Raw genomic sequence first — 57,671 nt, 5'->3', positions numbered from 1 at the left:
AAGACCATACCAATGGCTAGGCTGGTCAAGGCTATCTTTATCGTGACGGTAGCGCCGCTTAGTAATAGCGCGCCGAATCCTTGTAAGTCAAACACAGTTGTCCACTCAGTCTCTTTATATAAGCTGTTAAAAAAGGTACTAGCCTACGCATCCGTGTGCATGACTGCAATAATCAGTCATTGACGGAATAAGGCCGTCGTAAAATAACGCGTGATTTTAGCATATCCCCTACTTGCAATGTTATGACGCAACAATAAAAACCGCGCTTTCCCCTGACTAAAGCGTCGGAGAATGCTTTTTTTATAGAGAGCATGGCGTCCTAAAATAGCTTAGCTATCATTGATTTAGCAAGAGACGTCAGGCCTAACCACAAAAAAAGGACATCACCATCATGGTCATGTCCTCTCTCGTTAGATACGCATCACGCTTACTGCGTTGCTGTCGTATCGGCGGCAGCTGGCGTATCTGTCGCGACAGCTTCAGTAGATGCAGCTGGCTGTGCGGCGGCGGTTGACTTGGTACCAAAATAGCTGCTGGTAATTTGGTCATACGTGCCATTGTCTTTAATGGCAGCAAGTGCCGTATTAAACTTAGCCACCAAAGGGTCACCTTTACGAAAGGCAATGCCCATCGCATCATCATTGGTGCTGATTTCATCACCTTTGATTTCGTAGTTTTGACCTGCATCAGTCGTCAGCCAATTAACGGCAGTCACTTGGTCAGACATCATGGCGCGCGTACGCCCTGAGGTCAAATCCAGATAAGCATTGTCTTGGGTATCGTACAGTTTGATGCTGGCATCTTTGTGTTCATCTTGTAGGTACTGCGATGCGACGGTCGCACGCTGCGCACCAACTGGCTGCCCTTTTAGGTCATTGACCGTGATGTCATCGCCTTTTTTACCGATAAGCACAATGCCGCTGTAATAATACGGGTCACTAAAATCCACCACCTCTTGACGCTCAGGGGTGATAGACATACCTGCAATCGCCGCATCAAATTTTTGCGCGTTTAGACCTGGAATCAGACCATCCCAGTCTTGCGAGCTGATATCACAAGTGACTTTCATTTCGGCGCATAGTGCGTCTATCAGCTCAATCTCATAACCCACTACTTTGCCATTGGCATCGGTATAACTAAAAGGCTTATAGCTCGATTCGGTTGCGATTCTGAGCGTGCCTTGCGTCTCGCCGCTTGCGTTGTCTGCGCTGGCGTCTGTGCTATCGCCGCCGCCACTACAGGCAGCAAGCATAAGCATGGCAGCGCTTAGCGGCGCAAGCCATAAAACTTTAGAAGAGGTTGATAGTGACATAACGGTCATTCCTATATGAGTTGAAAATCAAGCACTAGAGGGTAGCCTATGATTGGCACCCTATTGATCAAAATTGGCCTTTTCTAGACGCTCAAGCGTACCATTGCTGCGGATTTCGCTCATGGCCTTGTTCAACTCGTCTTTGAGTGGGTCACCTTTACGCACCGCGATAGCAATATTGTCATCATTGTCAATTTCATCGCCAACGATACCAAAGCCTTCAGGGTTGTCTTTTAGCCATGCTTTGGCAGAGACTTTTTCTGCCAGTACGGCATCGCTACGGCCTGACTTTAAATCCAAATAGGCATTGTCATAGTTGTCATACAGACGCACGGTATTGCCGTTTTTGCCATCATAATTGTCTTGTAGATAGGCGCCAGGCGTGGTTGAGCGCTGTCCGCCTAGAGTTAGATTGCTGATGGCATTGGGGTCAAAGTTGCTGTTGGTATCGGTCAACCATACCATCGTATTGGCAAAGTACGGCTCAGTAAAATCGACCTTTTCTTGGCGCTCAGGGGTGATAGACATCCCCGCAACCACCGCATCGTACTTTTGCGCTAAGAGCCCTGGAATGATACCGTCCCAATCTTGAGCGACGATGTCACACTTGGCCTGCATTTGGTCACATAAAGCGTTGGCCACATCAATGTCAAAGCCGCTTAGCGTGCCATCGGCATTGGTGGTGTTAAATGGAGGGTATGCGCCTTCAGTAGCGATACGAATCGTCTTGCCTGTGGCTTCGGTGCCAGCGTCAGTGGCAGTATCGGTGTTATCAGAGGCGCTACAAGCACTTAGGGCAAGGGCAGCCGAGAGGGTTAATGACGACCACAATAGGCGAGTCTCAGGCATCATATGTTCCTTAGTCTTAGATAGGCAAACATCAATCGGCGTATGGGCTTCCATACCAACACGCACTGATACTAGCAATAAGTAATTGATGGGCGATAAAATTTTGATAATACCTGAGTCATTTATCAAAAACAAACGCTTTGCGTACCCGCTGACATCATGGCGTAATAATTTTACGCTACGAACAAGGCAAAAAATAAAAAGATTTTGTAGATAGGCTAATGATTGGCTGTAAGGTAATCGGACGGTGTGTCTGTACAACTACACGCGGTATACCTGTACAGACAAGGTGTGACGGAATTAATGATGTGAGGCCATAAAATCTTTAACGCGTTGGGATGTGGGGTTGTCAAAGACTTGCTCAGGCGTGCCCATCTCTTCGATGACGCCTTGGTGCAAAAATACCACCTTGTTAGACACTTCGCGGGCAAAACGCATTTCGTGCGTGACAATCAGCATGGTGCGCCCTTCTTCAGCCAACTCACGCATCACAGCGAGCACTTCATTAACCAGCTCAGGGTCAAGTGCGGAGGTTGGCTCATCGAACAATAAGACACGCGGCTGCATGGCAAGCGCGCGCGCAATCGCCACACGCTGACGCTGCCCCCCTGACAAATTGGCAGGATAGGCGTCTTTTTTATCGAGTAGCCCTACCTTATCGAGCAGCTTTTCGGCATCACTGATGGCTTGATCTTTTTTAATCTTAAGGACTTGGGTCGGCCCTTCGATGATGTTTTGCAAAATAGTCTTGTGCGGCCATAGGTTAAAGTTTTGGAACACAAAACCCACGCGCGCGCGCAGACGCTCTAGCTGCTGATTGCTGACCGCTTGCAGCTCACCCGACTTGTTCGCCTTTAGCTTGAGCGTTTCATTACCAATGACGATATTGCCTTGGGTCGGCTTCTCTAGTAGGTTAATGCAGCGCAGCAAGGTTGACTTGCCTGAGCCTGACGAGCCGAGAATAGAGATGACGTCGCCATCATGCGCGGTGAGCGATACCCCTTTGAGTACCGCCAATGAGCCGTAGCTTTTATGAATGTCTTGCAAGTCTAAGGCAATCGGATGGGTCGAGTTTGAGGCAGTCTCAGGCATGGTTGTGCAGATTTCCAATTAATATAAAAAAAGAAGCGGATACAGCAGCGCTTAGGGTCACGTGCAGCTCAGCTTAGGCACATTGTCGCTCAAAACACCGTAAAAAGGCAACTATTCTGCCTGTACAATCAGTGACTTGACAAAAAAAAGGCTCAGCTATGACTGCCAAGCCTTACGTTAACAAAACAGTTTTGGTTATTTTTTCGCGTTTATAGGCGTTGCGGCTTAGACCGTATAGCGCGCATGACCGTTTTTAAGTTATGCTCATGGGCGATAATTTTACGCTCAATTTTGGTATATTCTGCTTTTAGCTTTTTATCCACCTCATGCAAGCAATCGACCAAGGCGTCCTTTTTTAGCTCAACCGTTTTCATTTTCAAAGCCTGCCATTCTTCTACTGTTTGCGTAAATGCGGCATATTCGGCCTGAACTCGTGCTTGCACGTTCTCCACAGTTTGAGAAAAATGAAACTTATGGCGTGCCAGCAGGTCAATCTTTTGTTGCGCCTGTTTAAACTGCATACTGACCTCGGCATGCCTGATGCTAGCGTCATCTACTTTGCGCAAATTACTGGTCAGTCCGACTACGGCTAAAGTGGCAATCAGCCATTTGGTTGGGTCATACTGCCACCATTTGACCCCATTGCGGTAGTCATATTGAAAAAAATGATGGTAGTTATGATAACCCTCACCCCAAGTAAAGACAGCCAAAAAGCCATTGTCCCGTCCGCTATTGGTGTCGGTATATGGCTGCGCGCCGAACATATGACACAAAGAATTGATAAAGAAAGTAAAGTGATGGGTCAGTACAAACCGTAGTAGACCGACCAAGACCAGTGTCCCCCAAACATCACCCAACAGCCAGCCTAGTGCCGCAACCAAACCCACATTAGTAACCAAAACCCATAGGCCATAGTACTTATGCTGAATCTGTAATAACTTATCTCTTTTTAAGTCAGGAATGTTTTTAAAATCTTGAGTACGACTGGGATAGTTGCGCAGCATCCAACCAATATGACTAAAAAAGAAGCCCCGCTTTACAGAATAGGGATCTTTTAAGGGGTCATCAATATATCGGTGGTGATCACGGTGGCTCGATGCCCAGTCAAACGCAGAGCCCTGTACCGCAAACGTCGCACCAAGCAACAAAAAGTTTCTGACCAATGGATGCGCCTGATAAGCACGGTGTGACAGCAGGCGATGATAGCCTGCGGTAATGCTCATCCCTGTCCAAATCATAAAGGCGATGAACATGACCCACACAGACATGCTGACATGATGCGTCATCAAGTACCAAGGCGTAATGACTATTGCCGCAAGCGGTGTGGTCAATAAAACCGCTGCAGGTATCCAGTTGATGGCGGCGTTTTGAAACTCACGCTCTGCACTGTCCATATCAGTATCCACACCTACAGACTGACTGTTAGCAGATTTTTTATGCATAGCAAACACTATCCTATTGTTCTTAGCGCCTATTGATTAGGCCGAATTTTCGATACAAACATTAATGACACGCCCTAGACGCGCTAACGCCTGCCATCACACATCTAAAATAATGCATGTCGTGGTTGCATGCGCATACAATTTCCCATCAGGCCCCACAATTTTGCCTTCTGCGGTCGCTGTTCTGCGACCTGAATGTATGACCCTGCCCTCAGCGCGCACCAAAGGCGTCGCGACAGTTAATGCACGGACGATATTCACTTTAATTTCTAATGTGGTATAGGTCTTACCTGCTGGTAGCATGGTATGTACCGCACAGCCGACCGCAGAATCTAACAGCGTGCAAAACCAGCCGCCGTGTACAGTGCCTAAGGGGTTATAATGATGCAGGTGCGGACGTCCCTGAAAGACGGCTAAGCCTACCTCCATATGAATGGGCGTACAGTCAAGCGTCACCCCGATAGGCGGATGAGGCAGCTCACCTGAGAACATCGCGGCAAATATCTCCATACCGCTGCGCGTGGTCGCCTCAGACAGCGACACCACGCCTGCCTCACCAAGATTTGCTTTAATACGCGCTTCCTCTGCTTCCCATAGGGCTATCGTGTCATCTGTCGTCATGGTTATCTCCCTTACTGTTAGGTGCTACGTGTGGCCTGTTTTTTGAAATATCGCTGTACATACACAATCAGCATCAACGCGGCAATGGCTTGAAACCATATAAAGCTGTGCATGGTCACAGTCATGACATTGTCGGTCTCGATGTTGTAATGCAATAAAGAGAGCAGCCCCATCGCAGCATACGCATACAGCCACCAACCGCCTTTGGCTCTTTTGGTTTTTAGTGCCAATACCAAACCATAAATACCGATAGGGGTCATAAAAAACCAAAAATAATCAACCAGCTGCGGCGACAACCAATCAGGCTCAGGATAGTGCGAAAAATACATCACATTATGTACATAATGAAGAATGCTCGAAAAAATATTGAGCACTACAATTGCGATGAGCCGTTTATTCAAAGTGTCTTGCCTTACCATAATGTACCTTATCAATCGCCTCTAAAATGTCTTTCCAAATATAACGGTTCTTGGTTCTAAAATAGCCAAAGTGACCAATCGCAGGCTTTGTGCTGCCTTGCGTTTGGTAGCGCTTGAAAGTGATGGGCTGGCTGGCTGTCACATTGCACCAAAAATTATGCACATTGCGCTCGGTACAAATCTCATCATCATCCGCCGTAAACACAAACGTTGGCACATTAAAATCTTTATATGCGTCTTTGGAAATGGTCTTGCCATAAAACTTATCAGAAAAAAAGAGCTGCTTTTCTTTACACCACGCGCCCCACTCTTCTGTAAAGCCCGATGGCAAATCCTCCATGAGATGTAAACTTTTGGCAGGAACGTAATGAAAAATCTTGCTACTCACAGGAGCAAACACCCGAAAAAACAAATTGGCTTTAAGTCGATAATGTGCGGGCATATAATCAAAATACCCTGCAGACACTGCCACAGCAATCAATGCATCGAGTGTCTCTGCATTGTATGCCAGCCCCACTTGTTGACCGCCTGTACTGTGCCCGACACAATATAACGGCAAATCAGGGAACAGATGCTTTGCGCTGTCTATGACCGCGGGAATGTCATAGTGCCCTATGTCTGAGTAGCGGTATTGACAGCCCTTTAAGTCCCCAAGTTTAGAGTCACAAAACCCTCTATAGTTCCATAACATCACGTGCAGCCCATACGCATTAAGATAGCGTGCAAAAGGCAGGTAATACGACGTTTTGGTCGCTGTGCCTGGATTTATAATGACGACGCCACGAGCATCGCGCGCACGATATAGCCTCGCACGCAAGGTCACACTATCTTTTGTCAATACCTCAATGTCTGTCATACAGTCCATCACACAACCTCCTTGTTGCCAGTTGCGGACTACTATAAACTATAGACCTTACTCCACAGTCAAGCGTTAATTGTGAGACCCCACTATGAACATCAAAGCATTGGTTGATACCGTAGGCTTAAGTAAAGATACGATTCGTTTTTATGAACGAGAGGGTCTGATATCGCCCCCAGCGCGGCTGTCAAATGGCTATAGAGACTACGACAATAAAAATGTCGAACAACTCAATATGATTATTTTGGCCAAAAACTTGGGATTTACGCTAAGTGAAATTAAAGAATTGACACAATTACTTTATGCCAATAATTTAAGTCAAGCCAATATGGGCAAAAAGCTCGTGGAAAAAAGCCAGCAAATTGACAAAAAGATTGCTGAGCTGCTAAACATGAAGGCAGCTATAGACGAGGCATTAAAAGGCATGTGTACTTATAAAGAAAAACTCAGTGTCTCTTAACGGCTCTTGCCAAAAGGAGATAACTGATAACGGATATGAATCCTAAAGATTAGACATTAAAAAAGGCAGACACATGATGGGTCTGCCTTTTTTAATGGGTTGTAAGAAGCATTGGATATTTTAGTACGTTGAGACATGCTCTTCTGACTCTGTACCGTCTAGCACCGCGGTATCATCAGCAGTCGCTACGGCAACATCGTCATTGCTCATATCCATATTGTCCATGTTGTTCATATCGTCAGTTGAGTTCATACCGTCTGCGGTCGCAACTGCGGTATTGTCGGTTGCCATCGCGGTATCGTTGCCTTGAGCTTCTGCCATATCGGTGGTACTGACATCGTCTTCAGGCTGCTGTACAGGCGCGTCTGCTGCCGCGTCGGTGGTTTCTTCCGCGTTATTGCTACAAGCACTTAAAAACAACGCACAGGCGGCAAACGTCGTAAGCATGGCTTTTTTTAGAATAGTGGTCATGGTGTTACCTCATTAGTATCGTTATAAATTAGCATGGTAAATAAGCGCTGAGCGCTGCGTCTTGACCTCTACTATACGGCGTCTGCTCTTAGATTCTGTTGATGCTTCAAGTGCCCTCTGTGCAAGATACGTAACTTGGGATACACAGTATAGGTAAAGCTGTCACGATACTACAATGAAGTCTTAACGATAAATAAAGTGCATTTTTTATACACTTGTTATGCATTTATATTTTATGACTTACTTATCAATAGTTGAGCCTATCATCACCACTCAAACACATGCTGACACCCTTTGGCACAAAGTTCGCCTTTACTATTACACGGCTATCCTCTATGTTAAAAGGCATAACACGGCGCGTGTATGACAATAAATGCCATAAATGGGTATTCACAGATGCCTATAGCCGTAAAAGGGTGATGGTTCGGCATTGGACTCTCGCCCTTTTGTTTGTGCCTTGTTTTGGCACTATTTTCACTGTTTAATTTTTTATCTTATTCATTTTCACTTTATAAACCAATCAAACATAAGGACTGTGTTTTATGAGTCAAGACACCACTGATATTACCACCTACATGCAGACCGTTGGCAAACAAGCGCGCCAAGCCTCGCGTATCCTAGCCGCTGCCAACACAGGCAAAAAAAACGATGCGCTGCTCGCCATCCATGACGCGTTAGTCAGCGCTAAAGACGACATCTTAACCGCCAATAAAAAAGACATGGATAAGGGTCACAACAATGACCTCGACGCTGCCCTCCTCGATCGCCTTGAGCTGACCGATGCGCGCTTTGATGGCATGTTACAAGGTTTAAAAGACGTTGCCGCCCTACCTGACCCTATTGGCGAAGTGACCGACATGACCTATCGCCCCTCAGGCATTCATTTGGGCAAAATGCGCGTGCCGCTTGGCGTGGTCGGCATGATTTATGAATCGCGCCCCAACGTCACGCTAGAGGCAGCGTCACTAGCGCTTAAGTCAGGCAACGCTATCATATTGCGTGGCGGCTCAGAAGCTTTTGAGTCCAATCAAGCCATTGCCAAATGTATCTATCAAGGTCTAAAAAAAGCAGGTCTGTCTGAGCACAGCGTACAGGTATTACAGACCACCGATCGCGCCGCGGTGGGCGAGCTGATTACCATGACTGACTATGTCGACGTGATTGTCCCGCGTGGTGGCAAGGGTCTGATTGAGCGTATCAGCAATGACGCGCGCGTGCCTGTGATTAAGCACTTGGACGGCAACTGTCACACCTTTATTGACCGTGACGCTGATGCTGACATCGCCATCAAAGTCAGTGTGAATGCCAAAACGCATCGCTATGGCACGTGTAATACTATGGAAACCCTACTCATCGATGCGCCAATCGCCAAAGACTTATTGCCAAAGATTGCCACTGCGATTGTTGAGGCCGATGATGCTATGCAGCTGCGCGTGGATGACACCGCTCAAAGCATCTTAGCAGATGTCGCGGCTCTAGACGGTCATCTGTCTGCGGCAACGGATGAAGACTGGGACACCGAATATCTCGCGCCTATCTTGGCAGTGAAAGTGGTCGATGGTATTGACGCAGCGATTGAGCATATCAATACGCATGGCAGTCAGCATACCGATGTGATTATCACCGACAATTACAGCAAGTCGCAGCAGTTTATCCGCGAGGTGGATTCAGCCAGCGTGATGATTAACGCCTCTAGCCGTTTTGCCGACGGCTTTGAATACGGTTTGGGTGCAGAGATTGGTATCTCTACCGATAAAATTCATGCGCGTGGCCCTGTTGGCCTTGAGGGTTTAACGTCACAAAAATGGATTGTCTACGGTCATGGCGAAACGCGTGCCTAACCGCTAAAGAGTGTGATAGCCAAAATACCAGCCCGCCCGCTGGTATTTTTTTATGGTGATTTTTCTCGTGCTGTGCCAAGGGTTTGCTGTTATATCACTACTTTTCATCAGTGCGTAATGCAATATTTACGCAGTCCATACACGGTGCGCCTATCAGCGCCTTACAATGGCACGCGCAGACAACAAACCATAATAAAAAGGGATGTGTATGCTCGTATTTGCTGTGATTTTGGTGGTTTCAGGCGCGCTGATTATTGGTGCGCTTTGGGGCCTTTACGGCTATATGCCCGATTGGTTACAAGGCAACTTACTCGCCCTTGCTGGCGGCGCGCTGATGATTTCTATTGTGATTGAGTTGGTGCAGCCCGCCATCCAAGATAGCGGGCTTATGACCACCGCTGTTTTTACGTTGCTTGGTGCGATTGTTTTTACCAGCGTTGATTATCTGATTGATGAAAAGATGCAAAACAAAGGCGGCGCAGGCTTACTTGCCGCCATTACGCTAGATGGGGTGCCTGAAAACTTGGCGCTTGGAGTCGCCCTTATCAGTAGCGACGCCATGCAGGTTGCCGCACTTGCGGGCTCTATTTTATTGTCCAACTTGCCCGAAGCCGCAGGCGGCGCCAAGCAAATGAAGGAAGACGGCAACAGCCACAAACGTATCTTGATGCTGTGGATTGGTGCGGCGGTGCTATTGTCAGCGTCGGCTATTGCAGGTAAAGTGCTGCTCAAAGACGTGTCGGACAATGTGATTAGCATTATTGATTGCTTGGCAGCAGGGGCAGTGATTGCCTCTCTTGCGACCGAAGTGTTCCCTTCTGCCTTTAAACGCGGCAACCATTGGGCAGGCATCAGCACGGCCATTGGTTTGATAATGGCCTTTGGACTGCACCAACTGGGCTAGTGACACTTTATGTGTTTGTCATAATTCATGATACACACCAACGTGGTATAAATAATCACGTATAAACAAGGGCAAATGGTCTTATTGATAGTAAACAAGTTTGAAAACGCCAGTTAACATGCTGGCGTTTTTTTATAAAAGTTTTGTTGCTGATAGTGATGACTAAATAGTGAAATAGACTATCGACAACAGAATGTGAACTAAGTAATACAGAAAGGATAGTGTTATGGAAGTGACCTTAAACGGTTATTACACCTTGATATTGGCAACTCTGGTACTGCTGCTGGGACGCTTTTTGGTTAAGAATATCAAATTCTTAGAAAACTTTAATATCCCTGAACCCGTGGCGGGCGGCTTGGTCGCTGCGATTGTGGTTTATGCGCTCAATTTCTTTTGGGGATACAGTTTTGATTTTCATCAAGGACTACAAACAGCATGTATGTTGATGTTTTTTGCCTCTATCGGTTTGAGTGCGGACTTTAGCCGTTTAAAAGCGGGCGGTACACCGCTGCTTATTTTTACCGTTGTGGTTTCGGTGTTTATTATCCTCCAAGATACCGTTGGGGTGGCCATGGCCAAGATGATTGGTCTTGATCCAATGCTGGGCTTAGTGACAGGCTCGATTGCATTGACAGGCGGTCATGGTACAGCGGGCGCTTGGGGCATTACGCTTGAGGAACAATACGGCGTGGCGGGCGCAACCACGCTGGGTATCGCTGTGGCAACGTATGGTTTGGTCGCAGGTGGGGTTATCGGTGGCCCTGTCGCGCGCAAACTGATTAATGGCATGGGTATCAAACCGAGCACGGACAATCCCAACCCCAGCGAGGTCGAAAAACTCGCCAGCGAGCAGTCGCTATACAGCACCAAGCACAACGAAGATGAAGCGCACGAAACCAAGGAGATGTTCGCCAAGCCTGACAATATTCGTTTGATTACCGCCTCTTCGACCATCGAGTCGTTGGCCTTATTCGCAGGGGCACTGGCCTTTGCTGAGCTGATGACGATGGTCGCCGAAGGCACATGGTTTGAGCTGCCGACCTTCGTATGGGCGCTGGCAGGCGGCGTCATTATCCGCAATACATTAACCTTGGTATTTAACTTTGAGATGTTCGACCGCGCTATCGATGTGATTGGTAATGCGTCGCTCAGCCTGTTTTTGGCAATGGCGCTATTGTCTTTGCAGCTGTGGCAACTGACAGGGCTTGCATTGCCTGTGCTGGGCATTTTGCTCGTCCAGACGTTGGTCATGGTCATTTATGTGTATTTAGTGACCTTTCGAATCATGGGTAAAGACTATGATGCGGCGGTACTGGCGGCAGGTCATTGCGGCTTTGGTATGGGCGCAACCCCAACAGCGATTGCCAATATGCAGGCGGTGACTGACCGCTATCTGCCATCGAGTAAGGCATTTTTGATTGTGCCGATGGTCGGCGCGTTCTTTGTGGATATCGTCAATGCGACCGTGCTGCAAATCTTTACGCAGTTGCCGTTTATGTAAGATTCGCTTTTATAATGGTAAATATAAAAAAACCGCCCTTTATAGGCGGTTTTTTAGTTTGGACAGGATGACATAAGCCACCTGCCCGACCGTTATGCGTTAATCAATGCTTACTGATTTTTGGTATACACTGGCTTTTTCGCGCAGATGGCTTTTACTTTTTCACGCGTTTCAGCGATGACGGTTTCATCGCCACGGCTGTCTAGTACGTCACACATCCAGCCTGCCAGTTCTTTCACGTCGTCTTCATTGAAGCCGCGAGTCGTGATTGCTGGCGTACCGATACGGATACCAGAGGTTACGAATGGTGATTTTGGATCGTTTGGTACCGCGTTTTTGTTAACAGTGATGTACGCATCACCCAACCACTTGTCCGCTTCTTTACCCGTCATTTCTTGCTTGATTAGGCTGATCAGCATCAGATGGTTTTCAGTGCCACCTGAGACGATTTCATAGCCGCGCTCTTGGATGACTTCTGCCATCGCCTTAGCGTTTTTGACCACTTGCTGCTGGTAGGCTTTGAAGTTGTCTTCTAGCGCTTCTTTAAAGCAAACCGCTTTAGCCGCGATAACGTGTACGAGTGGGCCACCTTGGTTGCCTGGGAATACCGCTGAATTTAGCTTTTTAGCAAGCACTTCGTCACGTGAGATGATGAGGCCTGAACGTGGGCCACGTAGAGTTTTGTGCGTGGTGGTGGTGACCACGTCTGCGAATGGTACTGGGCTTGGGTAAACACCAGCTGCGACCAAACCTGCCACGTGTGCCATATCGACCATCAAATATGCGCCCACTTCGTCAGCGATAGCACGGAAACGTGCCCAATCGACCACTTGTGAGTACGCTGAGAAGCCAGCGATAATCATTTTTGGTTTGTTTTCACGCGCCAGACGCTCGACTTCTTCGTAGTTAATCTCGCCTGTCTCGTCACTTAGGCCATACTGTACGGCTTTGTAGTTGATGCCTGAAAAGTTCACGTGCGCGCCATGCGTCAAGTGACCGCCTGCGTCTAGGCTCATGCCAAGTACGGTGTCGTTTGGCTCAAGTAATGCTAGGAATACGGCTGAGTTGGCTTGGCTGCCTGAGTGTGGCTGGACGTTTGCGTACGCTGCGCCAAACAATTCTTTTGCGCGGTCGATGGCCAATTGCTCAACGATATCGACATGCTCACAGCCACCGTAGTAACGCTTGCCTGGATAGCCTTCTGCGTATTTGTTGGTCAAGTCGCTGCCTTGTGCTTGCATCACTGTTTGTGAGCAATAGTTTTCTGAAGCAATCAGTTCGATGTGGCTTTCTTGACGTGCGCTTTCGGCCGCCATAGCTTCGGCAAGTGCTGGGTCAAATTCTTGGATAGAAATATCTTTAAACATATCGATGTCCTATATAGTGACGGTTAGCAAAAGGAGAAAGTTGCATGAATTGCGGGAACGTACCGCTGCCGTTATCACGTAGCAAAGCCTGCTACCCAGCAGCCATTTAAGTTAGGCAAGTGTAACATGAAAAGCGGGGCTAAAAATGCAAAATAGCGCCTGCTTTTGGTCTATACGACAAGAAAACCCTCTGTCTGACAGCTTTGCGTTGCATTTTATCTTCCGTTGCCGTAAAACCACCGACTTTAGGCGGTGGATATAAGTCAACTTCATAACCACGCTTATCCATAGATGATATTTAGTAGACAAATGTTGAACAAAGAATAATGGCAGTATAAACTAACCCCATGAAAACCCTCAAGCTACGCATACGAGATAAACACACAGACCAACTAAACCGCCTAAGCGGTTCGGTTAATTTCGTGTGGAACTACGTCAATGACTTGAGTTACAAGTACCTAAAACGAACAGGCAAGTTTTTTTCAGCTTATGACCTTAACGAGTACACTAAAGGTAGCGGCGAATTACTGGGGTTACACTCACAAACCATTCAAGCCGTCAACGAAACCCATGCCAAAAACCGAAAACAATTTAAAAAGGCTAAACTAAACTGGCGAACTAATCGACCCGATGCTAAACGCAAAAGTCTAGGCTGGATACCCTTTAAAAAATCTGCCGTCAAACATTTAGCCACACGTCAAAGTGGTAAAAAAGCACTTAAATCTACCCTACAGCTATCCCTAGCCAAAGGACAAAAGCTAACCATAGACCTATGGGACAGCTACAACCTTAGCTTATACCAAATTAACACCCTACAAATCGTCCAAGATAGCCGTAACCGATGGTATGCCTGTATCACCGTCAAGGAGTTTCCAAAACAAATCTGCGGTATTGATAGCGTTGGCATTGACTTAGGCTTAAAAGAGTCTGCCATCACTTCAAACGGCGACAAGTTACAAATTAAACAAACGCAAAAATGGCCAAAGAAGCTAGCGATTGCTCAAAGAGCCAAGAACAAAAAGCGTGCAAAGGCTATTCATGCCAAGATTAAAAACACACGCCAAGACTTAATACACAAATTCACCACCAATCTTATTAAGCAAAACGCTTTGATTGTGGTCGGTGACGTTAAATCACACTCATTCACGAGCAAAAAAACCAAACTGGCTAAATCAACTTATGACGCTGGTTGGTTTGAACTCAAACGGCAACTGACCTACAAATGCGAGAACGCAAGTTGCCGTTTTAAAATTGTGAATGAGAGTTACACTACCCAGACTTGCTCGTGTTGCAAGCAGATAGATAGCAACAGTCCGAAAGGTAGAGCAGGTCTTGGAATAAGAGAATGGACTTGTGCTGGGTGTGGCACACGGCATGATAGAGATATCAATGCCAGTAAGAACATTCTTGCGGTCGGGCTTGACCGTCTCGCTGGAGAAATCGCCACCCAATAGCAATGTTGCTATGCAAAGTGAGGGAATCCCCTCATTTTAGGGAGGGGAGGAAGTCAAGAGGTTTACGAAATACTCAGTCAGAGTGAGGACGCACACGGTTAATAAACGCCTCTAAAAAAGTCTCGCTAATCAGCAATTTTCGCCCGTACCAGTCATAGCGCGTTTGCCGTTGCCAGCCCAAATCGATTAGACAAATATTGCGCTGATTGGGCAGCTCACGCTTATTTTTGAATAAGACATAACCAATCGGTACACCTTTTAAATGCTGGAGACGTTTGGCATCCCCTTGCAAACTAGGTAGTGGAAAGATACTTTTTGCCGCGACCCACGGCGTGTCGGCATCGCCGTACAGATAGCTCTCACGCACCCACGCCAGCTGCGGCTGATGCCACGTTCCTTGTGGGCACAGCTGTTTTTTTTCAGCAAACGTTAGCGCACGATAGCCTTCAAAGCGGCGCTCAACCCGCAGCGGTTGCCCTGACAAGGCTTCTATCATTGCGGTGAGCGAGCCGTCTGTATTTAGCCACGGCAGCAAATAATCAGGCGGCTGATTGTCAGCGCGCGAGGTAAAAGATAACGACATGCAAGCACCCAAAACGGACAAAACCAAAAAATCAAAACCTGTGGTCAACGCCACTTTTTATAGGTACGTTAAACGATAGTAGAACCTAAATAAAATGGATACCACATAAGAAACACGCTCGATCAAACGCTATTTTTACAACGTTTTCATTTAATACCCGCGCCACCGCATCACAAAGCGTCTTCAATGGGCGGCGTATGATGGATATTAAACGGCAATGCCGCGTGCGCCTCGCGCCGATAGGCTTGCATATGCGCGCGGTCTTTGGCACAAAATTGCGCCAGCGCAGGTACAAAACGCACATCATACATACGGTGCAACGAATGGGTGCGCGTCGGCACAAAGCCGCGTATCAGCTTGTGCTCACCTTGCGTACCAGGGTCAAACGCCTGTAGCCTGCGCTCGATAGCAAACTCAATGCCTTGATAATAGCACAGCTCAAAATGCAAACTGTCGTAATGCGCGAGCGACCCCCAATAGCGCCCATAGAGGCTGGACACATCACCCGCCGTCTCAGCGGTATCATAAAGGAACAGACTGCTCGCCACCACCTGCCCTGTCGCATCCAGCGCTTGCGCGAGCATTAGATGCGCGCTCATAGTAGTTGCCAGCTGCATAAAAAACGCTTGGCTCAAATACGGACGCTGCCCGCGCTCGGCATAGGTCATCACATAGCATTGATAAAAAATCTGCCAATCCTCGTGCGTGATGTCCGCGCCGCACTTACGCACACAAGTGATGCCCGCATTTGCCACTTTTCGACGCTCAGCGCGGATGGTTTTGCGCTTTTTGGCGGTCAAGGTTTGCAAAAAGTCGTCAAAATCGCTAAAGGGCTGCTCGGTGTCACGCTGATAATTGTGCCATAAAAACTGACAGCCTTGGCGCTCAAGTATCGGCAGATTGGCGTCAATATGCGCAAGCTTAATATTGGGCGCAGCCGTGCTGACGTCTTTATAGCTAAATAACTGACCTGCCAGCTGAGCCAGCGCGCGACGCACGAACAGACCATGCCAGCCTGACGCGCCCGTTTGCCGCGCGATATCGTCTATCGCCGCCACTGCTGCCGTGACCAACTCTGCATCCAGCGTTACGCTCTCACGCAGCCAAAAGCGCATCCCCGTAATCGGTGTATACGGCACCGAGGTCACAAGGCGCGGATAATAGTCGAGGCCATAATGCGCGTAGGCCTCTGCCCATTGATAATCAAACACAAACTCGCCGTGATGGTGCCCTTTGATAAACACAGGCAGCACCGCAAGCAGCGTCTTATCCGCCTTGTCTGCTGCCTCTGCTGCCTCATTGTCCGTCTCATACAGCGCAATATAAATCGGCAGCCAGCCTGCGTCTTCGCCGATAGCGCCTGTATCCTCAAGCGCTTGCCAAAAGGCAAACGACATAAAGGGCGTGTCGGGCACTTGCCATGCGGTTTCGGTGTGCCAATCGGTATCGTTTCGTAGCGCGTATTGTATGCTCATAATGCTCACGGTTTGCTAAAGATAAAGGTCTAAAATAAAGTACTCACTACGCTATTCACAGCGTCATAAACTGTCTTTAGCCTAACCAAATCTACCTGTACTTGCTGTCACAATTTGCAAAGACAGTCGGTCTATTTTTATCATCATAATGTTTTTCGCAACGCCATTTTTTTATACGTATAAACATATATATGAATAATTGGGTATAGCGAACGCTTATTTTCATTATATGCGTAACGATATAGTAGCGTATTTTGCCCCTTTTTTATGCCTTATTGGTAGCATATCGGTACTTCTGTCATCAATCACCAACACGCTGGCGGATGATATTTATGTCGATGGCTGCTAAAATAATCGCGCATTTTGCAAAACAGAATTTAGGCGTACATATCCGTATGCCGCCATGAGCAAGACAACTGACAAACAAGGAAGAGCTTATATGTCCAAGATTATTTATACAAAAACTGACGAAGCTCCAGCGCTGGCTACTTTATCATTTTTACCGATTGTCCAAGCCTTTACGCACACCGCAGGCATTGACATTGAGACCTCTGATATCTCTGTTGCCGCTCGCGTTTTGGCCGCCTTTCCCGACTATCTAGAAGAAGACCAGCAAGTGCCTGATAACTTGGCAGCACTGGGCCGTCTGACTCAAGACCCCAATGCCAACATCATCAAACTGCCGAACATCAGTGCTTCAGTACAGCAGCTAAAGGCCTGTATTAAAGAGCTACAAAGCAAAGGCTACGCCATCCCCAACTTCCCAGAAGACCCACAAACCGAAGAAGAAAAAGAAATCCGTAAGCGCTATGGTAAGGCACTTGGCAGTGCGGTCAACCCTGTACTGCGTGAAGGCAACTCAGACCGCCGCGCACCCAAAGCGGTTAAGAACTTCGCCAAAAAACACCCGCACTCTATGGGTGAGTGGAAACAGTGGTCAAGCACGCACGTATCGCACATGCACGAAGGCGACTTTTATAGCGGTGAGCAATCAATCACCTTAGACAAAGCGCGCAATGTGCGTATGGAGCTGGTCACGGACGCAGGCGACACCAAAGTCTTAAAACCTGAGCTCAAGCTGCAAGACAAAGAAGTCATCGACCTGATGTTTATGAGCAAAAAATCATTGCTTGAATTCTATGAGCGTGAGATGGAAGACTGCCGCGAAGCAGGTATTTTGTTCTCATTGCATGTCAAAGCGACCATGATGAAAGTCTCGCACCCTATCGTTTTTGGTCACGCGGTCAGAACCTATTATAAAGACGCGTTTGCCAAACACGGCGCGACCTTTGATGAGCTGGGCGTCAACGTCAACAACGGCATGGCCGACCTATATGACAAAATCAACGCGCTACCCACATCTCAGCGTGAAGAAATTATTGAAGACTTGCACGCGTGCCAAGAGCATCGCCCACGCCTAGCGATGGTTGATTCAGCCAAAGGCATCACCAACTTCCACTCGCCAAGCGACGTTATCGTTGATGCCTCAATGCCAGCGATGATTCGTAGCGGCGGCAAGATGTGGGATTCAGACGGCAAATTGGCAGATTGTAAAGCGGTCATGCCTGAGTCTACCTTTGCGCGTATTTACCAAGAGATGATCAACTTCTGTAAATGGCATGGCAACTTTGATCCAACCACTATGGGCACTGTACCCAACGTCGGCTTAATGGCGCAAAAGGCAGAAGAATACGGCTCGCACGACAAGACCTTTGAATCTAGCGATGCAGGTATGGCGCGTATCGTTGATAACGATACTGACGAAGTCTTGCTTGAGCAGCACGTTGAAAAGGGTGACATCTGGCGCATGTGTCAGACCAAAGACGCGCCGATTCAAGATTGGGTCAAGCTGGCTGTCCGCCGTGCGCGTGAGTCAGACACCCCCGTTATCTTCTGGCTCGACCCATACCGTCCGCACGAGAATGAGCTGATCAAGAAAGTCAAAATGTACCTAAAAGATCACGACACCTCAGGCCTACACATTGAAATTATGTCGCAAGTACGTGCGATGCGTTACACCCTAGAGCGCGTGGCACGTGGTCTGGACACCATCTCAGCGACGGGTAACATCTTGCGCGATTACTTGACCGACCTATTCCCAATCCTTGAGCTGGGCACCAGTGCCAAGATGTTGTCGATTGTCCCACTAATGAAGGGCGGCGGCTTGTTTGAGACGGGCGCGGGTGGCTCTGCACCAAAACACGTACAGCAGTTGGTAGAAGAAAACCACTTGCGTTGGGATTCACTCGGTGAGTTCTTGGCATTGACCGTATCGCTTGAGCACCTAGCGAAAAACGACAACAATCCAAAAGCGCAAATCCTTGCTGACACGCTAGATACAGCGACTGAGCAGCTACTGACCAATGACAAATCGCCATCACGCAAGACAGGCGAGATTGACAACCGTGGCAGCCACTTTTACTTGGCGTTGTACTGGGCAGAAGCACTGGCCGCACAAGATGAAGATGCCGAGCTAAAAGCGCTATTCACACCATTTGCCAAGCAGCTGCGTGACAACGAAGACGCTATCATCAATGAGCTAAACAACGCTCAAGGCAATTCAGTTGATATCCAAGGCTACTACTACGCCGATGAAGAAGCTGCGTCAAAAGTCATGCGCCCAAGCAGCCTATTTAATGATGCGATTGCCTCACTAAACGCCGCGTAATTTTAGCCCAAATTCGTTATCCTCATAACACAACACCCCAAGCGCTATTGCGGTTGGGGTGTTTTTTATGCCTTAATTTAACCGTATTTCAAAACCTTTAGATGTTAAGGCAATCTTCACGCGTCCATGTGCTTGATAATAGCGTTACCGAACTCTGACGTGCTGAGCAATGTCGCATCAGGCATCAAGCGCTCAAAGTCATAAGTCACCGTCTTGGCGGCAATGGCACCTTGAATGCCTGTAATTACCAAGTCTGCCGCTTCCGTCCAGCCCATATCGCGCAGCATCATCTCTGCCGATAAAATAATGGAGCCTGGGTTGACTTTGTTTTGTCTTGCATATTTGGGCGCGGTGCCGTGCGTGGCTTCATACACGGCGGTTGAGCCGCCCTTGTTGGCACCAGGCGCGATACCGATGCCGCCGACTTCTGCCGCCAGCGCGTCCGAGATATAGTCGCCGTTTAAATTCAATGTGGCAATCACTGAGTAATCAGCAGGACGCATCAAAATTTGCTGCAAAAAAGCATCGGCAATCACGTCTTTAATGACAATCTCGTTGCCTGTTTTTGGATTGGTTAACGTCATCCACGGACCACCATCGAGCAGCTCTGCGCCAAAGCGCTCAGCCGCCAACTCATAGCCCCAACTTTTAAACGCGCCTTCGGTAAACTTCATAATATTGCCTTTGTGTACTAAGGTTACACTGGGCAAGTCATGGTCAATCGCGTACTGAATCGCTTTACGCACCAGACGCTGCGAGCCTTCTTTAGACACAGGCTTGATGCCGATGCCGCAGTCTTCAGAAAAGCGAATCTGCGTCACGCCCATTTCGTTTTGCAAAAAGTCAATGACTTTTTTGGCCTCATCGCTGCCTGCTTCCCACTCAATCCCTGCATAGATGTCTTCAGAATTTTCACGGAAGATGACCATATCGGTCAGTTCAGGATGGTTGACGGGGCTGGGCACGCCCTCAAACCAGCGCACAGGACGCTGACAGACATATAGGTCAAGTTGCTGGCGCAGTGCGACATTGAGCGAGCGAAAACCGCCACCGACTGGCGTGGTCAAGGGACCTTTGATGCTCATCACATAATCACGCAAAATGTCTAGTGTCTCCTCGGGCAGATACTCGCCATCATAGATGGTCGCCGCCTTTTCGCCGCAATACACTTCCATCCAGACGATGGCTTTTTTGCCGTGATAGGCCTTTTCAACCGCCGCATCGACGACCTTTTTCATGACAGGCGTGATATCGACACCGATGCCATCGCCTTCAATAAACGGAATAATCGGATGGTTGGGCACGTTTAAGGACAAATCGCCATTGACGGTGATTTTTTGTCCATCGGTAGGTACAGTGACTTTTTGATAGGTTGACATGGTTTTGCTTCCTTTCGTTATTTATTGATTGTTATGAGTGCCTATATTTATTGGTTTTAAATGGCTAGGCCGTATTTTTATATGCAAAATTGATTGTAACAAACCCCATGAACGCTCTTGTGTTGTGATATGTGTCTACTGTGTACACCTGCTTTATGCGCGTTTGTGTAAAATTAAAGAAAAATAAGGATAAGCCAAGACAGCGCGGACAAGACTGGTATAATGACGCCGCCAAGCGAACCGCGACCGCCCATTTAGTCACCTTTAGTCACCCTACCGAGAGCTTGTTATGCCGACTGCCAGCCTGATTTTGTTTAATAAGCCCTACGGGGTGCAAAGCCAGTTTCGCAACGATGGCAACAACGACCACGACACCCTTGCGCCGTATTTTACGGACAAATCACTGCGCGTGGTGGGACGATTGGATGCGACCACCGAAGGCTTGTTGCTGCTCACCAGCGATGGTCGACTCAATCGCGCCATCACCCAGCCAGCACGCGGCGGACGGCAAAAGGCGCATGGCAAGACCTATTTGGTACAAGTTGAAGGGCTGGTGAGTGAGGCGCAGCTGAGCGCATTGCGCCAAGGCGTGCTGCTCAAAGATGGCATGACCCTGCCCGCAGAGGCAGAAATCGTCGTAGAAGACGCGCTGCCGATGCCGCTATGGACACGCAATCCACCGATACGTGAACGCAAAAATGTGCCGACCACATGGCTGACGCTGACCATTTTTGAAGGTAAAAACCGCCAAGTCAGACGCATGACTGCGCATGTCGGCCTGCCCTGCCTGCGCCTAATACGCTGGTCGGTCGCAGGGTTTGAGCTTGGCAGCCTAGAAGTTGGTCAGTTTGTACGCGTGCATGTCAATAGCAAACGCTATGCTGAAATTGTTGGGCTATAACGAATAGTGAGCGTCTGCTTGCAGCCAACACAATGGTATACAGGTGCTGCACTGCTGATATCAGTAGAATTAATGACCATTATGCAAATTTTTATTGAGTAAGTAGCATTATCCCTACAATGCGTCTCGAATTGGCAAGATTTATTTGTTAACATTTTAGTTTCTGACTTATCCCCTAACGACTCGTATGTGAATGGACACGGCTGACCCATTAGCATACGCCCCCGCCCGCTACGTGAAGGACACTGAGCACCATGATCACATCTTTTCGTTTTGCCCCCCTTGCACTTTGTTTGGCGACCGCTGCTGCCTTGAGTGCCTGTCAACCCAAAGAGGAGGCAACAACGACATCCCCTGAGACGGTCGCCGTCGATGAGACGCCTGCCACAGAGGACACGACAGCGCCAACGGATGACCCTGCCAGCGAGACGCCTGAGCCTGCCCAAGATTCCGTACTCGATACCGATGTGTATAAAGACTATGTCCAGTCGATGGAGAAGATGCACACCGAGATGATGATTGCGGCGGACTATAAAGACCCTGATGTCGCCTTTGCTAAAGGCATGTTGGGACATCATCGCGGCGCGATTGATATGGCAAAACTGCAACTCAAATACGGCAGCAACAGCGAGCTGACTGCCCTTGCCCAGCAAGTGATTGACACCCAGCAAGGTGAGATTGATATTCTTAAAAAATGGCTTGCGAGCCACCTAGACTCGGTCAATCCCAAGCCCAATACCGAAGCGATGCAGCAAGACTACGCCGAGAGTATGCGCATCATGCACTACAGCATGGAACAAGGCATGAGCGATCCGACTCCAGATTTGGCGTTTGCCCGCAGTATGCTCGCGCACCATATCGGCGCGATTGAAATGGCAAAATCAGAGCTAAAATACGGCACTGATGAAGAAATGCGCAGCCTTGCGCAAACCATTATTGATGCGCAATTAAAAGAAGTCGCCGACATGCTGTATCTGATTGCCACAATCGAATCGGCATCGCCTGTGGTCGCAGCAGATGATGTCGACCCCAATACCCAAGTGACCAGCGACGATATGCCGATGGATGAGCATGCCGCACACATGGCAGCAGATGCGGACAACGACAAGCCTGCGAGTGCGCAATAAGTAATGCGTGTACGCTGTAAAATATATAAGTCATAAATAAAATAAAAAAGCGCCGTGCTATTTTAAACACGGCGCCTTTTTTGCCTTCTAAAGACATATTGCCGTTACTTTGCTGCGGTGTTTGGCGTGTTATTAAGCGCGTCCAACCACGTTTGCCACGGCTTTTCTGCCTTATCGTTGTCATTGTCGCTAGCGTGGTGCAAGCTGACATGTTGCCACACGTTGTCTGTATTGGCGTCCTGCTCGCCATTTGCATCTTTTGCGCCATTAGGCAAAATATCCACCGTCAACAGCACATCACGGCGGAACAGATGACAGCGAATCGGCGTGTCTACCTGTGCGGCAGCAAGTTTGCTAAGCGCCTTACCATCGGCTTTGATGCCATCGACTGCAATCAATACGTCTTTTGCTGAGATGCCCGCTTTGGCGGCGGCACTACCGCGTAACACGCGATTGATGTTCAAGCCCGCCTGCCCAGCGCTGTAGCGTATACCAAACGGCGCATCACTGTGCTGTTTGCTGTCATCAAGGCGCAGCTCAATGCCCTGATCGCTAAGCAGTTCGGCTAAGGGCAACTCTTCCACGCCATTGACATAATGGCGCTCAAAGTCATCCCACACAGTGCGGGGCATAAACTGCGCCACCACATCGCCCATATCCGCGCTGTGCATGCCAATGCGCTGATTGTCATTGGCTTTGGCACGCGCATAAAACGCCTTGACCACATCAAACAGACGATAGCGCCCGCCACTTTCTTTTAACAAGGTTAAGTCCAAGCACAGCGCCACCAATGCGCCTTTATTGTAGTAACTGATACCCGCATTGGCAGTGTTTTCATCGCTGCGATACAGCTTAATCCACGCATCAAAGCTCGACTCCGCAACGCTTTGGTACTGACGTCCTGCGGTCTGATAGTAGCGGCTGATTTGCCCTGTTAACAGTTTTAGATAGCTGTCTTTATCAATCACGCCCGAAGCTTGCAGCATAAAGTCATCAATATACGAGGTAAATCCTTCAAACACCCACAACAGCGGGGTAAAGGCTTCTTGGCGCAAATCGACATTCATCATCACATCAGGGCGCACCGTCTTGACCCACCACGCATGAAAATACTCGTGACTGCACAAGCCCAAAAAGCGCTGATAGTCCTCGCTTGGCAGCTCAGGCTCATTATTGCTCGGCAAGTCAGCACGCGGGGTAATGAGACTCGTCGAATTAATATGCTCCAGCCCGCCGTAATCCTGCCCACTGGCATAGGTCATAAAGGTATAATCGCTAAATGGCGCATCGCCCAGCCAGTTCACATAGCCTTGGCAAATTCGCATCACGTCTTGTTGCAGGCGTCCTAGATTAGCATGATGTGTGCCTGAGAGATAAAAATGATGCGCCAGCGTCTGATGGCTATCGTCTTGAACAATAAAGTCAAAACGGTCTTGGTACGCCAGCTCAAACGGATTATCAAGCAGCGTGTCGTAGTCGGGCGCGTGTAGCTGGTAGGCGTGGCGTGCATCGCTATGAATATGCGTGGCAGGCAACCCGCACGCCAAATGCAGCGCTTTATCGGCAACCGCCGCTTGCTGTACAAAGGCGCTGGGCACAAGCAAAGTCACTTGTATTGGCTGCGCCTCTTGGCCTGCGACCGCGAGCGTCAATGACGTAAAGTTGCCATACAGACGCTCTTGGTCAACGTAGGCAGTGCGTACCGACAAGTCATAGCAGTACACCTCATAGCACACGCACACACACTCGCCTGCTGTAATCGTGGGTAGCTGCCATGTGTGCTTGTCGATTTTTTGTGCGCGCTTCGGTTTGTTTTGCTTATCTTCAGTATCCGATTCGCTGTGATACTGCACGCTGGTGATGTTGCGCGCAAACTCGCGCATCAGATAACTGCCAGGTATCCATGCTGGCAGCCACAAGGTCGGCGCGTCTGTCGTCGCTTCAAAGCGGACAGTGATGTCGACGATATGCTCATAAAAGCGCGCAAAATCGAGATGATAGCTTACTTTTGCGTGGCTGTCGTGCTCGGTAGGCTCTGTTTGTTGTGTGTCAATGTGGCTCATAAGTCCTCTTGTTGTCTTTTTTATGAATAAATGCGGTTGCTTTAATCGGTGCTCATGGTCTGGGTCATAAACCAAGATGCCGCGTTACCTATACCATAAGGCGTCTTGTTATATTTACCAAGTCGTTCGTACGGTTATTGGCATTATCTTTAGATTAGCGCACCAAAAGCACGCCAATGATAAGGCGCTGTTGGTTTTTTATACGCTATTTAACCGCTATACACTTTGTCTTTTGGGCGCTTTACACAAAATTGGGTACAATCGCGTTTTTTTATCCTTTTTGCCTTGAAAGTTATTCTCGTCATCTCAATTAAATACGCTAACTGCTAAAGTTACTTTAATAAACTGACGATAATTAACTGATGATACCGCTTTTGGCTATTAAATTGGCTTTTTTAGGTTTATTGCATTATTACCCTAGTTTTTCACAAAATATTTAGGATAAATTATGACTACTATCGCAAAAGACACCGCTGTAAAATTCAACTACACCTTGACTGATGATGAAGGCAACGTGATTGACCAATCGCCAGAAGGTCAGCCACTAGCGTACCTACACGGTCACCAAAACATCATCCCAGGTCTAGAGCAGCAACTAGAAGGCAAGTCAGCTGGTGAAAAACTACAAGCTGTCGTTGAGCCTGCAGATGCGTACGGCGAGCGCCAAGACCAAGCAGTACAGCGCGTACCACGCGAAAACTTCCAAGGCGTTGACGACATCCAGCCTGGCATGCAGTTCCAGTCAGAAGCGGGCGGTCAAGTAATGCTGGTGACTGTGACTGACGTTAACGATCAAGAAGTTACCGTTGATGCTAACCACCCACTTGCTGGCAAGCGTTTGACCTTTGACGTTGAAATCCAAGAAGTGCGCGCAGCGACTGAAGACGAGCTAAACCATGGTCACGTCCATGGCGCAGGCGGCGTTGAGCACTAATCAGCGCTACAGCGTGCTTTAATATCAGGCTGATTTTTGTCTCATATTAAAGAGCATCAAGAAAAAAGCAAAAAAGCCAGTGATTCGTCGCTGGCTTTTTTTGTGCGCAGGTTTGGTACTTTGCTTTATCTAAAGTCGATAATAAAAAACGCCGCTCAATCGTTATTGTGCATAACCATTGAGCGGCGCTTTTCTGACCCTATCTATCTGTATAACGTAGCTATTAGGGGCTCATATCCTTACGTGGGTTGGCGCTCAGCATCAGATACGCTGCTTCTTTAACATACGCTTCGTCTTCTGGCAGCTCGGGACGTTCGTTTTTCTTCATCTGGCTGCGCTCTTCAAACTTGGCATCAATCGCCGCTTGATAGGTGTTCCAATTAGCATACGGACGCTCGCCTGTCGCGACTTGGCGTTTGTTTTCTGCCTCCAACGTACGCTGTTCAACGAGTTTCATCTTTTTGCGGCGACTGTTGATGTCGAGCAAAATGGGTTTTTTCTCATCTTCCATATCGCGAATGTTGTTCAGTTCTGATAAGTAGACGAACTGCGGGTTGGTCTGCTGGCGGATTTTTGACTGCTGATTTAAGGTTGCCAGCGTGGTTGCGCCAAACTTGCCTTCAGGCTTGTAAGCGGCGGTACGGATGGTATCCCACGGTAAGGCATGCTTTTGTGCACGCTCACCAAAGGTCGCATCATCATAGATGTTGACCATCGACACATCAGGCACGACGCCTTTATTTTGCGTACTGCCGCCTGTGACGCGGTAGAATTTACGCTGCGTCAAGGTCGCCGAGCCAAGCGCTAGGTTATCAAGCTGAATCTGCGCAGACCCTTTACCTGTGGTGGTATTGCCTACAACCAGACCACGACCGTAATCTTGAATGGCCGCGGCAAAAATTTCACTGGCAGAGGCTGAGGCAAGGTTGGTCAGGACCACCATTTTGCCATCATACATCTGCTCACCGCCGTCATCGTCACGGTATATCTGTACATTGCCGCGATTGTCACGAATCTGTACCAGTGGCCCTTCTTTGATAAACAAGCCCAGCATTTTGGCAACTTCATCGAGTGAGCCGCCTGGATTGTTACGTAAATCTACGACCAAGCCATCGATATTTTCTTTATTGAGCGCCTCTATGGCACGTTCGGTATCGATACTCACACTGCGATAATCTTCACCATTACGGCGTGCGCGGTAGTTAAGATAAAAGCTGGGAATTTCCAGTACACCGATACGCTGCATGGATTTGTCACCATCAGGACGCTGCACCTCAATCACGCGGTGGGTCACGCCTGCTTCTTCTTGCTGAATGATGTCACGGACAACCGTAACCGTACGCGCGCTGGCTTCAGGGGCGTTGGGTTGACGCAATTTTAGCGTCACAGGCGTGCCGCGCTTGCCGCGAATTAAGCTGACAATTTCGCGCGTCGACCAGCCCACCACATCCGTCATGGTTTTGCCATCTTTGGCGATACCGATGATTAAATCATTGGGCTTAATCTGACCGCTTTTTGCCGCAGGCCCGCCATCGACTAAGGTCGCAATGCTGGTATAGTCAGGATTTTTGCGGTCAGGGCGGATAGAGACACCGATACCTTCTAGCTGCAAGCTTGACTGAATTTGCATTTCTGTCGCTTGAATGGGGGCGTAATAGTTGCTGTGCGGATCATAAGTCAGCATGGCGGTGTTGAGCACCGTTTCCATGATTTCATCATCTTTGATACGGCTGAGCTGATCGTGTTGACGGGTCAAGCGATTGAGTAAAATCTCGCTGGGGCTGCGCTGATCATTGCGCACCAAATCTTGTCCGCGGGTGATGTCTGGATTGTCTAAAAAGACTTTTTCTTTAGCCTTTTCATCTTCTTGACCTAAAGTAATACTGATAAGCTGAAATTGTACTTGGCGTGTCCAGTAATCGCGCTGCGCTTGTTTATTTTTAAAGTGGGGCAGTTCTTCACGGTCTAAGATAATGGTCTTATCTGTGGTCAAATCAAGGTCGTTCTTTAACAGCTTGCCCGCTAAATCAAAATATTCATTAGAGCGGGTGCGATAACGCTCAAAGATATCCACGCCTGCCGAGAGGTCGCCACGCTTTAAACGCTCGCCAAAGTTGTCGCCATACTTGCGCTGAAACTCATCAACATCCGACTGCAAAAACAAGCTGTGATTGGGATCAAGACTGTCAATGTACATCGACAGAATTTCGCGACCCATCTTAGTGTCTAGGGGCTGATTAAGATAATGGCTGCGATCGAGCAAAGCTGCAACCTGCCGCGCGGTGGTTTTTTGCTCAGGCGTGGCGACAAAACCTTCGGTATCGGTATTGGCAACCGCTGTGCCGTAACTTTGTGTCAAAATCACGCCAGCAATACCTATTGACGCTGCGCTAAGTAACCACTGTGCGGGCTGTTTTCTCATCATATACACCTAATCGTCTGATAAATATCTGTCAACCAAAGACGGTCTATACTAGCATGAGTCCTGCTTAAAAACTGTCTCAAACTGTATAAACAACCTTACACCCGCCTCTGTCTGACGTACTGTGCGCAAGATAACGCACGGTAACTCAACATAGCATTAAAATGCGGGCAGCGGTATGGACTATCAAGAGATGTGCGCGTTTTAATCATGTCATCACTATCCTTTGATATCAGCACCATATCGGCAGTTAACGTGCGCACACCACGCTATCGGTTGTGGTTTTTTGTGGCAATGGTATCATCAAGGTTTTCTCTGCGTGCAATTACGAGCGCGCAGACCACCACCGCCGTCTGACGGCGCAGCTGATTTTCTGGAGAGCAGGCATGTACGGCGTTTTGATGATCGATATTGGCAACACCACCCTAAACGCAGAGGACGTGAGCCTGATACAGCAAGCGCAGGTGGGCGGCGTTATTCTGTTCGCGCGCAATGTCGAGGACGCCGCGCAAGTACGCGCACTGTGCGACAATATCCGCAGACACAATCCTGATATCCTAATCGGTGTCGACCAAGAGGGCGGACGCGTGGCACGTCTGCGTGAGGGCTTTACCAAATTGCCTGCGATGGGACGCTTGGGCGAGTGGTTCGACCGTGAGCCAAGCCGCGCACTGCGTTTGGCATACGATTGCGGCTATGTGCTGGCAGCAGAAGTCTTGGCAGTAGGTATTGATGTGAGCTTTGCGCCTGTACTCGACCGCGATGGCATCAGCCAAGTGATTGGCGATCGCAGCTTTCATAAAGACCCAGAAGTCATCGTCTCCTTGGCAACCCAATTGATGCGCGGCATGAGAGCGGCTGGCATGGCGACCACAGGCAAGCACTTTCCTGGGCATGGCGGCTGCGCACCTGACTCGCACGTGGCAGAAGCGATAGATGACCGCTCTTTTGATGAGATTATGGCAAAAGAAATGCAGCCGTTTGTCCAAACCATGCCGTGGCTGGATGCGGTGATGCCCGCGCACGTTATCTTCTCGAAGGTAGATAATCGGCCAGCAGGCTTTTCAAAAATTTGGCTACAAGACATCTTACGTGAGCGTTTAAACTTTGATGGCGTGATATTTTCAGATGATTTGTCTATGGCGGGCGCACAGGCAGCAGGTGATATCGGTGAGCGGGTCAGCGCGGCGATACAGGCGGGCTGTGATATGGCACTCGTGTGTAATGACCGCATTGCCGCGCATGATGCCGCATTGGCTGCACAAGAGCTGTCCTATCCTAAGCAATCGCGCATTAAGCGCATGTGCGGCAAAATTCCTGTATGGCAAGGCAGCTTAGAAGAGACCTGCATGCAGTTTGAACATTGGCAGGACGCAAAATCACGTATCACTGAGGCCTTCTTTGGTGTAGCGGATGGTAATAGTGTCGGTGTGGATCCGACGATTTATAAGTGAGGTTTGATTATTTGTCTGCAACTTAATCATTGATTTTATAAGAGCCTATTGTCAATAAGGACTTTAAAGCCTTGTCCGCTGTCTGCCGATTGATGGTAGCTAAAGCGATAACGTAAGACGTCAAGCTCAATACTGTGCTGCTGCGGACTGTAGCTGGCAATGCTGCTCTTGCTTGGGTCTGTGGCATCTGCGCGCGCCTCGGTGTTGACGCTCCACTGGATACCCAGACGGTTTAGGGTGTCGTCAAAGCCAAGCCACGTTTCTGTGGTAGAGCTTAAGCCATATTGTAAATTTTTTCTTTATCTCATAGTACATTCTTAATATTTTATAAACACCCTTCTAAGAATACTAGTGAGGAGTCACCAATACTTATTCCTGAGACTAAACCATCATCGACATCATAACGAATTCCCATATCTTTTTTTGGAGAGTACCAATAAGTAACTATTATATTTTTTTTAGGCTCTCCATATGGGTTATCTAAAACCGCAGCAGTCTCATTATTATGCTTACTATACACGTCTTCTAGCCTATCGCCTATTTTTACACCAGTATAAGACTTAACGTTAATATCTGAAGTATATATTAAAGAGACCACACCTCTCTCTATTTGGTAATATGTATCTTCATCCCCATTCTTCTCTATAGCATTAAAGCATTCATCTACAATCTCTGTATTTTTTTTTAAGAAATTACTATCAAACTTACTACCAACATAAATATTCTTATATCCATTCTTTCCGATTTCATTATAATTTTCTATATTTTTAATAATATCATTGGAATATTTATTACCATCATCACTTAGGCCAACCCTCTTATTAGGCTTATCACAAGATATTAACATAATTCCTAATAAAATAATTACAATAGCTTCTCTATATATCTTCAACTTCATAACTATGTCCTCCTACGTGTAAATGATGATGGTGATTTGGGGCCCAAGAAGTACCTGAAATTTTTGCTACTCCATTAGCTGCTTTATTTCCCGTATAAAAAGTATTAAACTTAAATCTTTTAAAGTGCTTTACTAATCTAGTATTTGCCTGCAGGTCAAATGTAGACGAAGTCGTATGTACAGGACCATTTATATGAGCTCTTTTCTTACCAAGATATCTAAAATCGCCTGCCTCTCCATTCCTATGAGTCCTACTTGGCGCAACAGATTGACCTTTTACATTACTCCAACCTGAGCCAATATATTCCTCATACCCATAACTCATCATTGTACCAAGTGTAGCAGCCAATGTTACTCCATTCAGATAATATCGCTTACTATCACTTACTATTTTCCATTTATATCCAATATTACCTTTTTTGTATGAAGTATGCTTCCGTTGATCTATGAGATAAACATTGCCAGCAATTACCTTATTACCAGCTTTTAGCTTAGAAACTTTAATGTAACTTGACTTCCCTAGATTATGTTTGTCCCCATTTTCATCATAATAGATAAATTCAGCATAACCAGTAGCATTCGCATTTTGTCTTTTTATTTTACCGTTATGATAAATATGATATCGAGTCGTATCACTAGTAGGTTTAGAAGTTACCACACTAGTAATAGGATTACCTTTTTTTTGGGTATTAGACTCTATTTTTTTTGTTTCTACATTTTTTTGGCTTGCTTTAGACGAATTACTACTGCTAGATACATGTTGGCTTTTAGTATTAAATCCTGGTATTCCACGCATAATATTAATGCTCATCGCGGTATATTTTGCTGAGCTATTAATTTCTATAATTTGTTCGCCAATCCCTTCCAAACATCTAATTTTTAAAAGTTCTGTACCATTAGTTTGCCCAAATCCGTAGACAAACCCTACTAACATCTTTAGACTAAAAAACCCTTGAGAGTTAGTTTTTTTGACAATTTTACGACCTCTGTAAAAGATCATAAAATAAGAATTTTTGACAACAGCCTTGTTTGTATCAATAACTTTTAATTTGAAAGATTCTACAGGTAGTGAGACATTTATCGTTTTACCTTCATGATTGCTACTTACTGTAAAACTCCCTACTGTTTGCAAACTTTTTTTACCAGCGACACATACTTCGATATCTTCACCTACAGTTGCTGTAATATTAGATTCTGTACCTTGATTATTAGTGCGATGCTCTTTTGAACTGCTTTTATACACCAAGTAATAGCGCATATTCGTAATTGGCTTTTTGGTATCACCTTCAACGATTGTAATATTGAAGGTAACATCTTTGAGCGATTCGGACGAAGAAAGCTGCTGTGCTTGCTGTTGTAAGTTTTGTTCGTTACGTTGGTCTTGAGGTGATTTGTTTGGAACTGGGCGCGGCTTGGGTGTGTCAGGCTGACTGAGAGTACCAGTTGCTTTGATACTACCTGTTATGTCTATAGTGTAACTTTGTCTTTGATCAGCTTTTTGAGTTATAGTTTGCGATTTACCATTAACAGTAACTTTGACTACCGCACCAGGATGGCGAATGATGACAGGAATCTTACCGTCTTTGTTTGTAGTATAAGTATTTGTAATTTTACCTATTTTTGAATAGTATTTTCCAGCTTTATACTCAGATTCGACTTTTACTGCAATGTCAGACACTGGGCTATTATTATCTTTAACTGTGATATATATTTTGCGATTACAGCAGGTTTCGAGGTCGTAGTGAGCCAACTCTCTGATATAGTTCCCAACACTAGTATTAAATTTATCTTTACCATTAACACCCCCTCCAGACGTAAGATACTCTAATACAGATTCTGGCCCTTTTAAGTGTCCAGCAGCAATACATCCTGATTCTGTAATTTCTACCTTATCAATACATACTCCATAAAATTCGTTAATATTTAAATTACGTGCTCGATAACATTGAATATCTATCCACATATTGAATGCTTTTATTTGAATATCAGCAGAAACTCTAAAATCCTGAAAGGTTTTTATATTATCCTTACCTGTCCAACTACCAGTCCAATCATTACTTCTATATTTATCTGTGTTTTTTATTCTAGGATTATAATAACCACAGTCAATGAGAGCATCCTCTCCAAATTGAAAATAACCAACGAAACCGATAGAGTTTTTATTCCAAGCTGCATTTTTATTAATCTCATCACTATGAGGAAGTAATAAATTTGAGCTAGACTCTCTACGAGAAAGCGCACACATAAAACCATGCCTATCAGCATCAAATTGAATATTTTGAATTGGTAGCGGTTTTGGATATGACATCATTTATATCCTAATTCTTAAAAAATTAATCAGATGAATTAAATATTATTTGAAAAATTTTCGATGATTTAAATATCAAATTAACTTGCAATATTAATTATTTAGTAGAAATATTTCTTACTATCAATATACTTATCTATAACAAACTTCCCATCAGGAAAGTCATTCATATCACCAAAATATTCACGTTTACCTTGAGACATTGGCTGGATACTACTATTACGGATAATTTTTACTAAAACTCTTTTATTTTCTCTAGTATGGTAAATATAATAAACATATAGAGAGCTATCTTTGTCTCTAAGCTCTCTAATGGTTAAGTAGTTGAGCTTTGGATCAACTACTTTAGTGCAGGTATCAGAGGAAAATAACCAGTTAACTTTATCCATTCCTATACCATATTTCGTTAGATCCTTCTCTATAGTAGACCATGTGATAACAGATTTTCTTCGATTACATATCTCATCAAACCCGTAAATGGTATCGAACTCTAACTGCACATTTTGATTTTTTACTATTGCAGATGCTGTCGGAACTTCGGACAAAGGCTTGGCACTTACACAGCTGATAGCGCTGGCAGCTAACATTACAGGCAAGAGTACCATTTTACATAAAGCATTAATTACCAAACGCATGATAGTCATCCTCTAAATTGTCATTCGTGTCAGTCTCTGAATCAAACTCAACTGTGTTACTGTCATCAGTCTCCTCAGGAGCACAGCATTCTTCGTTTTTGTGATCATGGTTACTGTTGTCAATTTCATTTTCTATCATTAGTAGCTTTTCAGCATCCTCATGACCAATGATAATGACTTCAATCTGGTCTTGTTCAGTTCCATATATTCTAGGTGTTCTACCATCCTCTGGTAATACATCTCTAAACTCAGTCCCCTTAGTATGGTTAATAATTTTGTACTCTCTACCTACCGTTAAAACATCCTCTTCTAGCAGTTGGCTAAAATCGAAGCGGCGACTAAACAACCCAGACTTTGGTAGCGATACCATTGGTGCATTCACTTTCATCCCCGCCACCAAACTCTTCTTCACCGCCTTAACCTTAATCTCCCCTGGGCAGACCAGCTTCACCCCACTATCATCGATCGTGATGGACGCCCCGCCCTTGGTTTGTAGCTTGATGCGCTTTGGACTTGCCAGATTCACCTGTCCTGCCTCACTGCCAACGGTCATCGCCGCTTGACTGTGCAGTTGCAGCTCACCACCTTGTGCCTGTATCGCTACGGCTTTGGTGTTGGCACTCATATGCCAGCCTGACTTATCTGCTTGTCCACCTACCCCTGATAGTGAGCTGATGCTATCGGCAGCGATACGGCTATTGCCTGCAATCATGTCCGATTGCGTACTGCCAGACTGGCGGATGATGGTATGGGCATTGGTTAGAGTATTGCTCGCTGCGCTATAGATACTGTCACGACTGACCATCAGCACATCGGCGGCGCCCATGACTTCGGTGTTTAGACGCTCATCCATGATTTGCGCGGCAGTCTTAAAGAGCTCAGTTTCGCTGGTGGCGGCTTGTAGGGCGCTTGGGTCTTGTAGATGTGCTTGTTTGGCCTCTTGGTAGGTGGTGGACAGTTCGGTGCTGATTTTAAGCTGCTGCTGTCCTGCATCATTGACCCATGCCGACTCGTGCTCGGTCTGACTGTGACGAATGCCAAAGGTGGATAAGAGGACGCCTTGCTGTGCTGTGAGGTGTAAGCTGTTGTCGGTGACGACTTTAAAGCCTTGTCCGCTGTCTGCTGATTGGTGGTTGCTAAAGCGATGACGCAAGGCGCCAAGCTCAATACTGTGCTGCTGCGGGCTGTAGCTGGCAATGCTACTCTTGTTTGGGTCTGCGGCATTAGCGCGCGCCTCGGTGTTGACGCTCCACTGGATACCCAGACGGTTTGGGGTGTCGTCAAAGCCCAGCCACGTTTCTGTAGCAGCACTGAGTCCGTATTGGGCGATGCCAGATACCCAGCCACTATGTCCGTCATCATCATCAATCTGTGAGTGTCCAAGACCTGCGCCATGCCATCTTGGAGAGACGCCGCCTTGGGTGTTGTGACGGTGCGCGGGGTTTATACTGCTTACGGTGATGTCACGCTCGTCATTGTCCCCCATACCGATACCGTCGTACAGTGCGCGCTGGATAATGGGGCTGTCGGTATCACCGTACCAGTGGTTCAGTAAGACGGGCTGTCCCTCACGGGCAGCAAATTGCCAGCCATGACTGCTGCCTGAAGACAGTTGCAGTTGGCGCAGTGGCGGTGTGCGTCCTGCGTCGTGTTCGCTGATACCTGAATAGGCAGGGGTGGTGATGCTTTGGTGTAGACCGTCTGTGGTGATGGGTGCTTGGTAGCTGGGGTCAACGCTCTGCCCTGTGCGTGCTTGGGTGAGTCCTTGATAGTGACGATGGGCAAAGGCTTGAAGACTGGGATAAGGGACGTAAGAGATAGTATCATTGAGCAGCTTTGCCGATACCCAGATGCCGCTATGACGCGCACTTTGATAGGCGTGCTTGGGTATGGGCTGGTGTTGCGTGACGCTATCGATCCAAGCTTCAATCATACTTTGGTGCTGGTAGGCGACACTGTCGTCATCAGGCTCGATACCGAGGATTTGTGCGCGCAGACAGTAGCCTGAGAGGGTATTGCACATGTAGGGCATCTGTACGCTGACGTGTTGACCAACAGCCATTTCCCGCAGTCCGCCACTAATGTAATGCGCTTCTCGATGCGCTTTGTTGGCAGAGACCCACTGTGTAGCAAGGGCGGTCGCCATGGCATCATTCATCACTCGTGATGGGGTCGCCAGTAAGGTAATAGACGTGCCGTCATTTAATTCACCATCATCACTAGCGCTGCCTTCAAAGACGGTATCCGCTGCCAGTCCATCAGCACGTACGGTGACTTGCTGAGCCCCCAATCGCTTGGCGATGTATTGCATGTCCTCTAGCGTGTCTTGTCCTGATTGTACAGACGCATGACCGTAGGTATAGACCAAGCCCTGTTCATCACTGCCCACGGTGTTGCTAATGCGCCAATAGCCGAGCGTGTCCACATCAGGGGCAGCGACCCAATAAAACATCAATCCCAAATCTGCAAACAAGCCTGTTAAAAACTCCCAGTCGCTCATATTAAGCTGAGTGCGTAGTGGATAGGATTGGTGCAATATATCTATAGCAGCAAGCGCGTCATCGACTTGCCACGTAAAGCCATAACCACTTAATACGCTGGTTGCGATGTCTAGACACGACTGGTCATAAAAGCTGCGCGTGTGCACCGATTGGGTGAGTAGCCACTCAGGCGACACAATAGACAGCTGATAAAAATGCAGCGCACCATCTGAGTATTGATAATGCACGCCGCGTACGATACCCGTACGCGTCACGGGGGTGTAAGCCGCTGCCCGCGTGGACAAACACACCTGACTGCCGACAATTGATAAACAATCTATCCTATCTAAAAACTCGTAACTGAACACAAGTATGTCTATCGATTGATGCGCATTCACCGCATGCGTGCTGATAAACGCAACGGGGGCAAACACATCAGCGGCAAGCGTATCGTGCTTGATATCAAGGTAATGCAGCTTGGTATCTTTGAGTAACATAAGAAAAGTGTCCTGATGACTTATCATCAAGTGGACGATATGATAAGCGAGACTAAAAAGAAGGGTTTTCAGAATTATAGGAATTGTTGGAATATTGTCAAGTAATGAGAAAATATTTTTTAATTAGTAAAGAATTTTTGTTTATAAAAATGACTTTTATAAATGATGGCTTTATATCCTGTTTACTTATAAAAAAGGCTTAACGGTATCAACAGTAGCAAGCGCGTAAACCGATATGATAATAAATACCATCGCCCTACTACTCATAAAAAAACCGCCAATAATTTTCAACTTATTGGCGATTCTTGCTACCTAACTGTTTTTACTTATTCAAATATGTAAAATTACTGCGCGCTCGTATTTTCCGTGTCGTTCAAACTGTTATTTTGCATATCAATGTCACCGCTGTCGCCTGCAGTTAGGCTAATGCCGTTGCCTTCGCTCATGGCCGAGTCGTAAACGGTAAATTCAATACGGCGATTGCGGAAGCGTCCTTGCTCTGTGGCATTATCAGCCACAGGATCGGTCTCACCCATGCCTTTGGTCATCAGACGGCTGGCATCGGCACCTTGGGCGACCATGTAGTCCTTAACCGCTTGTGCGCGCTTTTCTGACAGCTGCATATTGTAGCTTGCTGAGGCTTGTTTATCGGTATGCCCGATAATCATCAGACTCATGGTGGGTACTTGCTGCATTAAGGCCACCGCACGGTCAAGTAGCGGTTTGTTGGCATCAGGAATCTCGGCTTTATCGACTTCAAAGTTAATCACCTGCATGCTCAGCGCGCGCGCTACGTCAAGGGGATTGGGTGGCTCGCTCAGATTATCCAGCGCATTACCACTGGCATCAATACTCTCGGCGACTGCGGTATCTACATCAAGCGGCGGCGCGGCGATGATACGCATCGCTGGAGCAACAGACTGAACGTCAGCCAGCATTTTTTCCAATGCTGCTTGGTCGGGTGCGTTGATGGTAATGGTATCGCCTTCGATGAGCATACTGGCATTGGGTACGCTTTTGATAATGGGCAAGACAGAGGTGAGCTGCTCTATCGCTGGCATGTCCATCGCATAATAATCATCCACGTCTGCTTGGCATTTATTAACATCATCGCTAAATACACGGCTTACTGCATTGATAATCTGCGATTGTAAGGCAGCATCTCCCACATTGATACGGCAAGCATACAAGCTGCTGTTTGTGCCTGTGGCAATACGTAGTGAGGCAGGTGCAGGACTGGCCATAGCAGCGGATGTATCGTTTGTATTCGCCGTATTATCCGTCCCGTTTGAAGCCACCTCAGCACTTTGTTCATCTTGCATTGGCATACCGACAGGCTCAGGATCGGTCTGACACCCCTTTAACAATGCCCACGCCAAAGCACTTAAAATAATCAAACCCACAATCGGCAATAGCGCCTTCATAAAACTGCCTTCTTTGGCGTTGTCGTTGCCAACTGGTGTCGCGGCAACAGGCTCGGCATCGTGTACAGTAGCAACGGTTGCTGCGGGCAACAAAGCACTGGCCCATAGCGGAATGTGCGGCTCATAGCGGCTGTGGTTGTTGTGCAAAAATTCAGGTAAAGGCGTCGCACCTGCTAAGCTGTGCAGCTCGTGATACGCCAAAGGCGCAGCCGCTGTAATAAGCGCACGGGTCTCATCTTTTTCTAAGTGGTGATGACTTGCCAGCTCAGCGGTAAGTTGTTCTTTTTGGGCGTCATCCGTCCAAACCTTGCTTAACAACGAGCCATCATCAGCAGCAATATTGTCACGGGCGAGATTGTTGTAGGTGCCCTCATTTGCCAAACGCGCTGCAAAAATGGCATAAAATGCCTCAAGCATATTGGCGTGTTCATGAGTATGAATGTCGTCATGGATGACCGCAGGGGTCACGGTACGGGTTAAATGACTGATAATGTCCATCAAAAATTCTCCTTAAAATAATAGCGTCAACCTATCCTTGCACACAATGCCGTACGTCTCTTTTACGATAGCCAACAGTTTTACGGCAGCTCATAGTGGTCATTGTCATTTTGCTTTTATTTGTCGTGACCACAGCGCTTTTAAAGTGTGGTGTCCACATGATAAATACGTGGCGGCTAGAATGCGAAAATTCTTATTATAAGGCTGAGCAATAGAATACGTCAGTACATGGGTGTTGTATAAATGCTGTTGTTTGTTAATAAGGCAAAACGTGCCGTGATAGAGTTTACTGGCTTTGCTATCACGGCACTTAGAGCCTATTTACTGCGCGGTGTTGTTAATGGTGACAGGATCGACACGGAAGCTGCTGTTTGCTAAATCATCGACTTCTTCTGGCGACAAATTGCCCGAATTGTTGTTTTGGTTTTGCGGGGTGACAGGTTGGCTGCTTTGCTGCGGCATATTGATGCCTGTGGTATTGCTTTGCGGTGCGCCACTATTTACGGTTGGTGTTTGCTGGTTTTGCTGCGGCACATTAGTCATCATATTATTACTGGTGGTAATGGGCGCGCTGGCATTGGGCATGTTGTTGCTTGGCATGGTGTTATAACTGGCGTTATTATAAGTCTCATCATACGTGTTCGGTGGTGGCGCGACGGCAGCAGTCGGTGCGACAGGCGTAATGGTCGCAGCAGGCCATAAGGTTTGCACATTGCCTGTTAGCTGTTGCAGCTGCACATTGTCAGGCGCTTCGATAGAGACATTACCATTTTGAATGGTTAAGCGCGAAAACGGTGTGTTACGCATGACGTTAAACACTTCTGGCAAGGTCGAGGCATTGATGTTCTCAAGCTCGGTAGCAAAGCCTTCTTGTACAGTCACATTACACAGATTGGACTGGGTACTAAAACTGCTGGTCACTGCCTGCATGAGACGCTCTTGTAAATTGGTATCGCCTACAGTCGCGGTACAGCTGTATAGATTACCCGCGTCGTCGACACTGACCATGACTTCAGCAGGCGTCAAATCAACAGGTTCAGCAGGGGGCGGCGGCGCAGGCTTAGCGGCAACGACAGGTGCGGCCACTTCTTCAGGCGCATCGTTATACACAAACGCCCACAGCAAACCAAGTGCAATAAGTGCCGCAGCGAGCAGCCCTAAGCGTATCATCAAGTCACTACGCTGGTTACGCTCACGTACAGCAGCGCGCGCTTCAGAGCCTCGGTGAGCCAGCGGGCTGGCGTGGATGGCGCTGCTCACCACTTCATCAGCGATGGGCGTGTCCTTATCCACAATCACAGGAACATCGGGGTTATTCATCGCCTGCCCTGTTGGTACGGTGGCATTAGGTAAGGGCTGGTTGTCATACACATAGGCGGTCGGTGCGCGTGTTGGGTCTTGATTGACTACCGCTACCGTCGGTGCGAGGACGCTGGCGCTCCATGCGGGCAAATAAGCTCGAACATTGGCGGTCTCAGGCTCTAGATAAGTAGGTAAATGCACGTCTTGGGCTTGACTTTTTAACTCTTGATAGCCCAAATGCGCAGCGCTGATGAGCAGTTGCGCGGTGCTCTTGGCATCGACATGATGCGCTTCAGCCAGTTCTTGAATTAATAATGCGCGCTGGTCTGGCTGTTGCCACAATTGCTCAAACAAAATCGGTGCGCCACTGGCAGCTGCAGTATCAGCGAGCAGCTGCGCATGAATCTCAGGCTGCGCCAAACGGGTGATTAAAATAGCGTAAAACTGCTCCAATACATCGGTCTGCGCCTTAGTCGCAGTCGTGCCTAAGATGGCGGGCGTGACCGTTTGATTGAGTCGATCGATGAGGCTCATAAGGCGTCCTTAACCAATACTGGTGTAATCCTTGCAGTACGCTGTAATATCCGCGCCAATCTTGGCAGCAGGGCGACCGCTGGGTAGTGATTGTGATTGTTATTCTTACGCTGTCTTCGCTTTTGTGATAAGTAAGCGCGTTGTTAATGTCTTATAGTAATCTATTTCAAACCCGCTTCATGACGGTTAATTTGTATGGGTATGTAAAGGATACAGGATATCAACTGAGGCTAACGACAAAAATAACTAAGATAATTGTTCGCTACTATCAAGCACAAAGCTGTGTCGTCAATGATAATAAACAGGGTCTGTAGCGGGCGCTGATTTATGGACTAAGGACATCTCTTTTGTTAAATCACACCACACTTATCATTATTATTACCGTGATTGTCAGCATCGCCGCTTGGCAAAACAAAACCTTACTCAATCGTTTGATTTTCTACCCGCCAGCGGTGACGCGCGGGCAATGGGATCGCTTTGTCACGCATGGCTTTATTCATGCCGATAGTATGCATTTGTTGTTTAATATGTTTACGCTGTACTTTTTTGGTCGCGTGATTGAAGGACTGTACCGTCCCTTTGTTTTTGGCTACGGTTTTGTGCTGTTTTATGTACTCGCTATTGTGGCCGCGATGATTCCAAGCTACATTAAAAACAAAGACAACGCCAGCTATCTGAGCCTTGGCGCGTCAGGCGGTGTCTCCGCGGTCTTGTTTGCATTTATCTTAATTGCACCGTGGGAGAGCATTTATCTGTTTGCCATTCTGCCAATTCCTGCGATTGTATTTGCGGTGGCGTATGTGGCGTATAGCATTTATGCCGATAAACGCGGCGGCTCGCGTATCAATCACATGGCACATTTGTGGGGCGGCGCGTTCGGTGTGGTGGCGACCATTATTTTGCGTCCGCAGATTTTGCCGCACTTTTTTGCTTCTTTATTAAATCCGTTTGGCTAGGGCGTTGTGCGTTCTCAATACTTTTGATGACTTATAATTTTAGATGACTGATAATTTATGATTGTAGATGTGATTGGCGATATTCATGGCAATGCGCACAAGCTGATAGGCTTACTTAAGCAGCTCGGCTATGTACACAATGGTACGTATTTTGCGCCGCCAAGCGGACATCGGGCACTGTTTATTGGTGATTTGATTGACCGCGGATCAGCGCAGCTTGCGACCCTTGAAGTTGTGTTTGCGATGATAGACGCAGGCGTCGCTGATGCTGTCATGGGCAACCATGAATACAATGCCTTAGCCTTTGCCACGCCGCATCCTGAGGATAGCACGCGCTATCTGCGCTCGCACTCGGATGCGCATATTCGCCAGCACGAGGCATTTTTAAACGAAGCGCCCATTGGCTCTTGGGAGCATCATTATTGGTTGGCGCGCCTGTATGAATTGCCGCTATGGCTTGAGACCGAATACGGCTGCTTTGTCCATGCCTGCTGGGATATGCGCAGTATGGCGGTGCTACAGCCACTCTTAACCGCAAAAAACACCTTGACCTATCAAGCGCTGGTCGCGACCTCCGAGGAAGATTCGCCTGAATACGATGCCCTTGAACGGGTGCTCAAAGGTGTCGAAGCGCCACTACCTGATGGCATCACGATGGTCGATAAAGAAGGCACGGCGCGTAAACGTGTGCGTGTGCGCTGGTGGCTCGATGATTTACACGCGCGCAGCATCCACGAGATTGCGCGGGCACCCAAACATGAGCTGGCGCAAATTCCAGCGGATGCGATGGCGTGTAATATTGATTTTGCGCTGCATACTGACAAGCCTGTGTTCGTCGGGCATTACTGGCTGACGGGTGCGCCTGTGCCACTCAGCAGCCAAGTGATTTGTACTGACTATTCTGCCGCAGCGGACAGCGGTTATTTGACCTGCTATCAGCTGGATACCGAGGCGCCACTGCCGCTACATGCTGATAATTTTATTCAGCATGACCACGGGCAAACTTGACTTTACGGCATAGGTAAAACTTTTGTATGATGGTCTATTTTTAGGATATTGCCTCATGAGTACAGCCGCCGCACAACCTGCCCCTATCCCTTCTCCAGATGGTCAAGCCAAAGTCGGCATCATCATGGGTTCACAGTCCGATTGGGCGACCATGAGCGCCGCCGCTCAGCTGCTGGCAGATTTTGGCATTGCTTTTGAATGCGAAGTGGTCTCGGCCCACCGCACGCCTGATCGCTTGTTTGAGTATGCCAAAAGCGCCAAAGGCAACGGCTTACAAATCATCATCGCGGGCGCAGGTGGCGCCGCGCATCTGCCAGGTATGTGCGCCAGCCAAACGCCGCTACCTGTCCTCGGTGTGCCTGTAAAGTCATCTATGCTAAGTGGTTGGGACAGCCTATTGTCCATCGTACAGATGCCAAAAGGTGTGGCGGTCGGTACGCTGGCTATCGGTACGGCGGGCGCATATAACGCGGCGCTGCTTGCCATTCAAATGCTCGCGCTTCATGATGACGACATCGCTGCCAAGCTTGACACCATGCGTCAAACACAAACCGAAACCATTTTAGCCAGCCCAACCCCTGGCATTATTAACCCTTAATAGCTTGCAGCCATTCTTGACTTGCTATTTGTTTTTAGATAGGTTTTACTAAGGTGTGGCAACTTTATCAATGAGTGTCACGACCTAACTAAAAAAAGGTGCATACGCTGCACCTTTTTCTGTTTTTTAGCATCCCCGCTTGCTAAAACCCATATTTTTATGATGATGACTTTTACCACAGTACAACTAACTTTATTTACCATACGTTATTGAACAAAAGGGCAATCATGACCTCCAACGCTTATCCAACCACCCAAACCATTCATACCATCGGGATTTTAGGCGGTGGTCAGCTCGGTATGATGCTGGCGCAAGCCGCTTTGCCGCTCGGTTATCGCTGTGTGTTTTTAGAAGACAATACCGACTGCCCCGCCAGCCTTTACGGTGCGGTCTATAGCAGCGAGCAGCTTGATGATTTTATCAGCGCCGCCGATGTGTTTACCCTTGAGTTTGAAAACACCCCGACCGATACGGTACAAAAGCTCTCAGCCTTGTCCAAACAAGGGCAGAAAAAAGGCATGTTTCCGCCGCCCATCGCCCTTGAAGTGGCGCAAGACCGCTTAAAAGAAAAGCAGATGTTTAATGATTTAGACATCGCTACCGTGCCGTTTGAATCGGTCAGCAGTAAAGCAGAATTAGACGCTGCCTGCCAAAAATTGGGCTTACCGATTGTGCTCAAAACCAGCCGCGGCGGTTATGATGGCAAAGGTCAATACGTCATCAAAGAGACCAGCGACATTACCCCAGCATGGCAAGCGCTCAAAGACGCAGTCAGCGGCAAAGGCAGCCTAACTCAGACGCCCGCGCCCTTGATTGCCGAAGGTTTTATTCACTTTAGCCGCGAAGTGTCTATCATCGCTGCCCGTGCTCAAGATGGACAGATTCGCTGCTACGACTTGGTCGAAAACCATCATCACCAAGGTATCCTTGCTAAGACGAACGCGCCTGCGGTAGGCACGAGCCAGCTGTTTGGTCAAGCAAAGCAAGCCATTACCACCATCATGAACCATCTAGACTACGTGGGCGTGATGGCGCTAGAACTGTTCGTCAGTAAAGACGCGCGCGGACACGACCGCCTACTTGCCAACGAAATCGCCCCACGGGTGCACAATTCAGGACACTGGAGCATCGAAGGCGCGGTGACCAGCCAATTTGAAAACCATATCCGCGCGGTGGTTGATTTGCCGCTCGGCGATACCGACAATGTACACCCTTCGATTATGGTCAATGTGCTGGGCGAATACCCAAGCATCAGTGACGTGCTCAGTATCGACGGCGCGCACTACCACAGCTACCACAAATCTGAGCGCGCTGAACGTAAAATCGCGCACATCACCTTGATGCCCAATGACGTGACCGACCTAGAAACGGCACTTGGTCAGCTGGTCAACATACTACCGAACAAAGTCGGTCTCGATAAAAAACAAAGCGAGAGCAAAAAATAATGCGCGTCTGGGTCGATGCCGATGCCGTACCTGCGATTGCTAAAGCGCTATTAATTAAAACCGCCGAGCGCACGCAAGTTGAAACCATCTTTGTCGCCAATCAAGCCATCAAACTGCGTAAATCGCCCATCATCGCCATGCACGTCGTTCCGCAGGGCTTCGACAAGGCAGATGATTACATCGCTGAGCATGTCGAGCCTAAAGACTTGGTGATTACCAATGACATCCCGCTTGCCAATGACGTCATTGAAAAAGGCGGGCAGGTACTGACCACGCACGGCGTTGTCTATGACGTGCGCAACATCAAGCAAAAGCTGAACATGCGCGATTTTATGGACACCATGCGCGGCACAGGCGTGCTAGAGCTTGGTGAGATGAGTACGCAAAAGCCTTACGGCGAGCGTGACAAAAAAGCCTTTGCCGATGGCTTAAACCGTTTGGTGCGACCTTAACGCAGTTAACGCAGTCTCGCTATTTGGTATAACACAACCGCTGTCGATAGATGGCGGTTTTTTGTTTTTATGCTGCTTATCAAGATATAAGAAACAGCATGTTTGCAAATCCACTACATAATATATCGAACCGTTAAAGCGCGCCTACACATCATCACTGTATAAACGGCATGCGCTTGTTACGCTATAGGTCGATTTTAAGAACATCAACTTATACACAATAAAAAGGAAACGATTATGAATATTTTAGTCATTGGTGCAAGTGGACGCGTGGGTCAGAAACTGACCGAGCAGCTATTGGACGCGGGACATAAAGTGACGGGTACCGCGCGCGATAAAGACACGCTGTTTGATAATAACAACTACACCCAGCTGGATTTGGATTTATCCGCGAGCAATGAAGAGATTGAAGCACAGATTACTGAAGACTTTGATGCGGTTTATTTTACCGCAGGCTCGGGCGGCAAGGACGTGTTGGCAGTTGATTTGCATGGCGCAGTCAAAACCATGCAGGTGGCAGAAGTCAAAGGGATCTCACGCTATATCATGCTAAGCGCGGTCTATTCGCTTGATACTTCAAAATGGGATGCGCCATCGGTACAAGCCTTGTCCGATTATTACATCGCCAAGCATTACGCGGATGACTTCTTGATTCACCGTACCAACTTGGACTACACCATCGTGCAGCCTGGTTCGTTAACCGAAGACGCGCCAACGCATCAGATTGATATTAACAGTGATGAAGCGGGCAGCAACACCATTAGCGATGTGGCAGAAACATTGGCAGGCGTACTGACTGCTGAAAACACCTATAAGCAAGTGTTCGCCATGCAAAATGGCAAAACACCGATTAAGCAAGCGATTGGTATTGTCTAATCAACCATAAAAGCAAAGTAAGCATTACGCCAGACCGCTTGGAAAACTGATGACAGCTTGTAAGCTTTTTGCGCTTGCAAGCACCATCAGCAAGCGGTCAATCCCTACCGCAATACCGCTACAAGGCGGCAAATCATCGCACGCAGCGAGTAAGTGCGTATCTATTGGCATGACAGGCAGGTCGTGCTGCACCCGCAGCAAATTATCGCGCTCAAAACGCTGACGCAACGCCTCACCATCTGCTAGCTCATCATAAGCATTGGCAATCTCAATACCGTTAATGTACAGCTCAAAACGCTTGGCAACCGTATTGCCATCGGCGTCCTTTGCCGTTTTTGCGAGGGCTGCCGTTGCAGGCGGATAGTCGATGATTAACGTCGGCATATCATGACCAAGATGCGGCTCAATGGCGTGACTGAATAATAAATCCAGCCAGCTTTGGCGCACGTCCTCACTGTCCATCCCCGATTGATTAAAATCAAACCCCGTCAGTCCCAAATTTTTGGCGCAGTTTTCTAGCGCTTGTACGCTTGCGGTCAGTGGGTGAATCTGCAAGGTGTCCATAAACGCATCAATATAACGATAACGCTGAACGCTAACGGCGCGACCGTATAGCGTACTCAACAGCGCGGTCAGCTCATCCGCCAGCGCGTCCAAATCATACTGCGGGCGATACCACTCAAGCATGGTAAATTCGATATTGTGGCGCGAGCCGATTTCATTATTACGAAACACAGGGCAAATCTGATACATGGGCACGCGCCAGCTGGCGAGCAGCCGCTTCATCGCAAACTCAGGCGAGGTGTGCAAATAATAGGTCTGCGGCTTGTCTTGATACGTCACCGCCGCGCCCACCGATTGCAAAAACGTATCGGTATTGCCCGCGTTGGATAGTAGCGGCGTTTGCACCTCTAGCACATCCCGCGCCGCAAAAAACTGGCGTATCTGCGCCATCATCGCCGCACGTTTTTGCGCCATTGCCAGCGATTGTGTGGGCGCATAGCTGGGCATAGTATCGGCATCGGCGTTTTGATTTTTGCTATTTTGGGTGTCGGTTGCGGTCATGGGCAGTGTCTTTTTATCACGGGCAATAAACAAAGGTTATCAAAGGTTTAAATGTATTGGGTTTGAATAAGCGTCTTAGGACGCCATAAACGCCCACTCACGGCGTAGCGGATAGTTACGGCGCAAGCCATCGAAGTCTTTTCCCTGCACCTGCCCTTCTGTCACCACTGCCCGTAAGGCGACATCGTCTTGCATGATGTCATAAAACTCAGGCAGCAGCTGTGGCGCATCTTTTAGCGCTGCCCAGTGGTACGGATTGGCGGGCAACAGCGGCTCGATACTTTGCACAATCGGCAAGCCAAGCGTCTGACACAGCGCGTCATATATCATCTGCGTACCGCGCAGTTTTCCTTCCAGCGTATAGCCTGCGATATGCATAGTGGCGATGCTGAGCGCGTCCAGCGTCTCGGCGGCAATGCTTGGCTCATGCTCGAACACGTCGAGCACCACTTGGCGCTTAGTCTTAGCAATGTTTGTGAGCAAGTCCGCCTCAGCAATCACAGGACCACGGGCGCTGTTAATCAGCAACGTATCTTTGGGCATCTTTGCCAGCGCTTTGGCATCAATCAGATGCTCGGTCGGATAGTCGCTTTGCTGCGCGCTCGTCAATGGCACATGCAAGCTGATAATACTGCTGCTTTGTAGCACCTCATCGAGCGTGCTGTTATTGACATCAGATGCGGGCAATAACGGGTCGTAACCCAAGACCTGCCAGCCCAAATCTTTGGCATATAAGGCAAGCGTACTACCGATATTACCCAGCCCGATGATGCCGAGTGTCGGCGCGCTATGCCAATATTCAGGGCGCAAGGTAAAGGCTGCCGTCAGCACATATTGCGCCACTGAATGCTTGCTACAGCCTGCGGCATTGGCAAAGGCGATACCACGCGCTTTTAGATACGCTTGGTCGATATGGTCGGTGCCGATGGTCGCTGAGCCGACAAAGCGCACGCTGTTATTATTCGCCAAAAGCGCTTCATTGACAGGCGTGACCGAGCGCACCAGCAGCACATCAGGCTGGGTAGTTGCCAAAAAATCGGCGGTAATCTCACGCCCTGCACAGGTAACAATCTCCACGCTCTCTGCCGCGCCTGCAAGATTATGCGCATTAAAAAAATCATTGAGACTGGCAATATTGCTGTCGGCAACGATGGTCAGCGTGTGGGGCTTTTGCGTGTTGGTGTTAGCAGCGAGGGTATCAGACATGGTTGGCTTCTTGTTATAAGTATTTGGATAATGAATGGCGCAAAACGTGAAAAAGGCACAACACGGTGCCTTTTGACGATTGACAGTCTGCTGTGGTTAACACGCCATATTTGATTTGGCTGGTTTATAACGCCATGATAGCGAATTTATTTTTTGTCTGCATTATCTTCTCGCCCTTCCTCGGTAGTGGCATAGCTGGCAGCAGGAAAGAGTGCCGCACTGGCATGCGCGTCTGCTTCCGTTTGCGCGGCGAATAAATCGCTTTTGTGCTGCGATATCCATTCGCGCCATACGGCAAGCGCAATCGCGAGCACCACAGGCCCAATAAATAAACCCACAAAACCAAACGCCGTTAAGCCGCCCAGCACCCCAATAAAGATAATGATAAACGGAATCTTGGTCGCGCCACTAATCACAATCGGACGAATCAAATTGTCCACCCAACTGATGACTAAAATGCCCCACAGCGCCAGCCCCAGACCTTCTGTGGTCTGTCCTTGACTGAGCAGCCAAATAGACACCCCTGCCCACGCAAATGGTGTACCAAAGGGAATCAGCGCGACCACAAAGGTCACAAGTGTCAATAAAATGGGATTGGGCGCACCAGAAAAATAGTAGCCAATGCCTGCGAGCAGTGCTTGCGCCAGCGCCGTCAAACCAATACCGTATACCACCGCACGGGTGGTCGTACCCACCGAATCAATATAGCCATCAATACGATTGCCAATAATATTGCGCAGCGCTTGGCGAACTTGACGGATAAGACTGGTGCCATCACGGTAAAAGAAAAACAGCGTCATCAGTGCCATACCTGCTTTGGCAAGGCCACTAAATGCCACATCAAAGGCCACTTTTCCGTAATACAGATGCGACTGTACCCATGCGCGAAACGCCTCAAGCGCGCCTTCTGGGTCTTTATTGATGCTCCACAACACATCTTTGATTTGCTGACCGACGACTGGCAGATTTTTAAAATATTCAGGTACGTCTAGATAGCCGACTTTGACGCGATAAATCAAATTGCTGTACAGACTGAGCGCTTCTTGCTGCAAAATAAAGAGACCGATGACTAAGGGCACACCAATAGATAGCGAGACAATCACCGTCATGATGCCTGCACTAAAATCTTGACTTAGATGTACTTTTTGATAAAAGAAGGTATAAATAGGAAAGGTAACGTACGCCAAAATGGCCGCCCAAATGGCAGGCACGATAAAAAAGCGCACCACCTGAAAACACAGAATAAACAGCACAACCAATAACGTAATCGCAAGCAGACGCTGAATAACAAATTCTTTGGTCCAGTTTTCAATCATAGCGTACCAACCAGATACTGACAGCAAAAGCCCATGTGCCTTTGCTTACTTTAAAAAAATACCGCACCGCAAGCGACATTAAAGCTTGTTTGTCCTAAACAAGGCTCAGCTGACGCCGCATAGTCAAGCCACTTATTATGCAATAAGCCAAGATAAATATATAATGCTATGTTGTAACTTTTACTTACAATTTTGCGTACGTCATTTATCATGGGCGTGACTCACCCTAAAATAGAGCGCGTTCTACAAAAGCAAACACATAAGTAAGAATAATGGGCAAAAAAACACAGCGTGCCCGTGACCTTAATAATTGATGATATACTAAACGCACGAATTTACATTTTAAATACATAGTACTAGGCAATACTGCCGACACCTCGCTGTCATAAACCTATTTATACGGTGATAACACGATGACTTGTGTCATCTGACGCCGCTTTGTGATAGTTTTGGAATAATTTTTACACAACAATGCGCCATGGCGATTGCCTGCGTGCGCATATACTCGATGTTGATGATATTTGATAGGAACAATAACAATGGCAAAAGACCCCGAGACCGTAAGCCCAGCAACGCCTAGTAGCGTGACCTTTGCGTTGGCGCAAGCGCATTTTTTGGTCGGTGATATCAGTGCCAATACTGAAAAGATGCGCGATTTGGCGCTAAAAGCACGTGAGCAAGGCGCGGATGTGATTGTGTTTCCTGAGCTGGCGCTTTTAGGTTACCCTCCCCAAGACTTACTGCTGCGTCCGAGCTTATCAGGCCGCGTCAAAAGTGCGCTTGCCTCTTTAAGCGACATTGACGATATCGTGATGATTGTCGGTTACCCGCACGTTGACCATCATGGCACGTTTAACTCAGCGGCGATTTTGTACAACGGTCAGCAAAAAGGTTTTTATCATAAGCAGTCACTGCCCAACTATGGCGTGTTCGATGAGCGTCGTTACTTTGATAAAGGGCGCAACCAAGTCTTGTTCGACTATAAAGGCATTACGATTGGTTTGCTGATTTGCGAAGATTTATGGCTAGAAGAACCCATCAAAGCGCTTAAAGAACAAGGCGCGGATATGGTGGTCAGCCTCAACGCCTCACCGTTTGAAACAGACAAACAAGAAGCGCGTAAAGCCGTATTGGCCAAACGCAGTCGCGAGCATCAACTGCCGATTGTGTATGTCAACTCGGTCGGCGGCCAAGACGACTTGGTGTTTGATGGTGGCTCACTGGTAGTACAGGCAGATGGCAGCATCGCGCACGAAGCACCGCGTTTTTTAAATCATTTACTGCTTGCCCGCCTTGATGTTAAGGCGCATCAGTTTGATACGCAAGTTAAAGCGCCGTTATCACTAAGTACCGAATCAGAGATGTACCAAGCGCTCGTCGTCGGTCTGCGTGATTATGTCAACCATTCAGGCTTTAAAGGCGTGATTGTTGGCCTCTCAGGGGGTATTGATTCGGCATTGACCTTATGCGTCGCCGTTGATGCACTTGGTGCCGACAAGGTGTATGCCGTCATGATGCCTTATGAGTACACCTCACAAATCAGCCTAGAAGACGCCCAAGCGCAAGCGCGCCGCCTCAATGTCTCATATACCGTGTGCCCGATTTTTGATGCGGTCGAAGGCATTCGTCATACGCTCGCGCCGCTGTTTAGCGAATCGCCAGCCGATACAACCGAAGAGAACATTCAAGCGCGTGCGCGCGGTGTAATTTTGATGGCCTTGTCTAATAAATTTGGTCACTTGGTCATCACCACAGGCAACAAATCTGAATTGGCGGTCGGCTACTCAACGCTATACGGCGATATGGCGGGCGGCTTTGACGTCTTAAAAGACGTGTACAAAACGCAAGTGTATGCCCTAGCCAACTATCGCAATCGCCTAGAAGACACGCCTGTGATTCCTGAGCGCGTCATCACCCGTCCACCATCAGCCGAGCTGCGTCCTGACCAAAAAGACCAAGACAGCTTGCCTGATTACGACGTATTGGACGGTATCTTGAGCTTGTATATTGATGAAGATTCAAGCTACCAAGACATCGTTGATAAAGGCTTTGATGCTGAGATGGTCGCCAAAACCATCAAGATGGTCGATAACAACGAATACAAACGCTTGCAATCGCCTATTGGCACCAAAATCAGCCATCGCGCCTTTGGTCGTGAGCGTCGTTATCCCCTCGTTAATAAGTGGTCTATCAAAGGCTAACAGTCAATCAGCAGCGGGTTTGCGCATCATAGCCGCTGCTTGATTATCGGTATAATAAACACAAAGCTGGGGGATGCCTCAGCTTTTTTTGGTGTAGGTGTCTTTCTGTCAATTGGGGTATAATAGGCGCCTTATTCTTCTTTCTCTATACCAACGCAGCGTGTGCTCGCCATGCCCTGCGTCCCTTTTTCTGTATCTGTCTTTTTAATGTATGTCAATGCGCTTACGATAATTAACGGACGTTTATGACGGCCCTACTTCTATAGCAACACGTTTCTGTCATTGTTGATATCTGTGCTGCATTGTCCTGCACTCTATGGTCACTATTGCCATGCGCCGTTATCAAGGCCGCATGTTGATAACGTTTCTTTCACTTATCAACCCCTACTTTATCTTTTCTTGAGTATCTCATGAGCCTGCTAACTGCCAGTCTGTTTATCTTTCTTCTTATCGCCTTAAGTGCCCTTGTTTCCAGCTCCGAGCTGGCGCTTGCCTCCTCGCGCAAGATTAAGCTACAAGTGATGGCTAAAGAAGGCGATGTACGCGCCTTAGACGTGCTAAAGATGCAGGAGTACCCAGGCAGCTTTATTACGGTGGTGCAGGTTGCGCTAAATGCGATTGCAATTTTGGCAGGGGCCATCGGTGAGTCGGCCATCAGTCCTTATTTGCAGCAGCTTTTGGGGCATGAGGCGCTCTCATCCATCGTGTCTTTTGCCATTGTGACCAGCTTGTTTGTGCTGTTTGCCGACTTGATGCCCAAACGCGTGGGCATGTCCAATTCAGAACCCATTGCGGTCAAAGTCGTGCGCCCAATGATTTTTCTGATTTTTATATTAAAACCCTTGATTTGGGTGTTCGATGGCGCGGCCAATTTGATTTTTAAAATACTGGGCATTTCAACCGTGCGCCAAGATGACATGACCTCTGAGGACATTTATGCGGTGATGGACGCAGGCGCAGAGGCAGGCATATTAAAGCAGCAAGAGCATCATTTGATTGAGAATATCTTTGAGATGCAAGAACGTACCGTCACCTCCGTCATGAACCCACGCGAGCATATTGTTTATTTTGATACGCACGTCAGCGCCGATGAAGTGGTCGAGGTGATGATTCGCCAGCCGCACAATAAGTTTTTGGTGTGTAATGATGACGATCTTGAACAGATTATCGGTTATGTGGAATCGCGTAGCTTTTTGGCGGCGGTGCTTGAGAAACAACAAGTCGGCGTCACAGACAAGTCACTATTAAAGCCTGCGCTGTTTATTCCCGATACCTTGTCGCTGTTTGAGGTATTAGAGACCTTTAAATCGACAGGGGCAGATTTTGCCGTTATTGTGAATGAATATGCACTGGTGGTTGGGGTGATTACGCTCAAAGACGTGATGAGCATTGTGATGGGTGAGCTGGTGACTTTAGAGGATCAGCTGATTGTACAGCGTACGGACAACTCATGGCTGATTGATGGCATGACACCGATTGAAGATGTGGTGCGCGCCCTTGGCATTGTGGATCTGCCGCACAGTCAAAATTATGAAACCATCAGCGGCTTTATGATGTTTATGCTGCGCAAAATCCCCAAAAAGACCGACACCATTGAGCACGCCAATTATCGGTTTGAGATTTTGGCCACCAACCATTTAAAAATCAATCAATTGCTGGTGACCAAATTTGAGGACGTTGACTAACGCACGTTCCTAATCACGGGCACCAAAAATCGCGCTGCCGACCCGCACCATGGTCGAGCCATGCGCGATTGCTGCTGCCATATCGCCACTCATACCCATGCTCAGCGTATCCCAGTTTGTCAGCTCATGATGACGCGCTTGTATCTCATTAAATAGCACTTGCGTACGCACAAAAGCGTCCGTACTGTCGGTCGCTGGGATAATCATCAAGCCGCGCAAAGTTAAGCGCTCATAATCCTTTATCAAAGTAACCAGCTCAGGCAACGCTTCAGGTGTGCAGCCTGATTTGCTGTCTTCATCATCAATATTGACCTGTATCAACACTTGCAGCGGTGGCAGCGCATCTGGGCGCTGCTCGTTTAACCGCTTGGCGATAATGTCACGCTCCAGCGTTTGCACCCAATCAAAATGCTCAGCAATATCGCGGGTCTTATTGCGCTGAATGTGACCGATGTAGTGCCACGTTATCACGCCTTTTGCCTTTAAATCTTGTAATGCCGTTATTTTCTCTAAAGCCTCTTGTAGGTAGTTTTCCCCAAAATCACGCTGCCCTGCGACTGCCAGCTCACGTATCATCTCGCTTGGTTTGGTTTTAGAGACCGCAAGCAATGTCACAGGCTGCGACACTTGATGTTGCGCTTCGGCCTGTTTCATTGACGCTAAGGTCTGTTGCCAGCGCTTTATTAAAGATGTGCTCATTACGCCTCTCTTTTTCTTAAAAGTATTTAATTATCGCTTAAAAATACCATACAGTGCGATAGCACTTGCACCGCGCTTCGTTTTTGTATTTAATTCCTATCATTGATAGTCGAATTGTACAGGTTTTGTTATTATATAGACACAAACACAGCACTCAAATTTTGTTACGACTGCATGAATGACTTATGATGTATAAGTCACTGTCAGTCGTTTAAGCTCAAGTTATTTAGGCTCAAAGGAATGTTTAATCATGTCTGAAAAAAGCACGTTAAGTATCGAAGATTTGCTGCGCTTTACGGTTAAGCATAATGCCTCAGATTTACACATCTCTGCTGGGATGCCTGCGATGATTCGTGTGGACGGCGAGATGACGCGTATCAATATGCCCACCATGAGCCACAAGGTCGTGCACCAGCTGATTTACGATATCATGAATGATAAACAGCGTGCGGACTTTGAAGAATTTTTTGAGACCGACTTTTCGTTTGAGATTCCCAACCTTGCCCGTTTTCGTGTCAACGCCTTTAACCAAAACCGTGGCGCAGGCGCGGTCTTTCGTACCATTCCTTCCAAAGTCTTAACTATGGAAGACTTAGGCATGGGTGATGTGTTCAAGCGTATCTCTGAATTTAAACGTGGTGTGGTTTTGGTCACAGGTCCGACAGGCTCGGGCAAATCGACCAGCCTTGCGGCGATGATTAACTATATTAACGAAACGCGTAAAGAGCACATCTTAACCATCGAAGACCCCATTGAATTCGTCCACGAATCCAAAAAAAGCCTGATTAACCAGCGCGAAGTTCACCGTCACACCTTGGGCTTTGAACCTGCACTGCGCTCGGCACTGCGTGAAGACCCTGACGTGATTTTGGTCGGTGAGATGCGTGACCTTGAGACCATCCGCTTGGCCCTCACTGCCGCAGAAACAGGACACTTGGTCTTTGGCACACTGCACACCAGTTCGGCTGCTAAGACGATTGACCGTGTGATTGACGTATTTCCTGCTGCAGAAAAAGATATGATTCGCGCCATGCTTTCAGAATCCCTACAAGCTGTTGTCTCACAGACACTATTAAAACGCCAAACGGGCGGCCGTGTCGCTGCCCACGAAATCATGCTGGGCACGCCAGCGATTCGTAACCTGATTCGTGAAAATAAAATCGCGCAAATGTACTCCGCCATTCAGACGGGTGCAGGTGACGGTATGATTACCCTTGATCAAACCCTAAAAAATCTGGTCGCAAAAGGCACCATCAGTAAAGACTCGGCACGTCCTTACGCCAAGCAGCCTGATGCCTTTTTATAATAGTAAAAACAAGCAAGACCCATAGCTGATTAACGATGAACCGTGAACCACTAAGACAGCGACGGATATAAAAAAGATGACTCCATCGCCAGTAGGACAGCAAGCACAGAAGTAAGACGCTTTAAAGACAGATAGGGATATAGGTAGGTGCGTTATGGAATTTGATAAGCTATTGCAACTGATGATTAAAAAGAACGGCTCTGATTTATTTATCACTGCCGATGTCGCGCCTTCTATGAAGGTCAACGGGCAGATTTTGCCTGTTGGTAAAGTGCCCTTGAGCGCTGATCAGAGCATGGCACTGGTCAAAAGCATCATGACCAAAGATCAACGTAAAGAATTTGAAACCACCAATGAGTGCCAATTTGCCATCTCAGACCGCGCGCAAACGGCGCGTTTTCGCGTCAGTGCCTTTATGCAGCGCGATATGGCGGGCATGATTCTGCGTAAAATTGAAAATAAAATCCCAACAGTAGAAGAGCTGCGTTTGCCACCCATCCTAAAAGAGTTGGCAATGAAAAAGCGCGGCATCATTTTGTTGGTCGGCGCGACAGGTACAGGTAAATCCACCACCCTCGCCTCAATGATTGGTTATCGCAATCAACACTCACACGGTCATATCATTACCATCGAAGACCCGATTGAATTTGTACACAAACATAAAGGCTGCATCGTTACCCAGCGCGAAGTAGGCATTGATACCTTATCGTTTGAAGCAGGACTAAAAAATACCCTACGCCAAGCGCCAGATGTGATTTTGATTGGTGAGATTCGTAACCGTGAAGTCATGAGTTACGCCATTCAATATGCTGAGACAGGCCATTTGGTGTTTGCAACCTTGCACGCTAACAATGCCAACCAAGCGATTGACCGTATCATTCACTTTTTTGAAGCCGACCGCCACAGCCAGCTGTTTATGGACTTGTCCTTAAACTTACAGGCTGTGATTGCGCAGCAATTAATTCCGACGCCAGATGGCAAGAGCCGCCGCGCTGCTATTGAAATTTTGCTCAACTCGCAGCTGATTGGTGACTATATCCGTAAAGGTGAGGTACATGAGATTAAGGCGGTCATGACGCGCTCACGCGATAGCGGCATGCAGACCTTTGACCAAGCATTGTTTGATTTATACGAAAACGGCGAAATTACGTATCAAGATGCCATTACTCATGCTGACTCGCCCAATGATTTGCGCTTGCAGATTAAGCTTAATAGTAAGCATAAAGAAGGCAATTTGGACGAAGGCGCAGACCGTTTGTCTTTAGACATCAGCTGATATTGTAGTTTTAATCTTATTTTTATAAAAAAACAGCGCCCAAAGACGCTGTTTTTTTGTGTGCTGTTTAAAAATACTGTCACGCGTTATTTGGCGCTATCACGGCACGCTTGATTGTTACAAATGCCATAAAGCACCAATGAATGACCTGAGAGTTTAAAACCATACTCGGCCGCCACTTTCAGCTGCTCTTCTTCGATGATGTCGTTATGAAATTCGATAATTTTGCCGCACACATCACACACCAAGTGGTCATGATGCTCATCTTGAGTGATCTCAAAGACCGATAGATTGTTCTCAAAATTATGGCGCTCAACGATACCTGCTTGCTCAAACTGAGTCAACACGCGATATACGGTCGCCAAGCCCACATCCTCGCCTTGGTCAATCAGTGATTTATACACTTCTTCAGCGCTCATATGATGGTTTTCAGCCTGCTCAAGCAGCTCTAAAATCTTGATACGCGGCAAGGTTACTTTTAAACCTGCTTTTCTTAAATCTTGGTTGGTAAAAGCCATAATATCCCTTACGACAGTAAACGTCTGATAACGTTAGGTGAATAAAAATATGATTTGATTATGATTATTGCCAGCAGGTCATTCTTTAGAATTAAATACCTGCTGATAAATACTAGGATAAATCATAACGTATATTAACGGTGCTGTGGTAAAAATGTGGTAAATGGTAGGCAATAGGCAGTAAATAACGTATCATCTGTCAGTGATTCTCAGTAAGACGGACACTGACGTCCGACTGTACCATTTTCATTTTTTGTGAGTCTTATCATGCAAATGCCATTTACGTTACGTCCCACCTACCGCACTGTTCGACATCTTGCGCTCACCGCTGCTTTGAGTGCGACCGTTACCTTATCTGGCTGTTCACTGCTCAGCGTGTATAAGATTGACCTGCCACAAGGCACACCCATCACGCAGACTCAAGCCAATAAACTGCGCGTGGGTATGAATCAAAATCAGGTACTCTATATCTTAGGCAGCCCCGCCATCAAAGACACCCTTGCGCCCAATCGCTGGGATTACATTTATGATTACCGTGCGGGCACCGAAGGCAAACGCTCGGGCAAAGCTGATATCCTCAATGCCAGCCAGCATCTGTCTGTCTATTTTGATGCCAATGGTATCGTCACGCGTATCGATGGCCTTGAGACGTTGCCACAATAAATGACCGCAGCTGTATAACGCCCTACATTACATTAAGCTCGATTGCACCAGTCCAAAATCAGACTGGTGCCTATCATTCATCATTTTAGGGCGTGTCCCTATTTTAAAAATGGTGATAAAAATGAGATAAATTAAAGGCAAACAAGGAAAATAGCGCAGGTAATATCAAGATATTGGCCAGCTATTTGACACCGTTTGCCAAAGATTTAGCCATTTTTAGCCCATTT

General features: G+C 47.6%; 47 protein-coding genes (1 of these 47 running past the window's edge). 21 read left to right on the top strand and 26 right to left on the bottom strand.

All coding sequences use genetic code 11. The annotated features are described in order from the left end of the window. From JIE71_RS03605 to JIE71_RS03570, 8 genes are all read right to left on the bottom strand, one after another. On the bottom strand, positions 1 to 95 hold the 5' portion of the coding sequence (locus JIE71_RS03605; protein WP_199507367.1) for an ABC transporter permease. Its footprint begins 625 nt before the window's first position; 95 of the gene's 720 nt are visible here — the first part of the coding sequence; the start codon lies at positions 93 to 95; the stop codon falls past the left edge of the window. A gap of 332 nt (positions 96 to 427) precedes the next feature. Then, positions 428 to 1,312 (bottom strand): transporter substrate-binding domain-containing protein, encoded by an 885-nt coding sequence (locus tag JIE71_RS03600; RefSeq protein WP_228284524.1) that lies wholly within the window; start codon positions 1,310 to 1,312, stop codon positions 428 to 430. A gap of 60 nt (positions 1,313 to 1,372) precedes the next feature. After that, positions 1,373 to 2,164 (bottom strand): transporter substrate-binding domain-containing protein, encoded by a 792-nt coding sequence (locus JIE71_RS03595; RefSeq protein ID WP_199507365.1) that lies wholly within the window; start codon positions 2,162 to 2,164, stop codon positions 1,373 to 1,375. A gap of 297 nt (positions 2,165 to 2,461) precedes the next feature. Next, positions 2,462 to 3,253 (bottom strand): ABC transporter ATP-binding protein, encoded by a 792-nt coding sequence (locus tag JIE71_RS03590; RefSeq protein ID WP_199507364.1) that lies wholly within the window; start codon positions 3,251 to 3,253, stop codon positions 2,462 to 2,464. Positions 3,254 to 3,462: 209 nt separating this feature from the next. Further along, the gene (locus JIE71_RS03585) at positions 3,463 to 4,695 is read right to left on the bottom strand and encodes an acyl-CoA desaturase (protein ID WP_228284523.1); all 1,233 of its coding nucleotides are present in this window, start codon (positions 4,693 to 4,695) and stop codon (positions 3,463 to 3,465) included. Positions 4,696 to 4,791: 96 nt separating this feature from the next. Further along, positions 4,792 to 5,316 (bottom strand): PaaI family thioesterase, encoded by a 525-nt coding sequence (locus tag JIE71_RS03580; protein WP_199507363.1) that lies wholly within the window; start codon positions 5,314 to 5,316, stop codon positions 4,792 to 4,794. A gap of 17 nt (positions 5,317 to 5,333) precedes the next feature. Continuing rightward, entirely contained in the window at positions 5,334 to 5,717 is a 384-nt protein-coding gene (locus JIE71_RS03575; protein ID WP_228284522.1) for a hypothetical protein, read from the bottom strand. After that, the gene (locus JIE71_RS03570; protein ID WP_228284534.1) at positions 5,710 to 6,600 is read right to left on the bottom strand and encodes an alpha/beta fold hydrolase; all 891 of its coding nucleotides are present in this window, start codon (positions 6,598 to 6,600) and stop codon (positions 5,710 to 5,712) included. The genes JIE71_RS03575 and JIE71_RS03570 overlap by 8 nt, the downstream gene beginning before the upstream one ends. An 85-nt stretch (positions 6,601 to 6,685) precedes the next feature. On the opposite strand from JIE71_RS03570, the gene JIE71_RS03565 reads away from it, so the two are divergent. Then, positions 6,686 to 7,054, top strand: a complete 369-nt coding sequence (locus tag JIE71_RS03565) for a MerR family transcriptional regulator (protein ID WP_199507361.1) — start codon at positions 6,686 to 6,688, stop codon at positions 7,052 to 7,054. Positions 7,055 to 7,174: 120 nt separating this feature from the next. Here JIE71_RS03565 and JIE71_RS03560 read toward each other — a convergent pair whose 3' ends face one another. Then, complete coding sequence (locus JIE71_RS03560; protein ID WP_199507360.1) at positions 7,175 to 7,525, bottom strand: hypothetical protein; 351 nt, start codon at positions 7,523 to 7,525, stop codon at positions 7,175 to 7,177. A 542-nt stretch (positions 7,526 to 8,067) separates the two neighbouring features. Here JIE71_RS03560 and JIE71_RS03555 point away from each other — a divergent pair. From JIE71_RS03555 to JIE71_RS03545, 3 genes are all read left to right on the top strand, one after another. Beyond that, entirely contained in the window at positions 8,068 to 9,366 is a 1,299-nt protein-coding gene (locus tag JIE71_RS03555) for a glutamate-5-semialdehyde dehydrogenase (RefSeq protein WP_199507359.1), read from the top strand. Positions 9,367 to 9,574: 208 nt separating this feature from the next. Continuing rightward, positions 9,575 to 10,270: a ZIP family metal transporter gene (locus JIE71_RS03550; RefSeq protein WP_199507358.1), complete on the top strand. Its 696-nt coding sequence runs from the start codon at positions 9,575 to 9,577 to the stop codon at positions 10,268 to 10,270. Positions 10,271 to 10,496: 226 nt separating this feature from the next. Next, the gene (locus JIE71_RS03545; protein ID WP_199507357.1) at positions 10,497 to 11,771 is read left to right on the top strand and encodes a sodium/glutamate symporter; all 1,275 of its coding nucleotides are present in this window, start codon (positions 10,497 to 10,499) and stop codon (positions 11,769 to 11,771) included. Between the two features lie 110 nt (positions 11,772 to 11,881). Here the strand turns inward: JIE71_RS03545 and glyA are convergent, their stop codons facing one another. Beyond that, entirely contained in the window at positions 11,882 to 13,138 is a 1,257-nt protein-coding gene (glyA, locus tag JIE71_RS03540) for a serine hydroxymethyltransferase (protein ID WP_199507356.1), read from the bottom strand. Between the two features lie 347 nt (positions 13,139 to 13,485). Between glyA and JIE71_RS03535 the strand changes: the two genes are divergently transcribed. Next, on the top strand, positions 13,486 to 14,592 hold the full coding sequence (locus JIE71_RS03535; RefSeq protein WP_199507355.1) for an RNA-guided endonuclease InsQ/TnpB family protein: 1,107 nt from the start codon (positions 13,486 to 13,488) through the stop codon (positions 14,590 to 14,592). 73 nt (positions 14,593 to 14,665) lie between these two features. On the opposite strand, the gene JIE71_RS03530 is transcribed toward JIE71_RS03535, so the two are convergent. Beyond that, positions 14,666 to 15,175, bottom strand: coding sequence for a chorismate--pyruvate lyase family protein (locus tag JIE71_RS03530; protein WP_199507354.1), 510 nt, complete (start codon positions 15,173 to 15,175; stop codon positions 14,666 to 14,668). Positions 15,176 to 15,345: 170 nt separating this feature from the next. After that, on the bottom strand, positions 15,346 to 16,650 hold the full coding sequence (locus JIE71_RS03525) for a GNAT family N-acetyltransferase (RefSeq protein ID WP_199507353.1): 1,305 nt from the start codon (positions 16,648 to 16,650) through the stop codon (positions 15,346 to 15,348). Positions 16,651 to 17,089: 439 nt separating this feature from the next. Between JIE71_RS03525 and JIE71_RS03520 the strand changes: the two genes are divergently transcribed. Next, positions 17,090 to 19,318: an NADP-dependent isocitrate dehydrogenase gene (locus JIE71_RS03520; protein WP_199507352.1), complete on the top strand. Its 2,229-nt coding sequence runs from the start codon at positions 17,090 to 17,092 to the stop codon at positions 19,316 to 19,318. Between the two features lie 116 nt (positions 19,319 to 19,434). Here the strand turns inward: JIE71_RS03520 and icd are convergent, their stop codons facing one another. Continuing rightward, positions 19,435 to 20,697 carry an NADP-dependent isocitrate dehydrogenase gene (gene icd / locus JIE71_RS03515; RefSeq protein WP_199507351.1) on the bottom strand — a complete coding sequence of 421 codons (1,263 nt, stop codon included), beginning with the start codon at positions 20,695 to 20,697 and terminating at the stop codon, positions 19,435 to 19,437. Between the two features lie 289 nt (positions 20,698 to 20,986). Between icd and JIE71_RS03510 the strand changes: the two genes are divergently transcribed. Continuing rightward, on the top strand, positions 20,987 to 21,598 hold the full coding sequence (locus tag JIE71_RS03510; RefSeq protein WP_199507350.1) for a pseudouridine synthase: 612 nt from the start codon (positions 20,987 to 20,989) through the stop codon (positions 21,596 to 21,598). 254 nt (positions 21,599 to 21,852) lie between these two features. After that, positions 21,853 to 22,725: a DUF305 domain-containing protein gene (locus JIE71_RS03505; protein WP_199507349.1), complete on the top strand. Its 873-nt coding sequence runs from the start codon at positions 21,853 to 21,855 to the stop codon at positions 22,723 to 22,725. A gap of 104 nt (positions 22,726 to 22,829) precedes the next feature. Here the strand turns inward: JIE71_RS03505 and JIE71_RS03500 are convergent, their stop codons facing one another. Then, the gene (locus tag JIE71_RS03500) at positions 22,830 to 24,788 is read right to left on the bottom strand and encodes a M61 family metallopeptidase (protein WP_199507348.1); all 1,959 of its coding nucleotides are present in this window, start codon (positions 24,786 to 24,788) and stop codon (positions 22,830 to 22,832) included. A 448-nt stretch (positions 24,789 to 25,236) separates the two neighbouring features. On the opposite strand from JIE71_RS03500, the gene JIE71_RS03495 reads away from it, so the two are divergent. Continuing rightward, on the top strand, positions 25,237 to 25,722 hold the full coding sequence (locus JIE71_RS03495; protein ID WP_199507347.1) for an FKBP-type peptidyl-prolyl cis-trans isomerase: 486 nt from the start codon (positions 25,237 to 25,239) through the stop codon (positions 25,720 to 25,722). 223 nt (positions 25,723 to 25,945) lie between these two features. Here the strand turns inward: JIE71_RS03495 and JIE71_RS03490 are convergent, their stop codons facing one another. After that, positions 25,946 to 28,144, bottom strand: coding sequence for a carboxy terminal-processing peptidase (locus tag JIE71_RS03490; RefSeq protein WP_199507346.1), 2,199 nt, complete (start codon positions 28,142 to 28,144; stop codon positions 25,946 to 25,948). Between the two features lie 386 nt (positions 28,145 to 28,530). Between JIE71_RS03490 and nagZ the strand changes: the two genes are divergently transcribed. Then, entirely contained in the window at positions 28,531 to 29,598 is a 1,068-nt protein-coding gene (nagZ, locus tag JIE71_RS03485; protein ID WP_199507425.1) for a beta-N-acetylhexosaminidase, read from the top strand. A gap of 325 nt (positions 29,599 to 29,923) precedes the next feature. On the opposite strand, the gene JIE71_RS03480 is transcribed toward nagZ, so the two are convergent. From JIE71_RS03480 to JIE71_RS03455, 6 genes are all read right to left on the bottom strand, one after another. Continuing rightward, on the bottom strand, positions 29,924 to 30,496 hold the full coding sequence (locus JIE71_RS03480) for a hypothetical protein (protein WP_199507345.1): 573 nt from the start codon (positions 30,494 to 30,496) through the stop codon (positions 29,924 to 29,926). After that, positions 30,477 to 32,807 carry a hypothetical protein gene (locus JIE71_RS03475; RefSeq protein ID WP_199507344.1) on the bottom strand — a complete coding sequence of 777 codons (2,331 nt, stop codon included), beginning with the start codon at positions 32,805 to 32,807 and terminating at the stop codon, positions 30,477 to 30,479. Before JIE71_RS03475 ends, JIE71_RS03480 begins: the two co-directional genes overlap by 20 nt. A 98-nt stretch (positions 32,808 to 32,905) precedes the next feature. After that, positions 32,906 to 33,439, bottom strand: coding sequence for a hypothetical protein (locus tag JIE71_RS03470; RefSeq protein WP_199507343.1), 534 nt, complete (start codon positions 33,437 to 33,439; stop codon positions 32,906 to 32,908). Beyond that, positions 33,423 to 36,416: a contractile injection system protein, VgrG/Pvc8 family gene (locus tag JIE71_RS03465; protein WP_199507342.1), complete on the bottom strand. Its 2,994-nt coding sequence runs from the start codon at positions 36,414 to 36,416 to the stop codon at positions 33,423 to 33,425. Before JIE71_RS03465 ends, JIE71_RS03470 begins: the two co-directional genes overlap by 17 nt. Before the next feature lie 344 nt (positions 36,417 to 36,760). Continuing rightward, the gene (locus tag JIE71_RS03460) at positions 36,761 to 38,338 is read right to left on the bottom strand and encodes an OmpA family protein (RefSeq protein WP_199507424.1); all 1,578 of its coding nucleotides are present in this window, start codon (positions 38,336 to 38,338) and stop codon (positions 36,761 to 36,763) included. Positions 38,339 to 38,659: 321 nt separating this feature from the next. Then, a complete protein-coding gene (locus JIE71_RS03455) occupies positions 38,660 to 40,174 on the bottom strand; it encodes a hypothetical protein (RefSeq protein WP_199507341.1) in 1,515 nt (504 codons plus the stop codon). Positions 40,175 to 40,521: 347 nt separating this feature from the next. Between JIE71_RS03455 and JIE71_RS03450 the strand changes: the two genes are divergently transcribed. The 6 genes from JIE71_RS03450 (at position 40,522) to JIE71_RS03425 (ending at position 45,509) form a co-directional block, all read left to right on the top strand. Next, positions 40,522 to 41,130: a rhomboid family intramembrane serine protease gene (locus JIE71_RS03450; RefSeq protein ID WP_199507340.1), complete on the top strand. Its 609-nt coding sequence runs from the start codon at positions 40,522 to 40,524 to the stop codon at positions 41,128 to 41,130. Between the two features lie 57 nt (positions 41,131 to 41,187). Continuing rightward, positions 41,188 to 42,138, top strand: coding sequence for a metallophosphoesterase (locus JIE71_RS03445; protein ID WP_199507339.1), 951 nt, complete (start codon positions 41,188 to 41,190; stop codon positions 42,136 to 42,138). A gap of 55 nt (positions 42,139 to 42,193) precedes the next feature. Continuing rightward, entirely contained in the window at positions 42,194 to 42,736 is a 543-nt protein-coding gene (purE, locus tag JIE71_RS03440; protein WP_199507338.1) for a 5-(carboxyamino)imidazole ribonucleotide mutase, read from the top strand. A 227-nt stretch (positions 42,737 to 42,963) separates the two neighbouring features. Beyond that, positions 42,964 to 44,181 carry a 5-(carboxyamino)imidazole ribonucleotide synthase gene (locus JIE71_RS03435; protein WP_206767389.1) on the top strand — a complete coding sequence of 406 codons (1,218 nt, stop codon included), beginning with the start codon at positions 42,964 to 42,966 and terminating at the stop codon, positions 44,179 to 44,181. Continuing rightward, positions 44,181 to 44,633 (top strand): YaiI/YqxD family protein, encoded by a 453-nt coding sequence (locus tag JIE71_RS03430; protein WP_199507337.1) that lies wholly within the window; start codon positions 44,181 to 44,183, stop codon positions 44,631 to 44,633. Before JIE71_RS03435 ends, JIE71_RS03430 begins: the two co-directional genes overlap by 1 nt. 237 nt (positions 44,634 to 44,870) lie before the next feature. Beyond that, positions 44,871 to 45,509: an NAD(P)-binding oxidoreductase gene (locus tag JIE71_RS03425; protein ID WP_199507336.1), complete on the top strand. Its 639-nt coding sequence runs from the start codon at positions 44,871 to 44,873 to the stop codon at positions 45,507 to 45,509. Positions 45,510 to 45,533: 24 nt separating this feature from the next. Here the strand turns inward: JIE71_RS03425 and epmA are convergent, their stop codons facing one another. From epmA to JIE71_RS03410, 3 genes are all read right to left on the bottom strand, one after another. Beyond that, positions 45,534 to 46,574 carry an EF-P lysine aminoacylase EpmA gene (gene epmA / locus JIE71_RS03420; protein WP_416232003.1) on the bottom strand — a complete coding sequence of 347 codons (1,041 nt, stop codon included), beginning with the start codon at positions 46,572 to 46,574 and terminating at the stop codon, positions 45,534 to 45,536. Between the two features lie 75 nt (positions 46,575 to 46,649). Further along, positions 46,650 to 47,780: a 4-phosphoerythronate dehydrogenase gene (locus JIE71_RS03415; protein ID WP_199507335.1), complete on the bottom strand. Its 1,131-nt coding sequence runs from the start codon at positions 47,778 to 47,780 to the stop codon at positions 46,650 to 46,652. A 146-nt stretch (positions 47,781 to 47,926) separates the two neighbouring features. After that, positions 47,927 to 49,096, bottom strand: coding sequence for an AI-2E family transporter (locus JIE71_RS03410; protein WP_199507334.1), 1,170 nt, complete (start codon positions 49,094 to 49,096; stop codon positions 47,927 to 47,929). 539 nt (positions 49,097 to 49,635) lie between these two features. On the opposite strand from JIE71_RS03410, the gene JIE71_RS03405 reads away from it, so the two are divergent. Then, positions 49,636 to 51,297: an NAD+ synthase gene (locus JIE71_RS03405; RefSeq protein WP_199507333.1), complete on the top strand. Its 1,662-nt coding sequence runs from the start codon at positions 49,636 to 49,638 to the stop codon at positions 51,295 to 51,297. Positions 51,298 to 51,707: 410 nt separating this feature from the next. After that, positions 51,708 to 52,982, top strand: a complete 1,275-nt coding sequence (locus tag JIE71_RS03400) for a hemolysin family protein (protein ID WP_199507332.1) — start codon at positions 51,708 to 51,710, stop codon at positions 52,980 to 52,982. A 9-nt stretch (positions 52,983 to 52,991) separates the two neighbouring features. On the opposite strand, the gene JIE71_RS03395 is transcribed toward JIE71_RS03400, so the two are convergent. Then, on the bottom strand, positions 52,992 to 53,681 hold the full coding sequence (locus tag JIE71_RS03395; protein ID WP_199507331.1) for a YggS family pyridoxal phosphate-dependent enzyme: 690 nt from the start codon (positions 53,679 to 53,681) through the stop codon (positions 52,992 to 52,994). A 250-nt stretch (positions 53,682 to 53,931) separates the two neighbouring features. Between JIE71_RS03395 and JIE71_RS03390 the strand changes: the two genes are divergently transcribed. Together JIE71_RS03390 and JIE71_RS03385 are read left to right on the top strand one after the other, a co-directional pair. Beyond that, positions 53,932 to 54,987 carry a type IV pilus twitching motility protein PilT gene (locus JIE71_RS03390; protein WP_199507330.1) on the top strand — a complete coding sequence of 352 codons (1,056 nt, stop codon included), beginning with the start codon at positions 53,932 to 53,934 and terminating at the stop codon, positions 54,985 to 54,987. 154 nt (positions 54,988 to 55,141) lie between these two features. Continuing rightward, positions 55,142 to 56,263, top strand: coding sequence for a PilT/PilU family type 4a pilus ATPase (locus JIE71_RS03385; RefSeq protein ID WP_199507329.1), 1,122 nt, complete (start codon positions 55,142 to 55,144; stop codon positions 56,261 to 56,263). A gap of 86 nt (positions 56,264 to 56,349) precedes the next feature. Here the strand turns inward: JIE71_RS03385 and fur are convergent, their stop codons facing one another. Then, positions 56,350 to 56,781, bottom strand: a complete 432-nt coding sequence (fur, locus tag JIE71_RS03380; RefSeq protein WP_199507328.1) for a ferric iron uptake transcriptional regulator — start codon at positions 56,779 to 56,781, stop codon at positions 56,350 to 56,352. 273 nt (positions 56,782 to 57,054) lie between these two features. Here fur and JIE71_RS03375 point away from each other — a divergent pair, with 273 nt between their 5' ends. Next, the gene (locus JIE71_RS03375) at positions 57,055 to 57,444 is read left to right on the top strand and encodes an outer membrane protein assembly factor BamE (protein WP_228284532.1); all 390 of its coding nucleotides are present in this window, start codon (positions 57,055 to 57,057) and stop codon (positions 57,442 to 57,444) included. The last annotated feature ends 227 nt before the right edge of the window (positions 57,445 to 57,671 follow it).

Source organism: Psychrobacter sp. bablab_jr014, assembly GCF_016464015.1.
Lineage (GTDB): Bacteria > Pseudomonadota > Gammaproteobacteria > Pseudomonadales > Moraxellaceae > Psychrobacter.
Note: the sequence above shows the minus strand (reverse complement) of the source record. Positions and strands in the feature narration are given on the sequence as shown.

What these genes read in the sequence shown, in the direction of transcription:
- JIE71_RS03545 (WP_199507357.1), top strand. Translation starts at nt 10,497, where the DNA reads ATGGAAGTGACCTTAAACGGTTATTACACCTTGATATTGGCAACTCTG.
- JIE71_RS03430 (WP_199507337.1), top strand. Translation starts at nt 44,181, where the DNA reads ATGCGCGTCTGGGTCGATGCCGATGCCGTACCTGCGATTGCTAAAGCG.
- JIE71_RS03475 (WP_199507344.1), bottom strand. Translation starts at nt 32,807, where the DNA reads ATGATGTCATATCCAAAACCGCTACCAATTCAAAATATTCAATTTGAT.
- JIE71_RS03590 (WP_199507364.1), bottom strand. Translation starts at nt 3,253, where the DNA reads ATGCCTGAGACTGCCTCAAACTCGACCCATCCGATTGCCTTAGACTTG.
- JIE71_RS03565 (WP_199507361.1), top strand. Translation starts at nt 6,686, where the DNA reads ATGAACATCAAAGCATTGGTTGATACCGTAGGCTTAAGTAAAGATACG.
- JIE71_RS03425 (WP_199507336.1), top strand. Translation starts at nt 44,871, where the DNA reads ATGAATATTTTAGTCATTGGTGCAAGTGGACGCGTGGGTCAGAAACTG.
- JIE71_RS03490 (WP_199507346.1), bottom strand. Translation starts at nt 28,144, where the DNA reads ATGAGAAAACAGCCCGCACAGTGGTTACTTAGCGCAGCGTCAATAGGT.
- JIE71_RS03375 (WP_228284532.1), top strand. Translation starts at nt 57,055, where the DNA reads ATGCCATTTACGTTACGTCCCACCTACCGCACTGTTCGACATCTTGCG.
- JIE71_RS03550 (WP_199507358.1), top strand. Translation starts at nt 9,575, where the DNA reads ATGCTCGTATTTGCTGTGATTTTGGTGGTTTCAGGCGCGCTGATTATT.
- JIE71_RS03480 (WP_199507345.1), bottom strand. Translation starts at nt 30,496, where the DNA reads ATGAAGTTGAAGATATATAGAGAAGCTATTGTAATTATTTTATTAGGA.
- epmA (WP_416232003.1), bottom strand. Translation starts at nt 46,574, where the DNA reads ATGACCGCAACCGACACCCAAAATAGCAAAAATCAAAACGCCGATGCC.
- JIE71_RS03400 (WP_199507332.1), top strand. Translation starts at nt 51,708, where the DNA reads ATGAGCCTGCTAACTGCCAGTCTGTTTATCTTTCTTCTTATCGCCTTA.
- fur (WP_199507328.1), bottom strand. Translation starts at nt 56,781, where the DNA reads ATGGCTTTTACCAACCAAGATTTAAGAAAAGCAGGTTTAAAAGTAACC.
- JIE71_RS03555 (WP_199507359.1), top strand. Translation starts at nt 8,068, where the DNA reads ATGAGTCAAGACACCACTGATATTACCACCTACATGCAGACCGTTGGC.
- JIE71_RS03535 (WP_199507355.1), top strand. Translation starts at nt 13,486, where the DNA reads ATGAAAACCCTCAAGCTACGCATACGAGATAAACACACAGACCAACTA.
- purE (WP_199507338.1), top strand. Translation starts at nt 42,194, where the DNA reads ATGAGTACAGCCGCCGCACAACCTGCCCCTATCCCTTCTCCAGATGGT.
- JIE71_RS03570 (WP_228284534.1), bottom strand. Translation starts at nt 6,600, where the DNA reads ATGGACTGTATGACAGACATTGAGGTATTGACAAAAGATAGTGTGACC.
- JIE71_RS03405 (WP_199507333.1), top strand. Translation starts at nt 49,636, where the DNA reads ATGGCAAAAGACCCCGAGACCGTAAGCCCAGCAACGCCTAGTAGCGTG.
- JIE71_RS03465 (WP_199507342.1), bottom strand. Translation starts at nt 36,416, where the DNA reads ATGTTACTCAAAGATACCAAGCTGCATTACCTTGATATCAAGCACGAT.
- JIE71_RS03385 (WP_199507329.1), top strand. Translation starts at nt 55,142, where the DNA reads ATGGAATTTGATAAGCTATTGCAACTGATGATTAAAAAGAACGGCTCT.
- JIE71_RS03510 (WP_199507350.1), top strand. Translation starts at nt 20,987, where the DNA reads ATGCCGACTGCCAGCCTGATTTTGTTTAATAAGCCCTACGGGGTGCAA.
- glyA (WP_199507356.1), bottom strand. Translation starts at nt 13,138, where the DNA reads ATGTTTAAAGATATTTCTATCCAAGAATTTGACCCAGCACTTGCCGAA.
- JIE71_RS03410 (WP_199507334.1), bottom strand. Translation starts at nt 49,096, where the DNA reads ATGATTGAAAACTGGACCAAAGAATTTGTTATTCAGCGTCTGCTTGCG.
- JIE71_RS03500 (WP_199507348.1), bottom strand. Translation starts at nt 24,788, where the DNA reads ATGAGCCACATTGACACACAACAAACAGAGCCTACCGAGCACGACAGC.
- JIE71_RS03390 (WP_199507330.1), top strand. Translation starts at nt 53,932, where the DNA reads ATGTCTGAAAAAAGCACGTTAAGTATCGAAGATTTGCTGCGCTTTACG.
- JIE71_RS03455 (WP_199507341.1), bottom strand. Translation starts at nt 40,174, where the DNA reads ATGAGCCTCATCGATCGACTCAATCAAACGGTCACGCCCGCCATCTTA.
- JIE71_RS03530 (WP_199507354.1), bottom strand. Translation starts at nt 15,175, where the DNA reads ATGTCGTTATCTTTTACCTCGCGCGCTGACAATCAGCCGCCTGATTAT.
- JIE71_RS03395 (WP_199507331.1), bottom strand. Translation starts at nt 53,681, where the DNA reads ATGAGCACATCTTTAATAAAGCGCTGGCAACAGACCTTAGCGTCAATG.
- JIE71_RS03415 (WP_199507335.1), bottom strand. Translation starts at nt 47,780, where the DNA reads ATGTCTGATACCCTCGCTGCTAACACCAACACGCAAAAGCCCCACACG.
- JIE71_RS03435 (WP_206767389.1), top strand. Translation starts at nt 42,964, where the DNA reads ATGACCTCCAACGCTTATCCAACCACCCAAACCATTCATACCATCGGG.
- JIE71_RS03495 (WP_199507347.1), top strand. Translation starts at nt 25,237, where the DNA reads ATGACTACTATCGCAAAAGACACCGCTGTAAAATTCAACTACACCTTG.
- icd (WP_199507351.1), bottom strand. Translation starts at nt 20,697, where the DNA reads ATGTCAACCTATCAAAAAGTCACTGTACCTACCGATGGACAAAAAATC.
- nagZ (WP_199507425.1), top strand. Translation starts at nt 28,531, where the DNA reads ATGTACGGCGTTTTGATGATCGATATTGGCAACACCACCCTAAACGCA.
- JIE71_RS03470 (WP_199507343.1), bottom strand. Translation starts at nt 33,439, where the DNA reads ATGCGTTTGGTAATTAATGCTTTATGTAAAATGGTACTCTTGCCTGTA.
- JIE71_RS03580 (WP_199507363.1), bottom strand. Translation starts at nt 5,316, where the DNA reads ATGACGACAGATGACACGATAGCCCTATGGGAAGCAGAGGAAGCGCGT.
- JIE71_RS03585 (WP_228284523.1), bottom strand. Translation starts at nt 4,695, where the DNA reads ATGCATAAAAAATCTGCTAACAGTCAGTCTGTAGGTGTGGATACTGAT.
- JIE71_RS03560 (WP_199507360.1), bottom strand. Translation starts at nt 7,525, where the DNA reads ATGACCACTATTCTAAAAAAAGCCATGCTTACGACGTTTGCCGCCTGT.
- JIE71_RS03595 (WP_199507365.1), bottom strand. Translation starts at nt 2,164, where the DNA reads ATGATGCCTGAGACTCGCCTATTGTGGTCGTCATTAACCCTCTCGGCT.
- JIE71_RS03520 (WP_199507352.1), top strand. Translation starts at nt 17,090, where the DNA reads ATGTCCAAGATTATTTATACAAAAACTGACGAAGCTCCAGCGCTGGCT.
- JIE71_RS03600 (WP_228284524.1), bottom strand. Translation starts at nt 1,312, where the DNA reads ATGTCACTATCAACCTCTTCTAAAGTTTTATGGCTTGCGCCGCTAAGC.
- JIE71_RS03445 (WP_199507339.1), top strand. Translation starts at nt 41,188, where the DNA reads ATGATTGTAGATGTGATTGGCGATATTCATGGCAATGCGCACAAGCTG.
- JIE71_RS03505 (WP_199507349.1), top strand. Translation starts at nt 21,853, where the DNA reads ATGATCACATCTTTTCGTTTTGCCCCCCTTGCACTTTGTTTGGCGACC.
- JIE71_RS03525 (WP_199507353.1), bottom strand. Translation starts at nt 16,650, where the DNA reads ATGAGCATACAATACGCGCTACGAAACGATACCGATTGGCACACCGAA.
- JIE71_RS03460 (WP_199507424.1), bottom strand. Translation starts at nt 38,338, where the DNA reads ATGGACATTATCAGTCATTTAACCCGTACCGTGACCCCTGCGGTCATC.